The sequence below is a fragment of the Bombella saccharophila genome (assembly GCF_026385475.1).
Classification (GTDB): Bacteria; Pseudomonadota; Alphaproteobacteria; order Acetobacterales; family Acetobacteraceae; genus Bombella; species Bombella saccharophila.
This window is the reverse complement of sequence record NZ_JANIDW010000003.1, coordinates 57,672-114,625: the sequence shown is the minus strand read 5'-3', so window position 1 is coordinate 114,625 and position 56,954 is coordinate 57,672. Positions and strand designations below refer to the sequence as shown.

The following is a 56,954-nucleotide window of genomic DNA, read 5'->3' as shown; positions in this document are numbered from 1 at the left end:
CTCAGCTAACAGCTGCCATATAAAATGGGGTGGAGCCAGAAAACCCAGCACCACCCCATCATTATACTTTATGGCCTGCTTTTACTTGGCAAACGGATAATCCGTATAGCCTTTCGCCTCAATCGGGCCGTACCATGTGGCCATATCATCTTGTTGAAGCGGTAAATCCTCCTTCAAGCGGCGCACGAGGTCCGGGTTAGCAATATAGGCGCGCCCAAAGCTGATAGCATCTGCCTTGCCTTCTGCCACGGCCTTCAGAGCGTCATCACGCGTATATTCCTGATTCAGCACCAGCGGACGGGTGAACACCTTGCGGATTTCTGGCGATAATTTAGGCTGCTCTGTAGCCCCGCCAAAGGTGCTGGAAGGATTAGCTTCACGCAGCTCCAGCCATGCCACACCGAGGTCATTCAACATCTTCGCTGCCGGGATAAAGACAGTTTCCGGCTTGCTATCTATCGTGCCCTGCACCTCGCCATTCGGGGAGAGACGAACACCGACATGCTCGGCCCCAACTTCCTTAATGACAGCTTCCGTCACCTCACGCAGCAGACGCAGACGATTCTCGACAGACCCACCATAAGCATCCGTCCGATGGTTCGTGCCATCACGCAAGAACTCATCAAGCAGATAACCATTGGCAGAGTGAATCTGCACACCATCGAACCCGGCTTTCATCGCATTGCGCGCAGCCTTGATGTAATCCTCAATGATCCCCGGAATCTCATCCAGACGTAGCGCACGGGCCTCCTCATAAGGGGCCTTGCCCTCATAGGTATGGATGTGCCCCGGTGCTGTGGAAGGAGACGGCGCCACCGGCTGCTCCCCCGTTGTGGAGGAATGGACCATCCGCCCCATATGCCAAAGCTGGCAGACAATCTTACCGCCCTTCTCATGCACGGCATCGGTGACGGCCTTCCAGCCCTTTACCTGCGCGTCATTCCAAATGCCTGTAGCATAGGCCCAGCCAAGCCCTTGGCGAGAAATACCCACGGCCTCGGAGATAATCAGCCCGGCAGTCGCCCGCTGTGCGTAATATTCCACCATGATAGGTGTCGGCACAGCATCTTTGCCCGCCCGTGCCCGGGTAAGCGGTGCCATAACAACACGATTAGCCGCCTTAATAGCCCCAAAGGAAATGGGCTCAAACAACGTTGCCATAACGTCCTCCTTTAACAAACATGAAGAGAAACGTCCCTTCTGCCGTTGAGGCTAACACAGGCTTATTGTTCCATCAATATAGAACTACAATCTTGACAAAACACCCTCCGACTCCCGATACAGAGAGGCATGGCCACGTTATATCATCACCCTGCCCCAGAGGAGGTTGCCCTCCTCCCGCTCCTCCGCGCTATAGCGGACCCGGTGCGTCTGGGCATTATCTATCATTTATACAATTTGGGGGAAGCAAACTGCACAACCCTCCTACGCGGACGGCCTAAATCCAGCATGTCACATCATTTTCAAGTGTTGCGAGAAGCAGGCATCCTGCACACACGTGTAGAAGGGGTCCAACATCGCAATACATTACGTCTTGCGATGCTAGAGGAGCGCTTCCCTGGCTTGATGAGCAGTATCCTACGCGGCTATGCGATAGACCCAGCGAGCCCTTAATTAAGGCGACGATGGTGCTGTTAATGTTAATTCTGCAATGATGCGTGCCTGCTCTGGGCTCCACAGCAAAATACGCACGCCTCCTTGTTCATCTTTTAACATAACAGCGAATGCTCCATCCTGGCGCGCCGAGACCATAATAACATGCTCCCCAGGCAGACGGGGAACCTTCAAACGCGCTACGCTAGAAAGAGAAGATGGCTCTACCGCGCTTTGCATCATCGTAGCCGCAGGCCGCTCTGTAGAAACGGCAGATTGATGTACAACGCGATAAATAATAACACCAACTAGTGCAGTTGCCCCTATAATGATCATGAGCCCCATAATGATTACGGCAGCTAGCAAACCACGGGAGGAACGTGGCGCATAAAGCTCGCTGTTCTCTTTAGATCCAACTAGACTAGAAGCCATGTCCGACTTTCTCATTTCCGATTCTCTCTCTGCAGATGCATCTGTACTCTACTCATTCACTGTAACGCAGGAGCAAGCAGGACAACGCGCTGACCGTATACTCGCCGATATCATCGGGACATTATCCCGCTCCCGCGTCAAAACCTTGATTGAGACAGGTCATCTTACCTGTAATGGATCCCCCCGACGAGACCCTTCATTTACTTTTCGTAAAGGAATGAGCATACAGCTCCGCTTACCCCCGCCAGAGCCTGCCCGCCCACAAGCTGAGAGCATCCCCTTGGATATTCTTTTTGAGGATAGGGACCTCATCGTCTTGGACAAACCCGCCGGATTGGTGGTCCATCCCGCCCCTGGGAATGAGACAGGGACCCTTGTAAATGCCCTCCTCGGCCATTGCGGGCCTGATTTTGAGGGCATTGGAGGAGAGAAACGACCCGGAATCGTGCACCGTTTAGACAAAGATACATCTGGCGTGATGGTCGTTGCGAAAACCCCCCTCGCTCATGAAGCACTCTCCGAAGCCTTTGCTACCCGCACGATGGAGCGCGCCTATCTTGCGCTCGCATGGGGGATTCTCCCACCTGCTGGTGAGTTTGAAGGGGCTATCGGCCGCGATAAACGAGACCGCAAACGCATGGCCGTTGTTACCCAAGGGGGAAAACAGGCCCTAACGCGTTATAAAACAAAGGAAACATTCCATAACGCCGTCTCCCTTGTGGAGTGCCGCTTAGCAACGGGACGTACGCATCAAATCCGTGTTCATCTCTCTCATAATGGGCATCCTTTATTAGGCGACCCTGTTTATCTTCGTCGCATCCCCGCTGCGGCGCGCAAACTCCCCGTGACACTGCGCGATGAAGCGTTGGACTTCCCCCGCCAAGCCCTCCATGCCGCAACACTCGGTTTTATACACCCCCGCACACGGGAAATGCTGCATTTTACAGCCCCTTTGCCGGAGGATTTTCGGGCTTTAATAGAGAGCCTTAAAACATAATCCATCAATATAACTTTTTCTTAAGTTTTGTTTTTTGCAAAAGCCGATTAAAAGAAAGGAACCTATAGGAGTCCTAAATACAACGCATGCCTCCACTGCCCTATTTGGGGGTAGAGATATCAATAGACAGGAATTAGAGTTGGCAAAAGGATGCGTCATTCCTGTGGTAGAAGAACGGGTGAACGTCGCCCTGCCTTTTGCCAGCTGGGTGCAAGGAGTCGAGCTTATATGAAGTCTCCCACTACTCTTCCTGCCATTGGGCCGGAGACCAATTTATCCCGCTATCTTCAGGAAATCCGCCGTTTTCCTCTCCTCACATCCGAGCAAGAGTTAGATTTAGCCCGCCGCTGGCGAGATAAGCATGATAGCAGTGCTGCTCATGAGCTTGTGACTTCTCATCTGCGCCTTGTTGCAAAAATCGCCATGAGCTATCGCGGTTATGGTCTGCCCGTAAGCGAGCTTATCAGCGAGGGCAATATCGGCATGATGCAGGCTGTCCGCCGTTTTGACCCAGAGCGCGGCTTCCGCTTAGCCACTTACGCTATGTGGTGGATTCGTGCGGCTATTCAGGAATATATCCTCCATAGCTGGTCCTTAGTGAAAATGGGGACCACAGCTGCGCAGAAAAAACTCTTCTTCAATCTCCGCCGCCTTAAAGGCCAGATGCAAGCTTATGAGGAAGGCGACCTTCAACCAGAGCAGATTGACCATATTGCTAAGACGCTCGGTGTGCCAGAGCAAGATGTCATCTCCATGAATCGCCGCCTCACCGCGCCGGATCATAGCCTTAATGCCCCACTGCGCATTGATGGTGAGCAAGAATGGCAAGACTGGCTTGTGGACCAAAATGAGAGCCAAGAAGATACGCTAGCTGAAAATGAGGATATGAATGGCCGTAAGGCCCTCCTCGCTGAAGCGATGCAAACCCTTAATGAGCGTGAGCGTCACATCCTCACAGAACGCCGCTTGAAGGAGGACCCTTCCACTTTGGAGGAACTCTCCCACCATTACGGCGTCTCACGCGAACGTATTCGTCAAATTGAAGCCCGTGCGATGGAGAAATTACAAAAAGCTATGGCTTCTGCCGTAAAAGCCCGCCGTAAGGAGCAAGGCTTCACAGAGGATGACGCTTAAAGCGTCCCTCTCCCCCTCTGGCCCTTTTTCATCCTTGCAAGACTGCGGTTCGTTTTAACGAGCCGCATTTTTATAAATAACATCATCAAAAAAGGCGGTACCCCATAAGGACAACCGCCTTTTTAAAACTTCGGTTTAACCCGATGTCTTATTTAGCGCGTAGCACCTCAACACCCGGAAGGGTCTTACCCTCCAGCCATTCGAGGAAGGCACCGCCCGCTGTGGAGACGTAGCTCATACGGTCTGCCACACCTGCATGACGCAGAGCAGAAACCGTATCACCACCGCCTGCCACTGTGAGCAGCTTGCCTGCTTCTGTCAGCTTCGCTGCGGCCTGAGCCACTTCCACCGTTGCTTTATCAAACGGGGCAATCTCAAAGGCACCAAGCGGACCATTCCAGACCAGAGTCTTAAGGTCAGCTAAATGCTTGGAGATAAGCTCGGCTGTTTTTGGCCCGGCATCGAGGATCATGGCGTCATCAGGCACCTTATCCACCGGCACAACCTCAGAAGGCGCACCCGCTTTGAACTCACGCGCGACAACGGCATCTACTGGCAGAACCAGCTTGCAGCCCTTCTCTTTAGCATGAGCGGCAATCTTGCGGGCTGTCTCGTGCATGTCGGCCTCTTGGAGGGACTTGCCAACCTTCACACCCTCAGCAGCGAGGAAGGTATTAGCCATAGCCCCACCGATGAACAGCACATCCACTTTATCCAACACGTTGCCGATGAGGTCCAGCTTCGTGGAGATTTTGGAGCCACCAATAACGGCCCCAACAGGGCGTTTTGGATTCTCCAAAGCTGCGGAAAGAGCCTTCAACTCAGCTTCCATCAAGCGGCCTGCATAAGCAGGCAGAAGATGGGCTACACCCTCTGTCGAGGCATGAGCGCGGTGAGCTGCAGAGAACGCATCATCTACATAAATATCCCCATTAGCAGCCAATGCTTTGGAGAATGCAGGATCGTTCTTCTCTTCCTCAGCGTGGAAGCGTGTGTTCTCCAACAGGAGGACATCGCCATCCTTTAGGGCATCAACCGCCTTTTTAGCTTCCGGCCCAACGCAGTCGGACGCAAAAGCAACCGGGCGACCTAGCAGCTCACCCAGACGCTTACCCACCGGTGCCAGCGACATCTCAGGCACGACCTTCCCTTTAGGACGGTCGAAGTGGCTGAGAAGGATGACCTTAGCCCCCTTCTCAATCAGCTCGCGGATGGTCGGCAGCACACGCTCAATACGCGTTGTATCGGTGATGGCACCTTCATGCATGGGGACATTCAGGTCAGCGCGGAGAAGTACGCGTTTACCGCGTACCTCCGCTTTATCTAGCGTGCGAAAAGCCATGATCAGAGTTTCCCAAAGAGAGACGCTGTGTCGGACATACGGTTGGAGAAGCCCCACTCATTGTCATACCATGCGCAGATGCGGACCAGCTCACCGCCATCAACCAACGCTGTCTGCGTTGCATCGAAGGTGGAGGAGAAGGCAACATGGTTGAAGTCGTGGCTCACCAGCGGCTCTGTATTGTAGCCGAGGATGCCTTTCAGCCGGCCCTCAGAAGCCTCACGCACGGCCTCGTTCACTTCCTCAATGGAAGATGGTTTACGCTTCGGCACGAAGTCCAAAGAGACGAGGGAGACGTTCGGCGTTGGGACGCGAATCGCTGTACCATCCAACTTGCCCTTCAGATGTGGTAGAACCAGCGCAACAGCGCGGGCAGCCCCTGTGGAGGTCGGGATGATGTTTACAGCTGCAGCGCGCGCACGGCGTGGGTCTTTATGCAGTGTGTCGATTGTGCGCTGGTCACCCGTGTAAGAGTGAACTGTCACCATGTAACCACGCTCGATGCCGAACTTGTCATCCAGCACAGCAGCAACTGGGGAGAGACAGTTGGTTGTGCAGGACCCGTTGGAAACGATCTGCATACCCGGCTTCAGAGCCTCGTTATTCACACCATAAACGATGGTGGCATCTGCATCCTTACCCGGAGCGGAAATCAGCACATGCTTTGCACCAGCTTTCAGCAGGGCAGAGGCTTTATCGCGTGCTGTAAAGAGGCCTGTGCACTCCATCGCCACATCAACACCCTGAAGCGGAATCTCTTCTGGGTTACGCTGAGAGGTCACCTTGATAGGCCCGATGGTCTTACCAGCATGGGTCTTGATGAGCAGGTCACCATTGACGACCTCAACCTCAGCCGGCAGGCGGCCATGGATGGTGTCATACTTCAGGAGGTGAGCGTTGGCCTCCACAGAACCGAGATCGTTAATCAGTACAGGCTCAACATCTGTGCGCCCGCTCTCGATAATCCCACGAAGAACCAGACGCCCGATGCGCCCGAACCCATTGATTGCAATTTTAACGGCCATTGGTCGCTTCCTCCATAATTTGGTAGCTAAAGGACGTACCATCCATAGCACCCTTGTGGCAGAGCAACAGAGGGAAAATGAAGTTTTTAAAGCAAGCCTGCTACCCTCTTGCGTCATGCCCCGCTTCCTGTAAGTAAGTGATATATGATGGTTTCTTATGCCCACCGCTCCGCTTTATGGATCCGCTCAGCCTTTCTTATGACGCTGGCAACCCCTCTTTGGGGCTGTAATCCTATTGATCAACGGACGTTTGACCCACAAGCGGGGAGGCCGCCGCGCGTCGCTGCTCCCGCTTTGCCCGTCTCAGCCCCCGGCAAGCCGGCCTTCCTGCAAATTATTGATGGCACACCAGAAGACGAATACGGCCCAGCTGTGGAAAAAGCCACAAAATTGGCCTTAAGCCGGAAGGCTAACATCCTGTTCATCGTTCAGGGCATAACACCTATGCAACAAACGCCTGAAGCGGAGAGACAAACCTTGCATGATATAACCCAACATCTAGTCTCATCCGTCGGGCATCACATTCTGGCCGCTGGGGCACGCCCTATCCAACTGGATATGCGCGTAAGTGCCGACCCAACCGTTCATAACAATATGGTACGCATTTATGTCCGCTAGGCGTCCCCGTCTTACCTGCGCTCTCCTCCTCAAAAAAGCAGATCACACCTTAGCTGGATGGCTGGCATGGCATCTTGCCTTGGGGGTGGAGCACATCGTTGTGATTGATAGTGGGGCCTTTGATAATGGCCGCCAAACCATCCAAGCTTATCAAGCCGACTGGCCCGTTTCGTGGATTGCAGCGGAACTTGACGACACACTCTCCGCCGAAGAGCGCCGCCTAAACCTAACGCGCCTTGCGCTGACGTCCCTTCGTCACATTACACAAGAGCTAGACCAATCTACCTCCCACAGACCGGACGAGGACGCTGTTGAAGATTGGATCGCCATCTTAGATGCAGATGAGTATCTAAGCCCGAATTATGACCTCCGCTCCCTCTTTCAACACACTAAAGACAACACCACTGCCATTGCACTACATTGGCGCATTTACGGGACGGCGGGGCATCTCATGCCTCCCCCCGGGCATATTATTAACAATTATGTCTGGCATGCTCCGCCAGAATTTCATGACCATCACTTTGTTCGTTTGCTCGCCCGACTCGACCACCTACCAGAAGCAAATGCGCTCACCAATCCTTTCCTTTTTGACCTTCCACTCGAGACTATCATCCGTAGTGATGGGCAAGCTTACCAGCCTCATGACGACTCTACACTAGCCGCCCCTTGGAAGGGGGGAGCAATTCAACATTATATCTGCGCTCAGGCTCATGATGAAACCGAGTTGCCTGCGGCTATGCGTGCTCATTATGACCGTAACGAGCAGATCACCACACCAGAGCGCGACAAAGTGCAGCTTATGCGCCAGCTTGCTAATCATATGCGCGAGAGTGCTCTACGTGCTGGTCTCTCTCGCTTACGCGACCTCGTACAACAACAGCTTGAAAAACAACGTGCGGCGTGGCTCCTGCACGATAGTGATCTTACATTAGAAGATCACGTCCGGCACGAGACCTTCCTGTATGACCGTATCCGACCTTCATTGGAGGATGTACTTACCCTCAACCCACAATTTTCTGCGCATTATGAGCCAGGCCGTACGGTCTTGCTTCGCTCGACTGAGGGACAATTATTAGAGTGCGACCCACCAGAACATCACAGGCCCTTTGCCGGTTTCTGGCAGGAAAGCACACCCCATCTCCTAACGCTTTACACACAAGATGCCACACCCTTTACCCTTGGGGACGCACCTTGCCCCTTTGGGATGGTTAGCCTGCACATTACCTATGACCCGGTAAAACAAACCGTCCTGCTCCCACACGAAACAGGCCATGGCAGCACAGTGCTGGAGATGATCCCCGCCGCGGTACCTCCCCCCATGCTCTTTACGCCACTCCCTCCGGCAAACGAAGAAGATGGGTTAAGTGTTCGCGGATTGCTCATGTGGCTGGCAGGACATCCTACTGTTCAACCGCAGGACCTCCAACGCGCTCTTTTGCTCTTATCACCTTCATCAACACAGCATCTCCGCACGGTGGCCCCTATTTTAGAGGAGTTCTTACCCCACTTTACAAAAAAGCCCGCTTTTCTGCCCTAAAAACGCTAAAATATGTGGATGCCCCAATGCCCTACCACCACAATGGCTGTTCCTAGGGTCACACCACATAAAAGCGTAAACCATGAAAAGCGGGAGGAGCCATCCGTCGGCCGTTGTGTTAATGCGGCAAGGCTAGTCCGCAAAGCGGCCAGTTCCTCTTGCTGAGCGCGCTCTTCATCCTGACGTTGACGCACTTGAGCACTATGCTGGCGGATAAACTCTGCTGCCTCCAACGGGGTCATAAAAAATTGCTCTACCATGTGAGGTAAAAGCGTTGCCTGCTCGCTATTAGATGCCCCCCCATCATACGCCAAAATACGATAAGCTGGGCAAGACAAAAGAGCCTTTAGACAAACCGCATTTTCCAAAACTGCCAAGCAATCTTCCGCCACGATGAGCAAGATAATATCCTGCTCTACCTGTGGTAACGTCTGGAGGAACGCCTCGGCCTCCACCTTTGGCACGGCGCATCTCACCACGGTACGGTCTGTCCATAACCCACCAAGAGTGGGCTGCATACGGCGTAATCGCTCGCCCTCTATCCCAATGCCAAGCAACAACATGCGGGCCCCTTCCTGCACTGGGAAGGCGCGTCGTCGCGGTAGCAAACTCCGCATTATCTCCAACAAGGCTTCACTACGCTGGGTCGCTGTCTCGACGACATCTTGCTCGATAGATAACACCTCACAACGCAGCGTAATATGCCCCTTCTGCAATTGTGCTTTTAACCAACCAACAACCTGCACCTTCTCACCAGCACGCACCCCCTCTCCAGCCAATAATGACGGAGGGATATCTAATAACAAAGAGGCCCCCGTTTGCGCATCTAAAAGCGGTGTGCCCTCGCGCCGCCGCCAATGGTCACCGGGAACATCCCCAATAACACCACCGACCCTTATGGGCGTTTTCCATTCATCAAACCGGCTGCATATCTCTATAACGCGCCGTTGAAAGAGTGCTTGCACTTGCTCTGGAGCCAAAAGCGGATAGGCCTTTTCCACCCCCCGCCCAGAAGGGGAAGTCGGAACACGCCGTGCAAACACCTCCATGACCTAACCTTCCCTCCCAAAATAAAAGCCCCGAAAATGGGGCCTTTTAGCATCCTATATACCTAAGAGCGAGACCATAGGCATACTCAAGCCGTCCGGTTAAAAAAGCCCTCATAAAGCTCTGGTTTAAACCCAACCACGACACGCTCACCCATTACAGTAACAGGCCGCCGTATAAGCGTTGGATGTGCCATCATCAAAGCTATCGCCTTTGACTCATCCAACCCTTCTTTATCGGCATTATCAAGCCGGCGAAACGTCAAGCTAGAGCGATTCAACAACTTCTCCCAGCCCAACAGAGCGCACCAAGATGTCAGCAATGCTGAGGTGACACCATCCTTACGAACATCATGATACTGAAAGGCGATGTCTTGTTCTTCCAACCATTTCATCGCTTTTTTAACAGTGGAGCAGGTTTTAATCCCGTACAAAACGACCATGGCAGCCATAAAATGCGCTTTTCTTAACGAGAAGGAGGAAGCAAAATGAACAGAAGAAATTAAGGTAACGGCATCATCATGGTGCTGCTGGCGAGGATTGAACTCGCGACCTCTCCCTTACCAAGGGAGTGCTCTACCACTGAGCTACAGCAGCACGGCGAAAACCTATGGCGGGTTACCTAGCCTGTTTCTTCCCCACCACGCAACCCTTTAAATTAATCATCACGATAAATCTTTTCATGCCGCTCGTGCCGCTCTTGCGCCTCTAGCGACAAAGTGGCGATAGGCCGCGCCTCCAAACGTTGCAAACCAATAGGCTCACCCGTTTCCTCGCAATAGCCATAAGAGCCATCTTCAATCCGCGCTAAGGCCATATCAATCTTGATGATCAACTTACGAGCACGATCACGCGTTCTTAGCTCAAAAGCACGGTCTGTCTCCACCGTTGCACGATCGGCCAAATCTGCCTCACGAATCCCACCTTCTGAAAGACTCGCTAACGTCTCCCCCGCCTCTTTGAGAAGGTCCATCCGCCAATGCAACAGCTTTTGCTTAAAATAAGCTAATTGCTGTTCACTCATGAACTCTTCATCATCAGAAGGACGATAGTCAGGTGAAAGCGTAATCATGCGCAACTCCTTCTCGCAGCACCGCATCTCACCCATCGTTTCACCATAATACACCATGGGAAAGATGCTGCCCCGACTTATATCGGCCCTCACCAACCACGCAAGACGCAATTAGGAAATTTTTAGCAACTATCCGCATAATAACAATAATTTCATGGTCAAAAGACCCGGTAACCCGCTGTCTAACGACTATCTAAACAAAAATAGACTTTTGTTCTTCATTAATCATTATTTAACTTTTTGGTCTATCTTTACCTCCATCATCAAGCATTAATTTTGTGCCAAAGCACGACGACTAACTCGTACACGCAAAACACGACGACGCTCTGTCTCCAACACCTCAAACAACCAGCCAGAGAAAACAACTTTATCCCCCCGTGCTGGCACACGGCGTAAGAGGGCCATCAACGCCCCACCCAACGTGTGGTATCGCCCCTCCCCAGGCAGAGGCGGTATATCAAGCCGGACACACACATCATCAATCGGCATGAAGCCATCAAGAATATATTCCTCTTTCCCATCTGTTTCCTGCTTCTTTTTGGCAGATACATCCAAAGCTTCATCACCAATAATGGCCTCAAAGACATCAGACGGCGTGACGATCCCCTCAAAAGAGCCATATTCATCAAAGACAAAAACAATCCCTAACGAAATCCCTTTGAGGCGTTCAATCATCCCTTGTGCTGTAAGGCTATCTGGAATAGCAGGCGGGGTCCGCAAGACAGCATCAATCGAAAGGGGCAGACCTAACAATAACCGGTCCATCACATCCTTAGCCAGCATCACCCCCACAGGGTGATCCACATCCCCCTCACACACAACAATCCGCCCATAAGAGGACTGACGCAATTTACTAACCAGCGTTTCCGGATCCGCGTGGCGATCTATCCAAAATAATTCATTACGTGGCGTCATAATAGCGCGCACGGGGCGGTCAGCAAGACGCAACAGACGCTCGATAATCGCGCGCTCTTCCGTCTCTAATATGCCGGCCTGCATTCCCTCTTGCAGGACTGCCTTTAGCTCCTCTTCCGTTACTGTGGCACGTGGAAGAGAGCCAATACCAATAAGATGTAAGACGCAGTTTGATGTCTTACTCAGCAACCAGACAATAGGGCGCGTGCACCAAGATAAAGCTAAAAGTGGTGCAGAGAGATGAATGGCGATCACCTCTGGCCTTTGCAAGGCGATCTGCTTCGGGACAAGCTCACCAAAAACAAGCATCGCAAAGGTAATGCAAGCCACCACAAGGATAATGGATAGCTCACCGGCAAAAGGCTGCAAAACAGCCCAATGCTCTATATAATGTTGGAGTGATTCCTCAATCTGGCTTCCCCCAAATGCCCCTTCCAAGATAGAGACAAGGGTCATGCCTATCTGCACGGTTGGTAGAAAATTTTGAGGATTTTCCGCTAGCTTTAACGCACGCTCCGCACCTGCCACTTTTGTTTGTGCAAGATGAGAAAGCCGGGCTCGTTTGGCTGAAATTAGTGCCAATTCACCCGTAGCAAATACGCCGTTAAGGACGATAAGCAGAACAATTATAAGGATAGGAATCATCATAAAGCTATCCTGCCCTGATCTGCCCTACATCACAAGATGACGTCAGGGCACTCAGGGCAGGAAAAAAGCTACTTATTTAGCTGCGGAGGCAGGCGCAGGGGTTTCACTCTGCCCATTAATGCGTACGCGTGGACCACGAGCCGGTTTGCCGCGCTTAGCGTCCTCGCCTTCAAGCCGCTCCATCTGGCGCGCTACCTCAGCATCATACCCGTAAGAAGCAGGACGCTGATTCGCTAACGATATCTCCGGGGCCATGGGCTTTTCCGTCTCTGGCCCTTGCAACGCTACCTTGATGAAATGCCAGGGGCGCTGCACCGCATCCATCACCGCTGTGGATTCATAACCAGAATGGACCATACAATCGGCACATTTCTCATACGCACCAGTGCCGTACTGATCCCACGCTGTATCATCCATCAGCTCCTTAAAGGTCTTAGCGTAACCTTCACCCAGCAGATAGCAAGGACGCTGCCAACCAAAGACAGTCCGCAACGGCTTACCCCATGGGGTACAATGATATGTCTCATTGCCTGCTAAGAAGTTGAGGAACAAAGGAGACTGCGTAAAGCGCCATTTATGGCCCTTACCCAAGCGGAAAATATCCCGGAAGAGAGTCTTCGTCTTTTGGCGATTAAGGAAGTGCTCTTGGTCCGGGGCACGCTCATAAGCATAGCCCGGTGCTGTCATCACACCATCAACGCCTAGGCGCATGACTTCATCAAAAAAAGCTGCAACACGCTCTGGCTTAGCACCATCAAACAAGGTGCAGTTAATAGAGACGCGGAAGCCTTTGGATTTTGCCAATTTAATGGCCTTCACCGCACGATCATACACCCCTTCTTGGCAGACGGACGAATCATGCATCTGCTGGTCACCATCGAGATGGATGTCCCAAGAGAAGAAAGGTGATGGTTTATAGTCATCGATCTTCTTCTCTAGCAAAAGGCCATTCGTGCAGAGATACACATATTTTTTACGCGCCACGAGGCCCGCAATAATCTGTGGCATCTCTTTATGTAAGAGAGGCTCTCCCCCCGCCACAGCAATCACTGGGGCACCAGCTTCAGTATCCGCATCAAGACATTCTTGATAGCTCATACGCTGGTTAAGAATCTTCGCTGGATAATCAATCTTGCCACAGCCCGCGCAAGCCAAATTGCAGCGGAACAGCGGCTCAAGCATTAGCACAAGCGGGTAACGCTTGCGCCCTGTAAGATGTTGCTTGAGAACGTACCGTCCAACTCGGACAGCCTGCATCAATGGTACGGCCATTATAATCCTCTGATAATATCTTCCTGAGCTGATCACGGTATCAGAACACCCGTGGCACATAGCCCGACAGACGCGCCAGAACGATATCTGCCGGGCCTGCATCGCTCCCTCTCGCAGAAGCCGCGCAGAAATGCAAGCTTAGCGAACCCACCTAGCCCTCCTTACAAGGAAAATGAACAGAATATTCTCTCTTTCCCTACCGGAATGGACTCGTTTATTCCGTAGCAATGCGCTATGATGCTTTGCCGACTGTAGCATATTCAACACAGTTGTATGAAATCCTGCGGGGGCTCTCCCTTGCAAACTGCCCCATAGCCTCTTGCATAAAAGGACGCATAGGAGGAAAGAGCATGTGTATGAAACGTTGTCTTATGTCTTCTCTAGGGATGATGGCCTTACTCACAGGTGCTGTCCCTGCTCTTGGGGTTAACCCCGCTCAAGCCGCCCGTAGCACGTCCGCTACGGCATCACTCTCCGCAGCGACGCCACAAGCGCCGATAGAGGCACTATACAACGCGTTGGATAAATCCGAGCATTCCACCGCAGGGGTTGGTAAACGTAGCGCTATGATCGCCCCGCTCGTTGACCGCGCGTTTGATATGGAAGCCATCCTAAAACGCTCTATCGGTTTACATTACGAGCATCTTTCCTCTTCCGAGCGTAGCAGCTTGATCACCGCTTTCCGGCATTTTACCGTGGCGCGTTATGTCTCTACCTTTAAGCCGGGGACAGATGCTGTCTTTACCGTTGTAAACACGATACAGCAGGATGGACGGACCATCGTCCACACCACCATCGGCGGGAAAGATGACCCTAATGGGACGCCAACACCCATTGACTATGTCATGGCCCAAGGTCCCGACGGCTGGCGCATTACCGACATTCTGCTTGATGGACATATCAGCCAAGTTGCTGCTCAACGGGCTGATTTTAAGACAATCTTCAACGAGAAAGGGGCAAACGGCCTAGCGCGTAGCCTCACCACGAAAGCTGACGACTTCCTCCGTGAATAAGGCTTCATGACTCCTCATCACGTCTGCTTGCGTTGTGCTGAGTCAATAAGCCTAAGAGGCAGACGTGATGAAGGGCTCCTGAAAGCATCCGCCCTTTCATCTCAACAGGTATTTTGATTAATGGCCCCACTCTTTGCAATTGCCTCCGCCCTTAGCGGAGCTTTTTCACTAGCGGGGCATGTGCAGAATCTCATCGGGACAAGCTTACTCTCTCGTTTCTGCCAGAATGTGCGCATCCCCGGTCGGCCTGCCCCCTATCAGCGCGAGGCTTCCTCTCACAACCAAGAGGCTCTACGCCCCAGCGTTACGCTCATGAAGCCGGTACATGGGGATGAGCCACGCCTTGAAGACGCATTAGAAAGCTTCTTCCAGCAGGATTACCCGTCGTATCAAATCATCTTCGGCCTGCATAAAGAGGATGATACGGCTCTACCGGTGATTCGCCGCCTCCAGCAGCGTTATCCTCATCACGATGTAACAATCATTATTAATGATGCCTTACATGGCCCTAATCGTAAGGTCAGTAACCTCATTAATATGTATCCCTCTTGCCGACATGACATTTTGATCATCTCGGATTCTGATATTCATGTCAGCCCAGATTACATCACGCATATTGTGGAATCGTTCCAGCAAGAGCGGGTCCAGCTTGTAACCACACTTTATGCGGGCTTGCCTGCTAGCCCCAGCCTCATCCGTATGTTGGGCGCCCATAGCATTAACACCAACTTCCTCCCCGGTGTGATGATGTCCCGCTTAATCGGACGGCAAGATTGCCTCGGGGCTACAATGGCCCTTAAACGGACGCATTTACAGCAAATTGGCGGGTTTGAGGCCCTTGTCTCTCATGTCGCTGATGATGCCGTGCTAGGCCAGCTTATCCGCCGTAATGGGGGAGATATCGCCCTTGCGCGGACCTTATGCCAGACGACCATCACCGAGACCTCCCTAAAGGACCTTTTCACCCATGAGCTGCGCTGGGGACGGACGGTTCGGAGTGTGGAGCCCCTTGGATATGGGCTCTCTATATTACAGCTGCCGCTTTTCTGGGCTGTGTTGTGTGTCCTTTTTGCACCATCGCGCCGTTTTTCATGGGGGTTACTTATAGGGGGGATGCTCTATCGTGGAGCGATAACACAACGCATTGGCCGCCTGACAAACTGCGCTCTACCCGGCATTTTCCCTTTCCTTATATTCCGAGACTGCCTCTCTGCTTGTGTGATGCTCGGAAGTGCCCGTGGCTCGCGTGTAACATGGCGGGGGCAGACAATGCACATCTCCCGTGGCAAAACACGTACGAAGTCCCTATAACGAACCCCAACAACGATCGTGCCCCTTAATCCTGATCAACGAAACCGGCGTTGACAGGCCCGACATTATCAGGAGTGTCCATACATGTTGAGAACATTGTTTCTACAGCCCCCATCCTTTGACGGCTTTGATGGTGGTGCTGGCTCACGTTATCAGGCGAAGCGAGAGATTCGCTCCTTCTGGTATCCTACATGGTTGGCCCAACCTGCTGCGATGGTCCCCGGCTCGCGCTTGATTGACGCTCCACCGGCCAAAATGGGCATGGGACCTATCCTTGAGGATGTGAAGAATCGTGATCTCGTCATCATGCACACCTCCACCCCCTCCTTCCCCTCTGATGTCCGCGTGGCACAAATGCTGAAGGACGCCAACCCGAAGCTGAAGATCGGCATGGTTGGCGCAAAAGTTGCCGTCCAACCCGATGAGAGCCTTACCCAGGGCAGCCCGATCGACTTCGTGGCCCGCAATGAGTTCGACTTCACCATCAAAGAGATTGCCGAGGGAAAGCCTCTCGCAGAGGTTGATGGCATCACATGGCGCAATGAGAATGGTGAGATCATCACCAATAAAGACCGCGCTATCATTGAGGATATGGATAGCCTCCCCTTCGTAACGGAGGTTTATAAGCGCGACCTACGAATTGAAGATTACTTCATCGGTTATCTCAAGCATCCTTATATCTCCATCTATACAGGCCGTGGGTGTAAATCCCGCTGCACCTTCTGCCTCTGGCCACAAACTGTGGGTGGGCATCGCTACCGTACCCGCAGCCCCGAGCATGTAGCTGCTGAAATTAAGCTTGCGATGAAATATTTCCCGCAGGTGAAAGAGTTCTTCTTTGATGATGATACCTTCACCGATGACCTCCCCCGTGCAGAGGCCATCGCGCGGGAGCTGGGTAAGCTGGGTGTAACATGGTCCTGCAATGCTAAGGCCAATGTCCCTTATGACACGCTAAAAGTCCTGCGTGATAACGGCCTACGCTTGCTGCTGGTAGGGTATGAGAGCGGTAATCAGCAAATCCTGCATAACATCAAAAAAGGTATGCGGATTGAAACAGCGCGTGAATTCACCAAAAACTGCCACAAGCTGGGCATTAAGATTCACGGTACCTTCATCGTTGGTCTGCCCGGCGAGACACATGAGACTATCCGCGAGACCATTCAGTTTGCAAAAGAGATTGACCCGCACACATTGCAGGTCTCTCTCGCAGCCCCTTATCCGGGGACATTCCTGCATAAACAGGCCTCTGAGAATGGCTGGCTGAATGTTGATGAAGCGGAGCTGATTGACGAGAATGGTGTGCAGATTGCCCCGCTGCATTACCCCCATCTCTCCCATACGGAAATCTTTAAGAGCGTGGAGACCTTCTATAAGGAGTTCTATTTCCGCCCCTCCAAGATTTTCGCTATCGTCAAGGAAATGGCAACAGACCCACAAATGCTCAAACGCCGCTTGCGTGAGGGTGTGGAATTCTTCCAGTTCCTCCGTCAGCGTCATTCTGCCTAAGGCGAACGCCGCATGAATACCTCCACACAACGCCGTGTCATTTTCTCTGCTGATGATTTCGGTATGAGTGTGGAGGTCAATGAGGCGATTGAGGAGGCCCATCGCAAAGGCCTCCTCAGCACGGCAAGCCTCATGGTTGCCGCCCCGGCTTTTGAGGACGCTCTACGCCGTGCCCAACGTATGCCAGACCTCCGGTTAGGGTTACATCTTGTCGTTATAGAAGGCGATTCCTGCCTGCATCTGCCTATCATTACGGATGAAAAAGGCTGGTTTGGTCGGAATCAAGTAGGGCTGGGCTTTCAATATTTCTTCTCTCCCGCCACGCGCTCTGCGTTAAAGAAAGAAATCCACGCTCAGTTCCAGCAATTTGCACGCACAGGGCTGCGGTTGGACCATGCCAATGCGCATAAGCATATGCATCTCCATCCCACAATCGGGCATTTACTGCTCCAAACGGGCAAAATCTATGGGTTAAAGGCCGTTCGCACACCTATGGAACCTGCGGGCCCCTTGGGGGAAACGCCTCACCTAGGTGACCGCGCGTTGGAGCAATGGACGCGTGTCCTACGCTGGCAAATTTGGAAAGCCGGGATGAAAACCAACGATTCCTGCTTTGGTTTGCGGTGGTCTGGCCATATGACGCCAGAGCGCATCCAACGCCTCATCCCTCAACTCCCTGCCGGGGTGAGTGAGGTTTATTTCCACCCTGCCAAGAGCCAAAACGCACAAATGGCTGCCCTCATGCCCGGCTATCAGCCAGAGCAAGAGCTAGCTGCCTTAACAGACCCTGCTACGCGCGCGTTACTCGCCCCACATAACATCCAACTGACAACATGGGACGCGCTGTAAACACACCGCGCCCCCTAGTGCTACGCCTTAGGCTTTAAGGGCAAAATCCGCACCTGGACGACCACCAAGGCGAGCAATCACATGGCCTGCAGCCTCATTGCCTAACCGCGCAGACTCCACAAGAGAATGATGGCGGCTATAGCCTGCGAGGAAGCCCGCTGCAAAAGCATCACCCGCACCAGTCGTATCAACCAGCTTCACCGGCTTAGTGGGGACATCGTGCCGTTCCTCACCCGCTTGGATAACAGCCCCCTTCTCCCCACGGGTCACAACACCAAGGGCAACATCATGAGAGAGGGCTTTTAAAGCATCATCAAGCGTCTCTGTCTCGTAAAGGGCGAGAATCTCAGCCTCATTGGCAAAGAGGATATCAACCGATTCTGCCACAAAATCCCGGAAAGCTGCCTGATGACGTTGGATGCAGAAACTATCAGAGAGCGTTAAAGAGACCTTACGCCCCGCTTTATGCGCTAAACGGGCTGCCTGATAAAAAGCCTCCTGCGCTTGGGGGCGATCAAATAAATAACCCTCAAGGTAGGTAATAGCCGACTCGGCCACGATATTCTCTAAAACATCATGGGGTGTGAACTCCACACAAGCCCCTAGATATGTAAACATCGTGCGTTGGCCATCGGGCGTAATCAACACAATGCAACGCGCTGTAGGAATAGCCTCGCCAGCCGCTAGGGGCGTGGAGGGAACATCTATACCCTGTTTGCGTAAATCCGCTGTAAAATCCTCGCCCGCTTTATCGGCTGCAACCTTACCAAGATAAGCTGTTTTTGCCCCCATACGCGCAGCAACAACCGCACTATTCGCTGCTGAGCCACCCCCTGCTACATGCTCGATATGGATACGCTGCTCCAACTTTGCCATGGTAGCAGCATCAATGAGCGTCATGCTCCCCGGTGCAGCCCCAAACTCTGCCAAAAGCTCTGGCGTGACGGTTGCCAGCACATCTACAATGGCATTGCCAATGCATAAAAGATCATATTTCAAGGCGGTAGAGGACATAACAGGCCACTTTCTCTCATAATCCAAGATGATAGATACCCCTACCATAACGCTCAAACCTTGTAGAGCGATCTCTCTCTGACATAGCCCCACACCCGTAAAAATAGGCAAAACGTCCTGAATATTGACAATAGTATAGGAAAAGATTCCCTTAACGACATGGATTGCCTAGCCAACAGCAGAACTTCCCTCTATTTTAGGGGAACGCCTTATGCCAGGGCAGAGTCCGGCATCGCTCCCTTGGAGATATGCCGTTATTGCGTGCCACTTTATCGCCTGATTAAAGGAAACCATGTCTCTACCTACCCCTCCCTCCCCCATGCCTGGTTCCGCCCCACGCCAGCGTACATCTACCCGTGGTAACAACCACCAAGATAAAGCGCACTACGCTGATAACGCACGGACGCTGACTGTCCATAACAGCATTACTATCCGTGGGACGATTGAGAATATTGAACGCCTCATTGTCGAAGGAACGGTTGCTGTAGAGCATCTGACCGTCAAAGAGCTTATTGTCACGCCTGAAGGCCATTTTCATGGCATTGCGGAGGCTGGCTCAGCCGATATTGCTGGGACGCTAGAAGGCGACCTTACCGTGCGCAATATGCTCACTGTACGGGCAAGCGGGCGTTTGCTTGGCAATGCAGAATGTCGCCGCTTACAAGTAGATGAAGGCGGCCAAGTAACCGGGAAATTGGGCATGATCACAACCTCCCTCCCCGGTAATAAGGAGCACGGCCCTGCTCATCACCACGAAGCAGAAAAACATCAGGACGAACACCACCATTGATGCCGCCTTAATGAGCTAGGCACCAAGCCTAAGACAAAATGCATAAAAAAGCTGCCAGCTTCACGATGAGGCTGGCAGCTTTTTTGTGAAATATCTTATATCCACGCCCTTCAATGACGACGGTCGCGAATCTTCACATAGGCAATGGCCGCATGCTCGGCGCAATATGGCTTCCCAGCCAAAGGTGTTGCCCCACAAAAATGAAACTCAGGCGTGCCAGGATCACCATGCGGCCATTGGCAGGTTGGACCTTGCCGTATTGACCGATCCATCGCCTCCCGCACCCGACGCGGCGGGGTAACTTTACGCGGCGGTGCGGAGACAGCCTGCGGGGCCTCCGCTACTTCCTGAGCAGGCTTCGCCGTTTTTTTAGCGGGCGCAGAAGGCAACTCCTGCTGCGCTTTGACAGATTTTTTCGGCTTCTCAACTTTGGATGCCTCAACCGTAGCCGGGCCCGGGGCCACTTTCTTCCCCTTCTCTTTGGCCTCGGTTACATCACCTTCGGCAGGCTTTTTCGCACGAGAGGCACGCGGGCGCGGCGTCGATTTTGCTCCACCTTCTGCCGCTGCTTTATTACGAATAGGCGATGGGCGTGAGGGCAAGTTAAGACGATGAGCCTTACCAACAACCGCATTTTTTGTAATAGAAAGCTGACGACCAATCTCCGCTGTGGAAAGCCCTTGCTCCCACAACTCCCTAAGCCGGGCGATCAGCTCGTCTGTCCATTCCATAGCCATTGCTGCTCTCTCCACTCCTGCCCGTAGCGTTGTTACGGGGCTCTTATGCCACGCTTTTATCAGGAAAATAAGATTAGCTCAAAACTAACCTTTCTGCCCCATATTCATAGGAGGATGACTATCCCGCTCAACAATCCGCAACTGCCCTTTTTCCACACATAAAACGGTCTCACCTCGCAAAAGAGCTTGCGCTTCCCGGCCGAATAAACGCGCTCGCCACCCCTTTAAAACAGGGAGGTCCGACTCCCCATGGGCAAGACGTTCCAACTCCTCAGCAGAGGCAATAAGCCGCGGGGCCACACGTCCCTCCTCACTACGCGCTGTAAGAAGCACTTTAAGAAGGGCCAATACCCCCGCTGGAGGGCGAGGCACATCAGCCTTACGCCGTGATGGAGCCTCTGGCCAATCCTCTTCAGGACATTGCTCCCCCCGCTGCACCGCTGCCAATAGAGCATGGCCTAATGGCCCTTCGGCAAACTCTTTCGTCACACCGCGAATCCGCTTTAAAGCCATTGTATCACGGGGGCGGGTCGCTGCAATTTCCAACAAACTCTCATCACGAATAATACGCTGCCGGGGCCGATCCTCCTGCTGAGCAGCCTCCTCCCGCCATGCCACAACATCGCGCAAAATAGCCAACATTTTGCGATTATGGGTCCGCGGTTTCAGCTTCTTCCAAAGGAGGTAAGGGTCAGGTCGAAAAAATTCCACCTCCCCCAAGGCTGATAATTCATCCTCCACCCATGCGCGCCGCCCTTGTTCCTCTAACTGATGGAGAAGCGTCTCATAAATCACCCGCAAATGCGTTACATCGGCACTCGCATAAGCAATTTGCGCTTTTGAGAGCGGACGCGCCGCCCAATCACTAAAGCGATGCGATTTATCAATCGACTGACCTGTAAGAGAAGAAACAAGGTTATCATAACCCACTTGCTCCCCAAAACCTGCAACCATAGCCGCTATCTGCGTGTCGAACAGATTTACGGGCAATTCTCCAAACAAATGGAGGAAAATCTCCAAATCCTGCCGTGCCGCATGAAACACCTTCACACAATCTGGCGCAGCCAGCAGAGCCGCCAAGGGAGATAGGTCTATCCCAGGGACGCACGCATCAATCAAGGCGACATCATCCGCCCCGCCAAGCTGTACGAGACAGAGACGCGGCCAATAAGTACTTTCCCTTACAAACTCGGTATCCACCGTTACAAAAGCTTCACGCTGCAATTTAGCACATAGCGTTGCAACCTCTGCCGAGGTCGTAATCATGGTAGGGGCGGGGAAGGCTCGCTTTTTAGACATATCTTTTCTTACACTCTCCCGCTTAGGCTGACTATCTCTCCCCTACGCCATGACACCATAAAAAAACTCGGTAAAGCAGAAGAGCCCCCCCTCCTGTTACCGAGCCTTCATCTCTGCCCTCTCGGGCAAGTGCATCACAGCGATTAACCAATATGGGAGTCCAACCACGCTTTAAGCTGGCTCTTCGGCAATGCCCCCATTTGCTGTGCAACAGGCTTACCGTCTTTGAAGAGAATCAAGGTCGGGATGCTCCGCACACCAAAAGTGGTTGGTGTCTCTGGGTTAGCATCAATATCCAACTTCGCGACGGTAACGCGGCCTTTATAATCCTTGCCAACTTCCTCTAAAGCTGGGGCAATCATCCGGCATGGGCCGCACCATTCTGCCCAAAAATCTACCAGAACATAGCCTTCTGCCTTCAGCACCTCATTCTCAAAGGCTTGATCCGTCACCGCTATTGTATGTTCGCTCACGCTACACTCCTCCCCCTCACAACGATAATCCTGATGTCCCTGCCACAATTTAGGGGCAGTTGCTACCAGCTGACTAGCAATGCTGCCTTGCTATAGAAGCCTCTTGCCCCACCGCTAACAATACGGACTCTTCAAGTACGTTTATCCATGCCGATGATCTGCTTCATTGGGAAATCGGTATTGTTGGTCTGACTTATATATTCTGCTTATCATGATCCTCCAATAAAGCTGTGGGCAATTCTGTAACGGCAGGGCCATCTACCCAAACGAGGAAGCAGCGGACCATAAGCCCCGGATAAAGCCCCTGCATGACACGCCGATAACGCGCCATCTGCACCTGATACGCCACAGGAACACGATCAGGCTGAGAGGGAGGACGGCCTGTTTTATAATCACACAGCCAGACCGTTTGCCCGTCACAGCAAAAACGGTCCACCTGCCCCAGCACAACACGACCCGTTCCATCCCCCGCACGGCCCAACGTCCCTGATATACCTTGCTCGGCTCGGCTTCCCGGCCCAAAAAGCGGGGCTAATAAAGGCATCTCCACAATAGAGACCACATGGCTTGCTAAACGAACAAGCTCTCGCTCTGCCACACCCGGCATCGTATGCCGCAACCATGATTCTGCTTTCTCCTGCCGCTCTAACGCGGCAATATCGGGGAGGAATTGCAACAGGCGATGGACCAACACACCCCGCTCCATCGCATCTTGCCGCCGTTTAACTGGCTGTGGAATCACCAACCCCTCACGCATAATCTCCAAAGGCGAACGCGCTGCTGGTAGTGGACCATAAACCGCACTATCAGGCCGACTCGGTGCGAGCGGGCGGGCCAACGCATCCTCATGCGGGGCGGGCTGTATCTGCCAATCAGGGGCATGGCCCATCCACTCCGGCAAAATGGGGGGAACCACTGGATGAGGCTCTGCTACTTTAGACGAGACCGCAGCCTCGACAGGTCTCTCCAGCACGATCTTCTCACCATCCCATCCTCCCTCAAAGGGTGAAGCAACCGGCTGATAGGAAGCCAAACGCCCGATTGTCTGAGCCTGAAGTGCACGCAAGCCCTGATAGCAATAGTCATACCATGTGGGGATTTTAGGGGCTTGCTTCGGCTCCCACCCACAAATGAGCAACGCATCACTCGCCCGTGTTAGAGCCACATAGAGCAAGCGGTTACTCTCCTCCCTCTGGCGTTCCTGCTCTTGCGCGCTGTAAAATGTTGTTTGCTCTGAATGCATTTTCGTCTGCGGGACCCATAACGGCCCCTCTACATCATCTCCCTCTAACCCAGCCCATAATAAAGGATCAGCTTTGCCGGGGCCGTGCGTTGTATGCGGCAGAATAACAAGCCGCGCTTGCAACCCTTTAGAGCGATGAGCCGTCATTAACCGTACAGCATCAATCACCGTCTCAGCTTCACGCTGGCTCTCCACCGTACTGGCACGCAACCATTGCAAAAACCCTTGCAAGGATGGGGGATGTTGCGTCTCATAGGTTAAAGCTGCTGTAAGAAGCTCATCAATCGGCTCTGCAGCTTCAGGCCCAAGGCGAGAGAGGAAGCGTGTGCGCCCGCCTTGTATGCCAAGGGCCTGCACGAGAATCTCATAGGGCGTGTCATAATCTACGCGCTTATAAAGGCCCTGCAAGCACATCCAAGCTGCATGCCAGTCTGGCCGTTCCTCATGGCGTTGATTTAACACACTCCAAAGCGGAACCTGCTTGAGAGCCTGTTTTTTGCCATCCCATGTCGCCAAATCCATGAGCGATTCATCACTTAGCCCCCCAAAAGGAGAGGTCAGCACGCTCGCGAGGCTTAAATCATCCTGCGGCAAAAGCAACGCATCACAAAGCGTCATAAGGTCCTGCACGGCTGCTTGCTCCACCAGCCCAGCCCGAATGAAGCTTGCCACAGGGAGGCCGCGCATCTTTAAAGCCCGGATGAGCATCCGCAAGAAAGGCGAGCGTTTCGGCACGAGAATCATTACATCCCCGGCTTTTAGCGGGGCTGCGCCGGGCTGTAATGGTTGGCCTATCTGCTGTTGGATATAATGCGCTAACGCATCAGCAAGACGTTGGGAGGCACTGCGCTGCTCCTCATTTTTATGAGGGGCCCGCCATGGGTCATTCTCTGCTGGTTCTATTATGTCCAACTGTGATGCTATTTGAGCATCAGCAGGGACAAGCGGCCATAACTCCACACGCCCCCCACCGCCAGAACGTGCCGATTGATGAATAAGCGGGGCTCTATCCCCTGCCTCCCGCAAACCATCAATCGCCTGCCGCGCCCCTTCTTGTTCCCCCGTAAAGACGGCATCAACCATTGCCAAAACCGGCGGCAGAGAGCGGAATGAGACATTCAACTCTGGCTCCCGCCATAAAAGCCCGGCCTCTTGCACACGATGTGCAAAAATCTGCCGCCATTTATGAAATTGCTCTGGCTCCGCCCCTTGGAAGCTATAAATCGACTGCTTAAAATCCCCCACCGCAAAGACTGTCCTAGGCCGTGGCGTATCCTCCCGCCCCCCGATGCCGGAGAAGAAATCGGCCGTCAAAGCCCCGGCAATCTCCCATTGCAGGGCGGAGTTATCTTGCACCTCATCTAACAAAAGATGGTCAATCCCCCCATCTAATTTATAGAGAACCCACGCCGCCCCCGGCTCCTGCAAGACATCCCGCGTCCGAGCGATGAGGTCATTATAATCCACAACGCCGCGATTCTTCTTATCATCCTCAAAGCGCATCATCACAGGCATAGCGAGGGCGAGAAAAGCGGTATTTACCTCCAATAAACGCTGAGCGCGTATAGAATCCTCTAGCCCTTCTTGACGTTTGGCTTCATCTATGAGGCGTTCTGCTAAATTCGGTGCTGCCTTGCGGGCCTTTGCCCCTAGATGGCGGCTTAAATCGCGTATCTCTCCCTTATCAGTAAAAAGCAGCCCTGTAAGAACAGCTCTATCCCTCTGGGCTGCGGGCTTACCCAACCAGCTTAAAATCTCCTCAAATTGGGCACGTTTTGTCTCTGCCAATGCCGGTAAGGCTTCTTGAATATCCGCCCGCCATGCTGCCTCATCTTTAAGGCTACAAGCCTCTTTAAGCACGTCATCCGTACCGTGGCTTCCACACGCTAAAAGCCTTTGATAAGCCTGCTTAACGCGCTCTGGCTCATGCTGCCATATCTTCAAAAGCGGTTGGAGAAGGCCAGATTGCGCATTGCACTGCCCTAAAAGCCCCATCAATTTATCAAAGCCTGTCAGCCCTGCCAGCACCTGCACCGGGTCTTGGTGGCGTGCGAGGCTCTCCTCCAACGCATGGCGGAGAGCAAGCTTTGTATCAGCCTCCTCGATGAGCGAAAAATGAGGGTCTAATGCCGCCTCAAGCGGGAAACGCCGTAATAAAGATTGGCAAAAAGCATGGATGGTCTCAATCTGCAATCCACCCGGCGCGTCCAGAACTTTTAGAAAAAGCCCACGCGCACAATCCCGCGTTTCTGCTAGATTAGGGACATCTAACGCCGTAAGGGCTTCCCCTAATGCCTCATCAGAAAGGGAGACCCACCGCCCAAGATGCTGCTGCAAACGATGCGCCATCTCAGCCGCAGCAGCCTTGGTGTAAGTTAAGCATAAGATACGCGAAGGGGCCGAGCCTTCGAGCAATATAAGCTGCCCATCCTCACCGGGATAGGCGATGGGCAACATAAGCCGCAACAGCCGGTCAATCAGCAACTTCGTCTTACCCGACCCTGCAGAAGCCGACACAAAGGCCGAGGCCATAGGGTCTGATGCTAATCTCTGAGCCTCATTGGCCTGTTTAAGAGCCTCTTGATGCGCGCTCATGCTTCATCCCCTCCCGCAAGACGCCATTCCGCTACACGAGCTAGCTGCGTATAATCGCTATAACGTGCCTCCCGCCCCGCCCATGGCTGGGAGCGATAAGGCCGGTTAGGCTCATCATAATCTGCCAATAGCTGGCGTAATTGCTCCAAAGCAGGGCCTATAAGCTCCCCCAACGTCGCCTTTGCTTTAGTAGAGGGTATGCGCACCTCCTCACCCGGTGTCTCTCCCCCGCTTAACCGCCAATAACGCAACGCCTCAACCTCCATGGCGGGTAAGCCCTCAAAGGCCCCTTTGGCTAAGAGCGCAGCTTCCAGCACTAATTGAGATGACCACCCCGCAACAACATCCTTTTGGGAAGGAAGCTGACCTGTTTTATAGTCAAAAAGACGCCCTTGCGGCTCCTGTCCCGGCTCTGCCAGCACGTCAATCCGGTCGGCTCGCCCTGTGATGTAAAACGCCCCGCCCGGTAAATCCCGCATGACGTAATCCAACGCAATTTCCGTTTGCGAGGTGCAATTCACCCGCCCGGCATTCCGCCAGCTTTCTCGCTCTAACACCCAATCGGCAATGCGATGCAGGCGGGGCCGCCACCAACTTGCAAGAGCAGGATGGACTTGTGCCTCATCCAACGCGTCATCAAAATAACGATGCAAATGCTCTGAAGCCTGATCGGGCCACGTTGTGGGATAACGTGCCATCATGCGCTCTAACGCACCATGAACAACCTTCCCATAATCAACATGCTCTGCTCCTTCCTCCAGCGGGGCAAGGGCTTTTAAGCCAAGGACATACCGCGCATAAATCGCATACGGGTCCAGCTTTAACGTATCAATCCGCGTAATGCTCAAACGGCGTGGGCGCAAAGCCAAGGGCGGCTTTGGCTCTGGCGGGGCAACAGGGCGTGCCTCCCCCACAGGCATATCCAACATCGCTTGCCATGCTAGAGCGGGATGCTCTTGTAAAGCGTGGCCTTGCCCCTCCAAAAAAGCAGAAAGACGCATCACCCACCGTGCAGGGACCGTGGGCGCACCATCGCGCCGCTGAGCGTAAGAGAGAACAACATGCGCCGAGGCAAGAGCGGCCATAACAAAATCATGCGCTTGGGCTCCGATCTTCCGCTCTGGTGAGGGCAGCCCCACACGCTGGCGCATCGGGCGGCTCATCCACGGGCCGGAATCAGCAACGGGAGGCCAAACACCCTCATTCAACCCACCCAGAATTACGGTATCAAACGCTAAAAGCCTGGCTTCCAACACCCCATAGATAGCAATACGCGGATGAGCAAGCTCCACACCATCTTGATAGCCCCGCAAGCCCGTCAAACTCTTACCAGCCATGCTCGTGGTCAAGAACCCATCTAACGCGCTGAGGGGTTGAGGGGGAATGTCCCCTGTATGGCTCATCAATTCCACAAAATGCCGGGAGAGCGTACCGCCATCCTCCCCACGCCACAAGCGAGAGCCGGGGCGCGCTTGGTCGGGGCCGTCTCCTTCCTCCTCCGTAGCGGCGAGGGCTTCCGCTGTTTGGAGCAAAGCTGTCAGCATCTCCGGCACGCGTGCTGTAGCCTCTAATGCCCGCATCGGGGCAAAAGCGGCCTCTAAGGCTGCCAAGAAGCTCTCTAATGTTTCAGGCTGGTCTGGCGCATCAGCTTGATGCCCATAATCCACCCTTTGGGACTCCTCCATCCTCTCCAAAGCCTGACGCAAGCCCTCCAAACCCGGCTGCGGAGCAGGGCCACGCAAAAGCCGCCGCTCTAAAAGGCGGGCACTCGCCCGGGCACGTCCGGGGCTCATTCCTAGAGCCGTCAATGGATGTTTGAGGACAGAGAGCAACGCCACCGGGCTGAATTGCCGTGTCACCGCCTGAGCAATAAGGCGCATAAACACAGCACTAGGCGTGCGAGATAAAGGCTCGCCCGCACTATCATCAGCATGAATCCCCAAACGGAGCAGAGCCGCCCTCACACGGTCTGCCAAAGCACGATCTGGCGTGACTAATGCGCCAGAACGACCCGGCTTACCCGCCACATCCCGCAAGATAAGCGCAATCGCCTGTGCCTCCTCTTGGGATTCCGCAGCAGGTAGAATGGACAAACCTTCATAACACGCTGCTATATCGGCCAAAGGCTGGCCCCAAGAGGCAATTCCCGCTTCTGGCACCATCACACATTGGAAGAGCCGCTCCCGCGCAGGCCGCTGCACACGCCCCCATTGAGCGATACTGCGCCGCTCTATCCCCATTTGCTCCAACACATCTCGGAACAAAGCTTGCGGATGTGTGGGGGGGAGGTGCTCCCACAAAGCGTCCTCCATCTGGCAATCCACCCCTTGGAAGACCACCATCCCACGCGGTAAGGCAGCCACCGTGCCTAACATCGCCGCTACGCCTGCCGAGCCATCCACAAACCCTACAGCCCAAAGCGGATAATCTGGCGGCATCGTTGCCCAACGCCGCGCTTGCGCCTCAATCAACGCGACCTGGCGAGCCATGATATTGCTCCGCTCCTCCTCTTTGAGGATGGCAGGCCATGCTTCCGTTACAATTTTGAGGAACTCTAACGTCTTTTGCCAATGCCCAGCAAAATCATCCGCAACGGCATTCGGCAGAGCCTCATATAAATCCACCCCGCTGCGCTCAGCATCATCCATTAGATCTGCTAAAGCTTGAGCTAATGGCCATACACGATCAATCGTCCCACCCTCACGACCAGAGACCGTAGTGAAAAAAGGAGCCGCTAAAATCAAACGCGCAAGAATGGCTAAGCGAAAAACAGGCCCTACAGCGGGGGGGAGGGCCTCATCCAACGCCATGGGGAAAAGGGTTTGCTGCTCCACATCGCTCAAAGAAACAATAGCCGGTAAAAGAGCAGGGCGGCCATCTAGCACACGCAAAAACGCTTCCATAAGGGCGCGTGCCACACGGCGGCCCGGTACAAGGATGGTTCCGCTATGCCCCCCACGCCGCATCTCATCCCCTGCTTTCCCCCCATTACGGGCTAGCCATTGATGAACCACTTCATCCAAAAACGCGCAAGAAGCGGGGATTGTCGCGCTATTCATAGGGGTATGAGAGGCCATCAGCTTTGGTTTCCCTCATACATTATCGCAAGTTCATCTAAGCGTTCTTCTGGCCAGCCCTCAAGCGTAACACGCCGTTCTTGCTCTGCATCACCAGGCGTAAATGTAAGATAAAGTGCCCCCTCTGGCAGCAACTCAGCCGCGCGGTCTGGCCATTCCACCAGCATAATACCTTCACAAGCATCATCCCACGACAACTCATAAAGCTCATCGGGGCTGGAGAGCCGCCATAAATCATAATGAAACACAAGCCCTAGCCTCGTATTGTAAGGCTGTACCAGCGCAAAAGTCGGGCTAGGGACCTCCAACGCTTCATCATCTGCAAGAGCGCGAATCAAAGCACGGGCAAAGCTGCTTTTGCCTGCCCCCATCTCCCCCCTAAGGGCAAGGCAATCGCCGCATTTTAAAAACTCCGCCATACATTGCGCAAAAAGCTCCGTTTGCTCTGGGGAGGAAAGACGCAACTTCATCAAAAAAACCACCCTCCATCACTCTAGCTGTGACGGCTTATTAACATCATTATGGCTATAACATGGTAAAATTCCTCACCGTAAATGCTCACTAAACGCCATTACCCCCTACTCCCCGCGGCAAAAAATGCTTATGGAGACAATTATGACACATTCACCTGCCACCCACACAACCGACATCGCCATTATTGGCGCAGGCCCCGCCGCTCTTTTTGCCGCTTTTGAATGCCGCATGTTGCGCCTCGACTGCATCTTAACTGATGTTCTTGATTGTGTAGGGGGGCAATGCGCGGCCCTGTACCCTGAAAAGCCGATTTACGACATCCCCGCTCATCCTTCCATCACGGGGGGGGATTTAATCGCTGCGTTGGAGGAGCAAATCGCCCCCTTTAACGTCCCGCGCATCCTTGGCAGCCGCATCAGCCAGCTAGAGGGGGAGGCTGGGGCCTTTACCCTGCGTAATGAGCGCGGCGATGTCATCCACGCGAAAGCCATCATCATCGCCGCTGGGGCTGGGGCCTTCGGCCCGAACCGCCCTCCCCTAGAGGGGCTAGATGTTTATGAACGCAGCGGTAGCGTGCAATATTATGTAAAAAAACGTGCCGCTTTTGAGGGAAAGCGTATTGTCGTAGCAGGTGGTGGTGATTCCGCCTTGGATTGGGCATTATCCCTCTCCGACATTGCCGAGACGCTCTATCTCGTCCACCGGCGGGACCGCTTCCGTGGGGCACCGGAGACACTGGCCCAAATCGAAGCCAAAATTGAAGCTGGTGCGATTGAGAAAATCGTCCCCTATCAACTTCATGGCCTACGCGGGATTGATGGGCAGCTCAGCCATGTTGAGGTCATTGCACTAGATGAGACCGTCCGCGCCTTAGAGGCTGATGTGCTACTGCCTTTTTATGGTCTTTCAACCGACCTTGGCCCTGTGGCCTCATGGGGGTTGGAGACGCAGCGCAGCACGATTGCGGTAGAGCCTGCCACCATGCAAACCAACTTAGAGGGCATCTTCGCCATTGGCGATGTGGCGCATTATCCCGGCAAAATGAAGCTCATTCTCCAAGGCTTTTCCGAAGGGGCCGTAGCAGCCCATGCCGCACACCATGTCGCTCGGCCCGATAAAGCCTTGCGTTTTGAACATTCCACTAGCCGGGGCCAGCCGGGTAAGGTCTGACCCCTCCCCGCTGCCCTCAGGCAATCTCTTTTAGAAAAACAACCTTAGAGGCCCCACCTTCCACGAGGGTCTCGATAGCCTTGTTGAACACACGGCCATGCTCGGTCCCCATATGGGCCTTAAAGGCGGCCTCATCGCGGTAGCTTTCCTCAACATGAAAGAGGTCCGGCTCAGCCTCTAACGTATAGACCACAAAGCGCACACAGCCCGGCTCGGCACGAACATTCTCGGCCAAAGCGGTAAGCAGACTGGCCACCTTTTCCCGATGGCCGGGTAGAGCCTTCATCGTGGCATAAAGGTTTTTCGCCATGACGCATTCATCTCCTATCATATGAAGAAAAGGCCGAGACAATAATGCCCCGGCCTCCCCTTTGTTACACGCTCTCACAAATGGGCGAAAGCTTAGCCCTTCGCACCGCGTGCCGCACGCTTACGCTCGTGCGGGTCCAGATACCGCTTACGCAGACGAATCGCAGAAGGTGTGACCTCCACCAGCTCATCATCCTCAATGTAAGCAATGGCCTGCTCAAGGCTCATCTTACGCGGAGGAACCAGCACAACGGCGTCATCCTTGCCAGAGGCCCGCATGTTCGTAAGCTTCTTCTCACGCACGGCGTTCACCTCTAGGTCATTCTCACGGGAATGCTCACCCAGAATCATGCCAACGTAAATCTTCTCACCCGCATCCACAAAAAGTGTTCCACGGTCCTGAAGCGAGAACAACGCATATGGAGTCGTTGCACCATCTTCAGCAGAGATGAGGGAGCCATTACGGCGGCCTTCAATCGCACCAGCGTGAGGCTGATAGGAATGGAAAAGACGGTTCATCAACCCAGAGCCACGTGTATCGGTGAGGAACTCACCATGATAGCCAATCAACCCACGCGATGGGATCATGAAGGTAAGACGGACTTTATCCCCACCGGATTGACGCATATCCTGCATCACACCCTTACGCAGAGACATCTTCTCCACCACAACGCCGGAATAAGGCTCGTCCACATCGATGACGACCTCCTCAAACGGCTCCTCCTGCTCGCCTGTCTCCGGATTCTCACGGAACAACACGCGAGGCCGACCAATGGTCAGCTCAAAGCCTTCACGGCGCATATTCTCAATCAATACGCCAAGCTGAAGCTCACCACGGCCTGCGACCTCAAAAGCCTCGCTCTCTGGGCTTTCTGTCACCTTAATAGCCACATTACCTTCCGTCTCCTTAAAGAGGCGGTCACGAATCTGGCGAGAGGTCACCTTCTTGCCCTCACGCCCCCCGAGCGGACCATCATTAATACGGAAGGTCATAGAGAGGGTCGGCGGGTCAATCGGTGTGGAGGGCAGCGGCTCCTCAACAGAAGGCTCGGCCAATGTATCAGGGATCGTAGCTTCAGAGAGACCAGCAATTGCAACAATATCACCCGCCTCAGCTTCCTCAACAGGTACACGCTCCAACCCACGGAAGGAAAGAAGCTTGGTGATGCGGCCGGTCTCAACCACACTTCCATCAGCCCGCAGCGCACGGATGGGCATGTTCACCTTCGCCCGCCCCTGCTCAATACGGCCTGTCAGGATACGGCCAAGGAAGTTATCGCTCTCCAAAATTGTGGAGACCATCGCGAAGGGCTTATCTTTATCCAGCCCGGGGCTGGGTACATGCTCTAAGATGAGGTCAAACAAGGCATGAAGATTCTCACGCGCGCCCTCTAGCTCCCGGTCTGCCCAGCCTTGGCGGCCAGAGGCATAGAGCATCGGGAAGTCGAGCTGCTCATCATTCGCGCCCAATGCTGCAAAGAGGTCGAACACCTCATCATGCACCTCATCAGGGCGGGCATCGCCACGGTCCACCTTATTAACAACAACCATCGGGCGCAAACCACGGGCCAAAGCCTTACCCAACACAAACTTTGTTTGCGGCAAGGCCCCCTCGGCAGCGTCCACCAAAATCACAGCACCATCAACCATGCTCAGGATGCGCTCTACCTCGCCGCCAAAGTCGGCATGGCCTGGTGTGTCGATGATGTTAATACGGGTATTCTTCCACACAACGGACGTACATTTGGCGAGGATGGTAATACCACGCTCACGCTCTAGGTCGTTGCTATCCATCGCCCGCTCGGTGACGGCTTGATTCTCGCGGAATGTGCCCGATTGCTGGAGAAGCTGATCCACCAGCGTTGTCTTCCCATGATCGACATGGGCAATAATGGCGATGTTACGGATGTCCATAGACGATCTTTCAGGAAATGACAGAGTAAAACAGGATGGTGCCCTTACTGCACCGAAACTGATTTTTTTGCAAATCCGAACCGTGTATGAGACGGACACAGACGCATATTTTTATGCTCAGACCGCTCCTTCCTCCATCAGTCAAGGACAATTATATCATGAACCATCACCCAACAGCCCCCGGCACAGATGCCCTAAGCCAACTCGGCCGCCAAACCATCCAACCGGAGTCGCCCGATAAAGCAGAGCTAGAGCGCGTCCCCGCCCCTCATAAGGGGCGGCGTTATGTTGTCCGTTTTACCGCACCAGAGTTCACTTCCCTCTGCCCGGTGACAGGCCAGCCAGATTTTGCCCATATCGTCATCGACTATATCCCACGCAATTGGATTGTAGAGAGCAAATCCCTCAAGCTCTATCTTACCAGCTTCCGCAATCATGGGGCCTTTCATGAGGATTGCTCCGTTACAATCGCCACACGCCTTGTAGAATTGCTAGAGCCAGAATGGCTCCGCATCGGGGCTTATTGGTACCCGCGCGGGGGTATGCCGATTGATGTTTTCTGGCAAACAGGCCCTGCCCCTACAGAGGTTTGGATTCCCCCCCAAGATGTGCCCGGTTATCGGGGGCGTGGCTAAGCCGCTCTCCCCTTAAAAACCGAGTGTGACATCACCGCCAATCAAAATACGATTCTGATGCCGGAAATCCGCAAAAGGCCGCGTGTTGTTTAAAGAGCGGTCAAAGCGGATTTCTGGCCGAATTTGCAGCAATTTTACATGATGGCCAAGCTGCGGCCGCCATACCGCATTGAGGGAAAAATCCCCATAAGTGGTCGCTGGTGCGCTATAAGTCCGCGCCGGTAAACCCAATAGGACACGCCCATAAGAGCCATCCTCTGGATATTGCACGATGAATTGCCCTGTCGAATCCCGATAGACTTCCGCGCGCGCGTTAATGGTTAGGCTAGAAGTCGCCGCATAAGCCCCCCAGAGGACGCCGCTCCATGTATTGGCCTCCAACCCTTCATCATGGACCTGTGTGGCCTCGGCTGTGAGGCTCCATTTAGGGGTAATCTGCCATGTCGCATTCAGGTCATTCCAATAACGTTGCGCTTCATGCGCACGATGAGTCCCCAACTGGCGGCGCGCATCCTCCGGCCCGACACGCAGCAGATAGGTTACCGATACCGCTCCCCCGGCAAGCTGGCTGGCATTAAACCCCACATAACCAGCAGGACGCCCATTATTATTCCCACGGCCAAAAGATTTTTGATTCCCCGCATCTACACCAAACAACACCGCATAATGTAAGTTAAAATGCCATTGCCCATAAAACCCAACATGCTCAAACGGGTTAGAATATTGCGCGGTATAGGTCATCGTATAAAATGCACGCCCTGCCGGGTTTAGCACCTCTACCCCCATAGGGGAGGCGAGAATACCCGCTTGAACATCCAGCCCTTCCTTCGTCAACCAGGGCATATGCAGAGCAATATTGGCTTGAATGGGCGTGATTTGATAGCGATCATGCTTCAACCAACGATCAGAAATCCCCGTGATGACATAAGCCCGCGCATCCGAGCCATAGAGCATCTGAATATTCGCCCCCAACCCGTAGCCTCCGCCAATAGGATCAACCGGTTTGGTGATGGTCAACGCCACCTGATTCAGTAACCCTGTATCGCTATGTGATTGCAAAAGCTGACCAAAGTTCATCCCGTTATGAGGGTGCCCACTATTGGCCATAGCCCCCGCCTCTAGCTGAAGGCCGACATCAATATCGGAGAACCAAGTCTTCGTCTCCGTTTTCGCTGCAACAGGCTGCCCCGTAGCTGAAGCAGACACAATAGGAGCCAAGGAGAGCGTCCCTCCCTGCTCTGAGGGGGCAGCATAAGCGGCCTGCCCCTCATAACCAGCCGTACCACATAGCCCCATCACCAGAAGATACCGCCAGTTCCACATGAAACGTCTCGCTTATTGTTTCGCTTGCGTAAGTATATCCTTTTCCGCAAAAACAAAACAACCGCAAAATAAGCCGCTAGAACGCAATGGCCGTCTCAAGATCGATCAACATCGCATCTTTATAGCGTTTAATGGCCCCGGGGTTCCAAAGATATTGCAAGCCGGGGCGCAAAAGCAGCCAACGAGCAGGCCGATAGCCGTAATTCAGCTCAATCGCTTCCTCAGAGTGAGGCGCGTACAGTCCCGCCCCACGGCCAGAGCGTTGGAGATGTTGAATCCAATGCGTCACTTTAGGATTCGCCCAAAGGACCTTCATCCCCAAGCTAATTGTATCATCTGGGCGGCTTGCGAATGTCCCCTTCCGCGTAAGACCGGCCGTCATATAATAGGGCGCAATAGCCGTGCGCGGGTCCCCCCAAGTAAAGGAGCCAAAAAACGCCGTCCCACGATGCGGGTCCGCCTCATCACGCTGTAACATCCGGTCAAATTGAAACCACCCACCAAAACGACCACGCACCTTAGTAAGCGGGGCTCCCTCCGCAGCTGAAGGGGGAATCCCGTAAGTGCCCATCTGGCCGTATACATTCTTCACCTCAGAGGTATCCCAATAACCGCCCACCTTCACATTGGTTTGCAGCGGGCCGCTATAATCATCCTCTCCCCCTTGGTGCCAGCCTAACTGAAAGGGCAGAAACGTCCCTGTCGCCCCGTGTAGATTCATCTTCCAACCATTACGCACGCCAGAGATGGTTGGGTCCACGCTATACACCCCAAATTGCACCAGATAATGATCATTCCCCGCGGGGAAAAACTTTACCCATGCCCCCGGATGCGCCGTAGGGTAAAACCCATAACCTGAGTTCATCGCGATGGATTGGGGCATCCCGCAAATGCCGTTATTTTGGAATTGGCAATATAAGTTCGCCCCCCAATAGGTGGAGGATTGCTCAAAGTCATTCTCGGTATTAATTTCACCAAACTCAGTCTGGACGTAGTGATTCCAGTGCATTTCCCAGCTTAACCGCCCTAAGCGCATAGTCTCACCTGCGCCATAAATCTCCATCGGGCTGTTAATCACGGGCAAGGTATTCCCCAACCCTGCCCCCTGCCGCGCGAGAGTCAGAAAATGCAATACACCAGCATTGAACTCTAACCCTGCTAACTTCTTTAGGTCAAAATCGATCGATAGAGCTTCCTCATCAGCGTAACGTGCTGCGCGGGACTTCCCACCAAACGGATTACCAGCGGAATCAGAAAAATACCGCCCCCCTACAGTGATACCATGGTCAGATAGCCATGTACGTGCACCCCACGGGTCCCCAAAAAAACCATCCTGATTGATAAAGTCGTGCCAACTATTGGGCAGTAGCCCTTTTTGTCGCGCCGTTGATGCTGGCTCTTCCGCTGCCCCACGAGAGAAAGAATCCCCAGGAATAGGCAAAGGTGTAGAGGCAAAGGCCTTCTCCTCATCCCTCTTTAACCCGTTATAAGAGCTAGATTTTAAAAGAGCCGCCTTCTCTTGAGCATTATCCGTTTCTCCATCAGGCGTGAGTGTACCTTCAGTAGATGGGGTCGTTTTAGGGGCGCTTATAAAAGGCTTACGCGGGATTGTATGGGCAAAAGCACTATGGCAACCCAGCAACATACACATGGCCATCGCCATTGCTGCATTAGCCCTTTGCCATATTCCACACATAAACACGCCTTTATAGCCATTAAGCGGACAGAAGGCCGAAGGCCATTATAGGAATGACGAACTTCAGCATGATATGCCAAATGAGCTACCAAAAGCTCTGCGGCATTGAGTGCGAGAGGAACTCCGCTCCCCTTTATATAAATTTTATCGTTAACTTCTAGTGGTAAAGTCTGTTTATAAATTAAGATACCTTTTTAGGGAAGGACACAGCACCGCCTTTAAAGATGGTAGGCCCGCTCTAAACGACGCAAAAAAGGTAACAACAGCGTTAATACAACACACAGCCCCACACAGCCTAAAAAGAGTGTTCTAAATAATGCGCCATAACCAGCCATACCGCCGCTACCATCAGCGGGTAAACTTGCTAAATCTGCTACAAGACTACCAAGATACATCCCCACCCCCCAGAGGAGGAACAACCCGCCCATTAATACCGCGCTCACCCGCGCCGGGGCATAACGTGCAACAATGGCAAGGCCTAGGCCAATCGTCAGCAACTCCCCAAGGGACATCGTGCCATAACCCGCCACCATAACCCATGGTGAAACCAGCCCCGTGTTATGTGATGTCGCCACCCACCAAATAAGAAACGCCACCCCTACTAAAACATAACCACAGATAATCTTTACCGCTGGGGACGCGTCACGCCCTTTCATCGCGCTCTGCCGGTAAAGCCACGCCAAAAACGGGCTAAAAAGCATAACGGAAATTGGGTTAAGGGCCTGAAACTGCCCCGCAGACATCGTAAAGAGCCGGTATGGCCCTAGCTGATACACACCAGAGACATCCCGCATCGCAAAAAGCGTTAGCGAAGTTTGCATTTGCTGATAAAAAATCTGATAAGCCATCGTCTGAGTGGACAAGATATAAGTCAACAGCAAACCCGGCCGTTCTGTCCGCTCTGCTCGGAGATATAGCCACACCCATAAAAGGACCAAACCAAACCCAGCGATGATGATGCATAAGCGCACTAATGCCGCACTATGCAACACCCATGTGCAAAACCCCCACACCACAATAAGCGCAAGCAACACGCCTGCACTCACCATCCCTTTGGATAACGGGCTTACCAACCGTTCCACCAACGGCATAGAGGGCGGCTCCCCCACAGACTGAGAGGTCACAGATTCTGCACTACGTTGGGCGAGAAAACGGCGCATATACCCGCCCTCTAAGGCGTAATAGCCCAGCCCAATCAACAACCCTACAACGCAAGCAAGAAACGCCACCGCCGCCCCGTAACGCTGCTGAAGCCACGGTGTCAGCAACATTGAGACGGTCGAGCCGACATTAATGGCCATATAATAAAGCGTAAAAGCGGCATCCAAAGCCGTGCCATCCCCCGCATAAATCCGCCGGACCAACGTCCCAGCATTGGGCTTAAACAAACCATTGGAGAGAGCAATTAATGTAAGGGCAGGCAAAAATACCATTTGATGCCCTAAGGAAAGGGCCAGCAAACCATAGCCTATTGTTAAGCCAAAGGCCCCTAAAAGCATGGTCCGCCGTGTGCCTAAGCACTGATCCCCCAGCAGCCCTCCCAAAACGGGAAGGCTGTATATGAGGAAGCCTAACCCCCCTTGCATGAGATTGACGTCATGATCACGCATATGAAGTTGCGCGACCATAAAGATCGTCAATACGGCCTGCATACCGTAATAGCCAAACCGCTCCCATAGCTCTATAGCCATGACAACAGCAAAAGCCCGCCGCCGCGCGGAGAGGAATGTCACATCTAAGCGCGGAAGGTCAGACATAAGGCCATGTTACTCCATTACGAGGGAGAAACTACTATTCATCCCTTTACTTACGCAAAAATCAACCACCAGCGAGGTGAAACCCATCCACCAGCGCAACCCCTGCCAGCCCTAGCAGGCACAGCCCCACCACAAAAACCACCGCAACCAAAAGGCCAAGCAGGTTCGATTGCCGAACACGTTGCCAAAAGAACATGCCCCCAAACATGAGCCTTACCCTTTTTGTGATTCTGGCTTGGTTTGCTCCGCCTTCTCCTCAGCTTCCCGCCTTATAAGGGCTTCAAGCTCTGGGGAGATTGTCCCAAGAACAATGCGTAAGCTCACCAGCAAATTACCAGCCGGATGGGTCTTAGTCGCAGCGATGCCACGCCCGCTTAACCTAAGGATTGTCCCGCTATCGGAATGTGGCTTTACCTTCAACGCCACGGTCCCGGCAGGGGTCCGCACGTGAATCTTCCCCCCCAATATAGCGGTTGCTAAGTCAATATCCTGCACGACGCGGAGGTCCCGCCCCTCGCGTTTATAATAGGGGTCCTCTGCGACATGGACTTTTAGCAACACATCCCCCGCAGGGCCGGGGCGGCCATCCATACCGGGTTGCCCCGGCTCACCTTTGCCTTTTAAGCGCAGAGTCTTACCGTCCTCAATCCCGGCGGGGATGCCAACTGAGACCTCGCGCCCTCCGCCAAGACTTACCTCCCGGCGCGTCCCTAAGGCACATTCCTCCATACTAATCCGCAACTCGCCATGGAGGTCCTCACCACGGCGCGGCCGTGCAGAGCGAAAGCCACCACCACCAAAACCGCCCCCACCAAAGGCACCGCCAAAAATATCGCCTAAATCTTCCGCGGTGAAACTCCCCCCTTGGAAGCCCCCGCCAAAACCACCAAAGCCACCACCGGGGCCAGCACCTGCCCCACCAAAACCACCCCCAAAAGGACCACGCGGCTGGCCGTCCGCATCAATCTCGCCACGGTCAAACTGCCCGCGCTTTTCCTCATCCCCTAGGACTTCGTAAGCTTTACCAATTTCCTTAAACCGTTCTTCCGCCTTGGCATCACCAGGATTACGGTCAGGGTGATATTGCTTAACTAAACGGCGATACGCACTCCGAATCTCTTTATCGGTTGCTGTATTACTAACACCAAGAACCTTGTAAGGGTCGGTTGCCATTATTGCCCTGTCGCCTCCAGATTCGTATCATCCAACAAATCAATCAACACCGCCAAAACGCGGTCCCGCCCATAACCTGCCGTCTCGGCCTCTTTAATGAGGCATTGCAAACGAGGACGCAAAAAATCAGCTGCTGATTCTGTCGATGCTTCAACCATATAAACCTCTCTCTTTTAAAAGAAGTGGGGTGTTTGTCAGATAAGGTCAATAGAGGATACAAACATTACCTATGCGTTCCCCTCCCCCATTATGGCTTGCTTTATGACCACCCCACCCCGCCGCCTCATTATTACAGGGAGCGACCACCGCTATTTCCCGCTCCTCCAAGAGCTTGTGGCCTCCTTACGGCGTTTCCCTCATCTCGCAACGATAGAGATTGCCTGCATTGACGGCGGGCTAAAGCGAACGCACATCCACTGGCTTAAACAACAGCATATCCTCCACCGCGCCCCGCGTCACTTTCCTCATGTCTCCCCGCGCGCCCTCCGTAAACGCCCTCATCTCGCCATTGAACTCTCTAAAATGGCGCTTGACCAGCTTTTCCCTGATTATGACACGCTATTATGGCTAGATGCCGATAGTTGGGTGCAGGATTGCTCCGCTATTGACCTCCTCCTCCACGCTGCAGAGCAAAAGGAGCAACCCCTCGCCATCATCCCGGAGCTTTTCCTCCATAAGCCGTTATTTCGGCTCCGCTGGCTTGCTTTTTCACTCACGCAGCTGCGCTCCATTCTTTATAAAAATGCCCGTATAGCGCACCTGCCCCGCCATTTATGCCGCGCCATTGGGGTACGCCCCACCCTCAATGGCGGGATCTTTGCCCTCTCCCGCACTGCACCGCACTGGCCGCGCTTACGCTATTGGCAAGAACGTGTCTTACGCTATGGGAAGATATTTAGCTCCAGCCAACTCGCTTTTGCCTTAACCAGCTATCATGATAACTACCCCATCGCCTTTATGCCTACAGGGTGTAACTATCTCGGGCCATGGATGCTTAACCCGCAAACAGGTCAGCTCTGCGAGGTTACCTTCCCTCATAACCCGGTGGGGATTGTTCATCTCGCAGGATATGATGCCATGCGGCTAGACCCCAAGGTAACATTGACCATCCCAGACCTAAACGGCACCCCTCACGCCCTCAACCTACGCTTCCCCTCAATGCAGATTCAGCAAGAGCAGAACGGGAATCTTAACGCGTAAAGGCCCGTAGGAACATATTCTGCCCATTATGTTCCTCCACCTTCAAGGTGGTACCTGCAAGTTCACGCCCCTGCCAACCGGCCCCGAAAGCTACATAGAGCGAGATAGCATCATCCATGCGCTTCCCCGTTGCCGCTACAGCGGCTGTCCGGCGGGATAAAAAAGCTTGTTGGGAGTTAAGAACATCCAAATAACCTGTCAGCCCCGCCCCATAAAGCTTACGCGCGCGTGATAACGCTAATGCAGCTTGTGTGGCGGATTCGCGCTCTTGGCGGACAAGCTCATTATCCTGCTCCCAATCGTCCAAACTATCTTCCACCTCGCGGAAAGCATTTAGGACAGTCTGCCGATATTGTAAGCGGCTTGCCTCAGCCTCGCTCCGCGCTTGAGCGATTTGCGCACTATATTTCCCCCCATGCAGGACGGGTAAAGAAGCCATCATCATGACATTCCAGCTCATCCCACCAATCTGAAAGGCCTGATAGGCCGCAGAGGCATTGGGGTTAAACGTCAGCGGAATGCTAAAGTTAGGATACAGATTAGAAATTGTAATCCCAATACGAGACACACTGGCAGCATAACGCCGCTCTGCGGAGCGAATATCAGGCCGATTGGTCAGCACGGTGGACGGCAACATCGCCGGGAAAGGCGGCAATGTCGGGATAGGCCGCCGTTCCTCTAGGTCTGGCTGCTCTTTACCGGGCATTTCCCCCATCAGCACATTAATAGAATGAATCAACTGCTCCTGCCGCGCATGGAGGGGGGGGAGACGTGCTAATTCGGCATGTTCTTCTGTTCGGGATTGCGCAATAGCCAGCGAGTTGCTCACCCCATTCGCATAAAGACGCTCCACCATATGCGTACTATCACGCGCCGTGCGGATGGATTGCTCTGTCACGGTGATTTGCGTCTGAACGGTGCGTAGCTCAATATAATCTGTCACAAGCTGGCTAAGGAGAGAGAGCAAAAGGCCGCGGCGTTCCTCGATGCTGACTTCAACTAATCTTTTACGCTCTTGCACCTGCCGAGCGATATGGCCAAAAATATCAATCTCCCAGCTCGCACGCGCGCCATAGGTCAGAACAGAGGCATTAGGGTGGTTGTTAGGGTTACCGGGACGTAATGGCCAGTTATCAACATTAATAGAGTAGCGATTATCACCCCCACCCGCATTAGCATCAAGCTGTGGATACCAATTCGCCTGCGCTTGGCGGCGAATGGATTGCTCCGCCAAAATATGTTGAGTAGCAATTTGGAGGTCGTAATTACCTTTAAGTGTTTCTTCCACCAAGCGATTTAACACCGGGTCCCGGAACTGTGCCCACCAATCCCGCAAATTTGCCTCTGTCTCGGCGATTTCCTCTTTTGTGGCAGGGTGAGGCTGGCTAGAGAAATGGTCCGGTACCTTCATTTTCTCCGGTTTATATTCCGGCCCTACCATGCAAGAGGTCAGAAAAAGACAGCTACTTACAAGGAGGGGGAGAAAACGCGGTTTCATCTCAAAGGTGATCCTGCAACCATGTTGTAAGTAAGCCCCGTCCACCGGCCTTCTCTTTCCCCACCGCAACGGTGGCCGTCATACCAGCCGAGAGAATAACCTCGGGGGGAACTTCATCAAGTTCAATACGCACAGGGATGCGCTGAGCAAGCCGCACCCATGTAAAGATTGGGTTCACATCCGGTAGGCCAAGCTTATCAGACACGCCATTTGTATCGTTAATACCACGACCAATACTAACAACATGCCCCTTGAGGATATGGCGGTACCCCATAAGCTTAATCCGCGCGACATCCCCTACATGCACGCCGTGCATCTTTGTTTCTTCAAAATAGCCGTAAACCCAATAGCTATGAGCATCAATCACGGCCATACGCGGCTGACCCGCAGTGACATAATCCCCGACCCGTAAATTAAGATTCGTCACATAGCCATCAACAGCTGCATAAACAGTGGAGCGTTGGAGATTCAGCAAAGCGGTATCGAGAGCGGATTGCGCCTCCTCTACGCGGGCGCGGCGCACTTCCATCTCGGAGTTAAAAACGTCCTGCTCCTCTCGCGAGACCACGCCACCAAGTCCCATACGGCGATGAGCGTTCATCATGCTCAATTTATAATCTTCTGTAAGGCCAGCAAGACGAGAGCGTGCTTCGTCAATCCTTAGCCGAAATCGTAATGGGTCGATGGTAAAAAGCGGGTCACCACGATGGACAAACTGGTTATCCACAACGGGGACAGACACAACCGTGCCCGAAACCTCCGGCGTGGCTGTGACAACATACACACGCACACGCCCATCGCGCGTCCACGGGTCAAGGACGTAAAGGTCCCACACCACATAGCCAAGCCCTACAGCTAAGGCGATAATAATAAGTGTAAAAATTGGACGTATAAGACGCCGGAACCAGCTCATACCCTCCGCTCCACTTCACACATAAAGAACAAGCAGACAGAGAACACAGACATAAAGTCCGATCTCAAACAGAGCGACATGCCAGAACCAGCCTAACGCTCCCATGCGCCATAATATATATCGCAACACTAATGTTACGAATACAGCCGCTACAGCATAAACGGCAATGGGAGATACGAAAACACCGCACAGGCTAACTTCCGAAAGCATCACACCCCTCCCCCCCAAATTATGGAGGGTTTTTCAGGCGGTCTTACGGATGATTTACTCACGTCACTCTCCACTGAGCTAGAGCGTCCGGGCGTCTTAGCCCTTCCCTAGCAAGGCAGCCCTGCGCAAAAGGCTGCTCCCCTCACTGTCACAGCGCAAAAGAGTCCCCCAAATCACTTTTTCCGGCGTGAGAACATAGACCTAACAAGACGCCAGGCCTGTCCCCCCATATACCGTCCAACTGGCCCACCCGCCAAACTGAGAATAGCGGAAATCCCTATAGTCTGTTTGAACTCACGCAACTTGTCATCACGCTCCTTCCGAGCGCGTGCCTCTGCCAAGCCGGGGTGCCCAGCGCGTAATCCCAACAACAAAAAGATGACAAAAAACCACAGATCCACGCCTAAAACACACACCGCAGACAATAGCGCGCCAAAGTGGCAAAGCTCAGAAAATAGTGCCCATAAAACAGCGTGAAACGTAATGGCCGCAAAAGCTAGAAAAATAGCTGCAACTATTAAAAAGCCGAACCGCAAGCCATGCCGTTTAGCACATTCTTGAAAAATCTTGCCCTGAGCAGAAAATACTGCCTGACCAATCTCTAACAGACCATTCATAATGTAACTGCTGCCCCTCCCCATTTTATGCGACACAACGCCATATGAAGGAAAAACTGCCTCCATATATGTCGTAGGCTATAACGCCATTATAGCACCCTGGAAGAGAAAATAAAAATTTTCTGCCGCCATGCTGCAAAACCGCTTAATATGCAGAAGGTATCTGTCCATCATACCTGCAAAAAAAGGCATAAAAATGGCTTTTGCCAATTTTATGCCTTTATTCGTAACAAACTTGCAATATTTAACCGATAACCTTCCCTCAATCCCATCTCGCACTGCCTGACAACCCATCAGACGTGACCTCCTTTTTATTTATATGGTATCTGCACTCTTTATGAATATAGCTCCTGCACGATATAGACGCCGATCCTTACCGGAATGGTTAAAAGATGATCTATTCTTTTCCATCAAAACACTTGTAATTGGCTGCCTTACAATACCATTTTTTACAACATCACGTGCGGCATCAACAACGCCATTACATAATATACCTGCGCCCTCTTCAAACTATTATTGGGTTGTGCCAGAACAAAGCCTTACGGCCATCATAACGCAAAATAATGAGCAAGAATTACCTTACTTTTTAGAGCGCGATAGTTACTCTCTTGCCGATGTTGAGACGTTAGCTCTTACTTACCCTCAAACGATTCAAGCTATTCTCCTTGATAGTACTACATCAATCATCGCATGTGCCCGGGCTTGGTTTCAACCACTGCATAATACAGGCCAATGCGGGCAACCTGCTGGCTATTTTCGTAATATGCTCTTTTGGGATCCATCAAGGCTCACAACCCCACCCCACTGGGCTGACCTCTGGGACGTAGCGCGCTATCCCGGCCAACGTACCTTCTTTAAAGGGCCACGCATAACATTAGAGATCGCCTTATTGGCTGATGGTGTCCCCCCCTCACATATTTACCGACAGCTTTCCACCTCACAAGGGATTGACCGCGCTTTTCGTAAGCTTGACCAGTTACGCCCTTATATTATTTGGTGGTCCTCTGCCTCACAAGCTTATCATATCCTCAACCGCCGTTCTGTCCTCATGGGCGTTGCACCCAGTGCGGTAATTCTTGCTAGCCAATCACTGCAAGACTCGGGCCGTAGATATCAAATACAAGGCAATAACATCCTATATCTCCCCGCTGTATGGGATATTCCCTCTACATTATCACCAGAGAAAACTAACGAAACAAAGGCAATACTCCTAACTGACCCCCCACATATAGCCAATCTACCAGCACACTTACCTACCGAATCACTTGAAATTAGTGAGAGTTTCTGGGCATCAAATGCATTGTTACTCGGTGCCCGTTTTAATGCGTGGCTTGCCAACACACCATCCCCTCTCCCTTAGGGAGTATATCTCAGCAATGACGGACCATCTCCCCTTTTGGCAGACAACCCCTCTGACCGACATGACGTCAGAACAATGGGAATCGCTCTGCGATGGCTGTGGTCGTTGTTGCCTTAATAAACTGCGCGATGAAGATACAGATGAAGTCATCTGGACCAATGTGTCTTGTCGCCTGCTTGATACACAAACATGCCATTGTACCGACTATCACCGCCGGCATAAGCGAGTCCCTGACTGTATCTCCCTCACCCCCGCTTTATTGGATGAGATAGATTGGCTCCCCCCAAGCTGCGCCTATCGCCTCCTCCATGATGGGTATGATCTGCCAGACTGGCACCCCCTCCGCAGTGGGACGAGCGAGACCGTCATCAAAGCGGGGGCCTCCGCAAGTGGTCGCTGCCTTAATGAAAAACAGGCCGGATTATTAGAAGACCATATCACCGACTGGCCCGGTGCATGGCCCGAACATGCCCCGCCCTGCCTAGCACGCCATAACCGCTATACGCGCTCATAATCCATGTTATTGCCGCCACTCCTTTGGCGTCATTCTGCGCGGGCGCACCGCATTATTCTGCGCTTAGACCTCCGCAAACGTGCCATCGTCATCACCCTGCCCCCCGGTGTAAATCGCCAACAGGGGATGCAATTTCTCCAAAGCCAATCACAATGGCTTGCCCAAGCGATGGAGAGCCTCCCCCGCACTGCCATAGAGCAAGGACATATCTGGCTAGAAGGCACCATCATCCCTCTCCTCCCCACCATTACGATGGATGGCCGTACACGCCTAACAGAGCAGGGCCTCCATATTGGCCATCCATCTGATGAACATCCTCGTTATGTACGCTCTTTTCTTAAACGCCGTGCGGAGGCTCTCTTCCCATCCCTCCTCCAACATCATAGCCAGCGGATGAAGACACGCCCAACAAAGCTCAGCTTACGCGATGTTAAAAGCCGATGGGGAAGCTGCACGCAGCAAGGCCGCATCATGCTTAGCTGGCGGCTTATCATGGCCCCACCGGATATTTATAATTATGTGATTGTGCATGAATTAGCCCACCTCACCCATTTTAATCATGGGCCAAATTTCTGGGCCTTAGTGGATGCTTACACCCCACACGGACAATCTGGACGTAAAAAAGCAGAAAAATGGCTCGCGCAGAATGGTGCTAATCTTTTAGCTATGATATAGGGGTGTCACCTAGAGCGCGCTTGGCGGAATGGTAGACGCACGAGACTTAAAATCTCGAGTTCGCTTAGAACGTGCGGGTTCAAGTCCCGCAGCGCGCACCAGGGGGCTATATTGCCCCCTCCTCCCCATCGTCAGCTCCCTTAGCTGAGAAGAGCGTGAGGATTAAGACTTACTATGGTGTTCGCTCGCATTCACCGTTTTTTCAGCCGCGTTGCCGTTACCGAAGACGCACAACATAAATACCCTCAGGAATTAGCAGAGATATATCGCAAAGCGTGTGAAGGACATGTTTTAGAGCAAGTTTTACTTGGTAAAGCATTGCTCAATAGCCGCTATATTGCCCGAGATGAAAAACGGGCTCATGACTGGTTTGTTGTAGCCGCATCAGCCAATTATGGGCCGGCTCATAATATGCTGGGACGTTGCGCCCAATTTGGGTGGGGCTGCCCTTTAGACCTCACCGAAGCCGTACGCCATTACGAGAGAGCCGCCCAAACCGGGGATTTATGGGGGATTTATAATCTCGGCATCTGCCATATGCGCGGCTTAGGGGTGGAGGCAGACCGCAAAGCCGCTTTTAACTTCTTCCGCCGTGCAGCACTACGCGGTCATGCTAAATCTATGAACCTCCTTGCCCGCTTTATTGAGGAAGGATGGGAGACACCGCCAAACCCCGCCGCCGCGCTAGATTGGTATCGCCTCTCTGCCGAAGGGGGCGATTATCGTGGCCAACATAATTACGCCACAGCCCTCCTCAGCATGGGCCAGCCAGAAGCGGCATTACATTATTGGCGGCTAGCGGTAAAAGACGCCACGCCTGACATTCTCCAAGCCATGCACCGAGATTTAAGCGAACCTGACGCGCCTCAAGACCCAGAACTCATGGCGACCCTGCAACGCAGGCTAAAAGAGGCTCTAGCCAAAAAGAGCTAGAGCCTCAAATAGATTAAAGGGCGACCGGATGGACCCAACCGAACGGGTCAGCCTCCTCACCACGTTGCAAGCCGCAGAGAGCGTTGCGCAACTTCATCGTAACAGGCCCAGCCGTCTTGCCATCCCCAAAGGCAACAGACCCCGCTTTACGGCGGAACTCTCCAATCGGGGAAATGACGGCAGCCGTGCCACATGCAAAGGCTTCGGTAATGTCCCCTGTGGCCGCAGCCTTAAAGACATCCTCAATCGCCAAAGGCTCCTCCACCATCGTAAGGCCCATATGACGGCCCAGCTTGAGGATACTATCGCGTGTAATCCCGCGCAGAATCGTGCCCCCTAATGGCGGGGTCACCACGCTGCCATCTTTCCGCACGAACATAACATTCATGCCGCCCATTTCATCAATAAAGCGGCGTTCCTTCGCATCAAGGAACAGCACTTGGCTACAGCCATTATCGCTTGCCTCTTGCTGAGGGAGCAAGCTAGAGGCGTAATTACCACCACATTTTGCCTCTCCCGTACCCCCTATAGCGGCGCGTGTATAATGCTCCGATACCCAAACAGGGATGCTGCCATTCCCGCTAAAATAGCCCCCCACTGGGCTTGCCAGCACGATGAAGAGATATTCATTAGCCCGCTTTACGCCAAGGAAAACCTCATTAGAAATCATAAAGGGGCGGAGATAGAGGCTCTTTTCTGCCTCCGCGGGAACCCAATCCCGATCCACTTTCAACAAAGCCTTAATAGCCCCGAGGAAAAGCTCCTCAGGCAATTCCGCCATAGAAAGACGGCGTGCCGAGGCTACAAAACGTGCTGCATTGGCCTCCGGGCGGAATAAGCTTACCGCACCATCTTTACCACGATAGGCTTTTAGCCCCTCAAAAATCTCTTGCCCATAATGCAGCACGGTAGAGGCCGGGTCGATTTGCAGCGGCTGACGGGGAATAATTTTGGCATCATACCACCCTTGCCCGTCTTTGTAGCGGATAACCGCCATATGGTCGGTAAATACACGCCCGAACTTGGGGTCGGCCATTAAAGCGGCCCGTTGCTCAGCTGATGTCGGTGTTGTTGTTTGCTCAACCGTAAACTCTACCATGGAACCTCTCCTATCTTCCCAGCGCGACTCAAAACCAACGTTTAAAGTAGGATATAAGACATACTATGTCTTTTAAAGATATTTTATTGAAACTTTATATCTCAAAACAACCTAACGAAAAAAGCCTCATTATAAAAAAACCCCCACCTGCAAGAGGTGAGGGTTTCTTCTCTGGCCCAAGCCAGCCTCCACGTAAGAAGGAAATTAACGCTTGGAGAACTGGAAGGAACGGCGAGCCTTAGCCTTACCGTATTTCTTACGCTCGACAACACGGCTATCGCGCGTCAGGAAGCCAGCCATCTTCAGCACGCCACGCAACTCTGGCTCATAATGAGTCAAAGCACGGGAAATACCATGACGAACAGCCCCAGCCTGCCCAGACAGACCACCACCGCTCACAGTGCAATAAACATCAAACTGATTATCACGATCTGTCAGCAAGAAAGGCTGATTGATGAGCATGCGCAGCACGGGGCGAGCAAAATATGTTGCCACCGGGCGACCATTAACAACAATCTCACCCTTACCAGGCTTAATCCATACGCGGGCAACGGCATCCTTACGGCGGCCTGTCGCGTAAGACCGGCCTTGCTTATCGCGCTTAACTTCATAAACAGGGGCTGCATTAGCAACAGCAGGGGCCGCATTGGCGAGGTCCTGCAATGTGCCGGTACGCTCGGCGGCGGTGCGCTCTTGAGTTTCTGACATAGTGACAGGCCTTACGACTGACGTTTCAGGATATTCTTACGATTTAGGGACGCAACATCCAGCACCTCTGGCTTTTGTCCCTCATGCGGATGCTCTGTACCCGCATAAACGTAAAGATGCTTCATCTGTGCGCGCTGAAGTGGGCCACGAGAAATCATCCGTTCGACAGCTTTCTCCACGACCTGACCAGGGTTTTTCCCCTCAAGACGCTGGGTGATGCTGCGCTCTTTAATCCCGCCGGGATGACCGGTATGGTAGTGAAAGAGCTTCTGGCCGACTTTATTGCCTGTCAGAGCGATCTTCTCAGCATTAATAACGACAACCGCATCCCCGCAATCAACATGCGGTGTGTATTGCGGCTTATGCTTACCACGCAGACGGTTAGCAATGATGGTGGCGAGACGACCCAAGACCAGCCCTTCGGCATCGATCAGGATCCATTTTCTCGTCACCTCCGCGGGTTTCAGCGAAAGTGTAGTCTTCATGACGTATCATTTCCTGTTTGAGGCACCACACCAAAATAGTGCCAGAAAAAGGACCGCCCCCAGCATCACCTTCCCTTTCTAAGGGCCGATCCACATGCCAGAAACAGTTCTAAGATGCGTGCCTTATCGCGAGTAGATCGGGAAAGGTCAAGCCCTTTCTTTTTATTATCAATCTCTAAAAACCGCTAAAAACAGCCATTTCTTTAAGTGTGGTATTATTTTACCGTAAAATAATGACCCTCTTTTGCCCTTTTTATCACTTGCCACTGCTCTCCCAGTTTGCCCCTCATGCTGCTGATGCTATTGTACAACCTATTATAGTGTGCCCAGATAAGGTTTTTCTGCATGAAACGGTTATGGCTCTCCCTGTGTCTAGCCTCTCTTGTCATCATTATGGGGGGACTCGGCATTTATCGTGAGGCCGGTGTACGCCTCTCTCATGCGTTAGAACGCTTCCGCACCGCTTTACCAATAGAGGCCAGCTTCCATTATCGTAAAGTCCGCCCGGCCCTCCTTCTGGGTGGAATCACCCTTTATGATGTGTCCTTCCGTTATAAAGACACAGCCTTTCAGGCACGACGGATCCGTTTTGGGTATCCTAAACTTCTCTCCAACGGGACGTTAAGCCTCGCTAGCCTACGTTTAGAGGCCCCAAGCTATACTAATCACACTCATCACATCACAGCCACACAAGCCAACTTCCATCATCTGCTCATCCCCTCCTCCGCCGAGACATTGCATGAGGGCCATGATGAGGCCGATAGTATGCACTCCCTTGTCGCCATTATGTCTTTTGAGCCAGAAGATATTACCTCCTTACGCTTTGAGCATATGGCGTTAGACCATCTATCTGTTAACAGCCTGCCTACCGCAGCAAGCCAAGAAAACCCCACCCCTAACCGCCCTTTTACCATTCACGCATTATCTGCTGATAATCTCATCGTAGAGGGATACGGAAAAGGGGTACGCGTCCATACTCTTATGGAGGGGGTCTCGCTGGATGTACGCTTCCCTGGGGGGAATAATGGTACGATCCCCCCTATCCTACGGCAAATCTTATTGCCCACGCAAAATGGAACGATACCACAAGCTGAGACGCCCTTTGCAGCCCATCTTGCCCTCCAACATTTAGAGGCGCGGCAAGGCTACATCCAATGGCTGAAACACCCTAGTCGGCAAGAAGAAAAACCAGCAGAAGCATTCTGGCAAGACCCTGCCGCTCCCTTATGGGAAAAACCGGGAAAAATGGAAATAACGGGGCTATCGCTCATCCTCAACCAAGCTGATCATCGTCGCACTATCAGCCTTGCCCATCTCACTGGTGAACGGCGCGATGATAAAAACAGCCTCCATACGGAAGCTGATCTACAAGGGCTGACCACCCAACTTGCCCCACCGCCATCGCTTAATATCGCCACCATTACCATGCCTGGCAATTATCATATCAACACGACATCTCGGCTCGAAATGGGATCATGGCGAGAGACACTCCAACTACGGACACTCTTTGGAGCAGATAGCCCTACTCTCATGACGATGGAACTCAACTTACCAGAAATTAACCCGCTCCATCTCACTAATGATAACGCAGCGCGCTTTCTCCATGCAGGACAATGCTTGAGTACGGAGCTCTCCGTACAAGGGACGGATTTCTTCTCTTATTACGGGCTGCTCAGTGACCGTCCCTCCACGTCCTCACCAACTAACGAGGCCACCGCCCTGCCAACACAAAATAAGGCCATTTCATCACGCTTTAATGCGCTCGCGCTCCAACGGCCTATCCTTGCCCCTGTTTTAGATTTCCTCCTCAGCCCCAAATCGCGTACCCTAACCATCAAAACAGGCCCACTCTCTTTGGAAGAGCTTGCTCATATCGCAACGGATAATACTGATGAATCGCGCTTCGACCGGCTACACGTCCTCAGCGTAACCACGCAAGAGCTACAATAAGGGCTCCCGCCAACGCACGTGAGAAAGAGATAAATTTTACAAGGGGGAAATTGCTGGGGCGAATGACGGGACTTGAACCCGCGACCACCGGTACCACAAACCGGCGCTCTACCAACTGAGCTACATCCGCCACACAGCGACCTGATGTTTATTCAATCCTGCTTGTCGCGTCCAGCCCCCTTACAAACATTTTGTCATCTTTTTTTACAAGCTCTCCTCCTCCTTCGCCCTCCCTCCTCCTAAGATGAGGCGCGGACTTCACAGCTTTTTATGCGCAGCGTATAGTCGGAACTCCCACAGCCACATTAAGCCTTGGCGTATCATCATACTGAAGTAGGAAATCACACATCTGATTTATGGCTATGAATCATTACATCCAACAATGGACCCAACGCCCCGTTAAAGAACTCCTCGCTGGGATGGTGGGGACTTTTGCGCTGATTCCCGAAGTTATCGCTTTTTCTTATGTTGCCGGGGTCGCCCCTTCCGTCTCGCTCTTTGCCTCCTTTGTCATTTCCGTTTCCATCGCTATTTTTGGGGGGAGACCGGGGATGATTTCTGGCGGGGCGGGGTCCGTTGCCTTGGTCTTAGCCCCACTGGTCCATGCTCATGGGGTCGATTACATGCTCCTCGCCACCCTCATGGCGGGGGGACTGCAAATCCTTTTTGGCGTGCTGCGCCTTCATTCCCTCATGCGGTTTGTCTCAAGCGAAGTCCGCACGGGCTTTGTCAATGCGTTGGCGATTCTCATCTTCTCTGCCCAAGTGCCTCAAATGCTGGGGGTCGGCTGGCAAACTCATATGCTGATTCTCATTGGGTTAGCGATGATTTACCTGCTGCCGCGCCTCTCGCAAGCCATTCCCTCACCTCTAATTTGCATTGTTATTCTCACGCTTATCACCGTGATTCATCCTATGCCTGTCCGCACGATTGCGGACCTCGGCCCCCTGCCGACTGGCCTGCCGCATTTCACACTGCCGCATATCCCCCTCACGGCGGAAACATTATCCATCACCTTCCCTTACGCTCTTGCTGTAGCTGCTGTTGGGTTATTGGAATCCCTCATGACAGCCAGCGTGGTAGATGACCTCACCGATACGCATGGGAAACCCCAACAAGAATGTACCGGCCTTGGAATCTCCAATATTTTTGTCGGGTTGTTTGGTGGAATCGCCGGTTGTGGGATGATTGGCCAAACAGTGGGTAATCTCCGCTATGGCGGGCGAGGCCGGCTTTCTACCTTCACCGCAGGGGCTTTCTTATTGCTCCTCATGGTTGTGCTGCATCCATGGGTCGCCCGTGTGCCTGTGGCAGCCTTGGTGGCCATCATGATTATGGTCTCCATCAGCACCTTTGCATGGGGGAGCCTAAAGGATATTTTCCATCATCCCAAATTAACCAGCCTTGTGATGATTATCACCGTCATCGTGGTGGTGCTGACCCATAATCTCGCAGCTGGTGTGTTGGTCGGTGTTTTACTCTCTGGCTTGTTCTTTGCTTGGCATACAGCACGGCTTGTTCATGTCCATGCCGTGGAGGAACATAACATCCTCACCTACCAGATACAGGGGCAAATCTTCTTCGCCTCAGCTGACCTCATGGCCGATTTCATGGATTATGAAACCTCAGCCCCCCGCGTAACGCTAGACCTCTCCCATGCCCGTTTTTGGGATATTACCGCCGTACAAGCCTTAGAAAAGATTGTCGAGAAGTTCCGTAAACACGGCAAGGAGGTCACTGTCTGCGGGTTAAATCACGCCCAACATGCCATCCTGACCGAGCAATCTAACGAGGATGCCTTCACTCTCTGAAGGCAGTTCCCTTTACGCCGTATTCTAACCCTCTGGCTGGAGGGTGAGATGCGGGTAATGCCGCACAAAACGCTGCTGGTCAGCTGGGAAGAGACGGACCATGAGGGTGAGACGCTCCTCCCCATCATGCCGCTCTGTCACCTCCCCATGTTCATAGAGCCACGCTAAAGCGGCTCCCTCTGTCACGGGGATAGAGACGCTAAAACGCTTCATAGAGCGGGTCATGAAGGCATCAATCGCCTCCATAAGGTCTGGAAGGCCTTCCCCTGTCAGGGCAGAGACTGCAACACTCCCCTCCCGCACAGGAATACTGGCTGTCCCACCAAGCAAATCCGCTTTATTGAGAACCTCGATAACGCGCTCCGGCCATGCTTCATCCAACATGCCATCGGCCGCCATATCATTAAGTACGGACAACACATCATCACGTTGGGCAGCACTATCTGGGTGCGCAGCATCGCGGACATGAAGGATAATATCAGCCTCTGCTACTTCCTCTAAAGTTGCGCGGAAGGCAGCAATCAACTCCGTAGGGAGGTCGCTAATAAACCCCACCGTGTCCGATAAAATCACCCGCCGCCCGGAAGGGAGCGTCAGATTGCGCATTGTAGGGTCTAGCGTTGCAAAAAGCTGGTCCTGCGCGTGCACACCCGCCCCTGTGATTTTGTTAAAAAGGGTTGATTTCCCTGCATTCGTGTAGCCAACCAACGCCACAACGGGGAAAGGGACCTTACGGCGCGCATGGCGGTGCAGCCCACGCGTCCGGCGGACTTGCTCTAGCTCCTTACGCAGCTTGACCAGACGCTCATCCAGCATCCGCCTATCAGCCTCAATCTGCGTTTCCCCCGGCCCCCCGAGGAAGCCAAACCCACCGCGTTGCCGCTCCAAATGCGTCCAAAGCCTTACAAGGCGGGAGCGTTGATACTCCAAATGTGCAAGCTCGACCTGCAACACACCTTCCCGCGTGGCAGCCCGTGCGCCGAAAATATCAAGGATTAAGCCCGTACGGTCCACGACCTTACAGCCCATCGCTTTTTCTAAATTACGTTGCTGCGCAGGTGAGAGGCGCGCATCCACTACCACAACCCCAACGGATTCTGCTTTGACAATCTCCGTCAGTTCCTCCACCTGCCCTGCCCCCAGCAAGGTCGCTGGCCGCCGCGCCCTTAGCGGGTAAATCGCCGTATGAACAATCTCTAACCCAATCGATGCCGCCAGCCCTACGGCTTCCTCAAGACGTGCCGCAGCCGCGCGCCCTTCAAGAAAAGCCTGCTTTTCCGCGGGAAGGATAACAGCAGCGAGGGTCGGCTTACGGGCTGTATCGTGCAAAGGCTGCTTCACAGCATGTCCGGCAAAGCAGCAACAGGCATAATCGTGCTCACCGCATGTTTATAGACGAGCTGTACATGACCATCCCGGCGTAGCAACACGCTCTCATCATCAAATTGAGCGATGACGCCTTGTAGCTTCACCCCATTGACTAAAAAGACCGTCACCGCTTCTTCCTGCTGCTGCACATAGGCCAAAAACTGCCTCTGCACATCGCTCTCTTTTGGCTCTACCATATGGTCCTTCTTCACTTTGCTTCCTGCCCGCTTCGCGCTGATTGAGCAGCAGAGCGATCCTCTTGCGTGACGCCCAGTTGTTTTAATTTACGATGTAGCGCGCTGCGCTCCATACACACAAAATTCGCTGTCCGGCTGATGTTACCACCAAAGCGCATAAGCTGAACTTGCAGATATTGCGTCTCAAAATGGTCCCGCGCCTCACGCAGGGGCAGGCTCATCACATCGGCCTCCGCAGTAAGGCATGTCATAGAGGGGGCCCCCTCGCGCACAATATCAGGCAACATCTCCGCCCGGATGATGTTGGACTGCTCCCCCTCCCCAGCGGGAAGCATAATGAGCATACGCTCCATCAAATTACGCAGCTCACGAATATTGCCCGGCCAATCGTAAGTTTGCAGACACGCCAACGCATCGACCGACAATGTCCGCACAGGCAAGCCAGAGGAGCGTGCGCAACTTTCCAAGAAATATTGGGCCAGCATGGGGATATCCTCTGGCCGCTCCGCCAAAGAGGGGACCTGCAACGGCACAACAGCGAGGCGGTAATATAAATCCTCCCGGAAGTGCCGTGCTGTAATCTCTGCCTGCAAATCCCGGCTTGTTGCCGCTAAAACGCGAACATCCACCTTCATACTATGCGTCCCACCGAGACGCTCGAAGGTATTAATCTGCAAAGCCCGCACAATTTTGCCCTGAATCTCCAGCGGCATATCTGCGACTTCATCCAACAAGAGCGTGCCTTTATGGGCACGCTCTAACAAGCCGGGGCGGCCGGGTTTGCCCTCACTTCCTTCCACCCCAAAAAGTTCTTCCTCAAAATGATCAGGCGCAAGAGCCGCGCAATTCAACACCACGAAAGGGCCTTCTGCGCGTTTAGATTGCGCATGAATCATCCGCGCGACCACTTCCTTCCCTGCCCCAGCCGGGCCGGAAATCAACACGCGTGAGTTTGTAGGGGCCACACGGCTAATTTGCCCACGCAAAGCATTGATCAGCGCGCTATCGCCCATCAATGTCCCTTGCTCACCCGCCCGCAAACGTAGCTCAGCATTTTCTTTTCGCAACCGTGCTGCCTCTAACGCACGGCGCACAATGACCAATAGCCGGTCCGTCTGAAATGGCTTCTCTAAGAAATCATAAGCCCCATGATGAAGGCTGGAGACGGCGGTCTCAATCGTCCCATGGCCAGAGATCATAATCACTGGCACATCAGGGCGTTGCTCCTTAAAGAGCTTTAAAAGAGCCATGCCATCAAGCTGCGAGTTTTGCAGCCAAATATCCAAAATGACGAGCGAGGGGCGGCTCTCCCTAAAAAGACGCATCGCCTCATCAGAATTCGCTGCATTGCACGTGAGGTAGCCGTCATCCTCCAAAATCCCAGCTAAGAGAAAGCGGATGTCTGGCTCATCATCAACAATCAG

At 53.1% G+C, this 56,954-nt stretch carries 54 protein-coding genes and 3 tRNA genes (2 of these 57 cut by a window edge); 21 read left to right on the top strand and 36 right to left on the bottom strand.

The genetic code is table 11. The features are described 5' to 3' along the window. Nucleotides 1-9: the 3' end of a 23S rRNA (guanosine(2251)-2'-O)-methyltransferase RlmB gene (gene rlmB / locus NQF64_RS06605; protein WP_266106885.1), read on the top strand. The gene continues 795 nt to the left of window position 1, outside the view; the window shows 9 of its 804 coding nt (coding positions 796-804); its start codon lies beyond the left edge, outside the window; its stop codon occupies nucleotides 7-9. Between the two features lie 72 nt (nucleotides 10-81). Here rlmB and NQF64_RS06600 read toward each other — a convergent pair whose 3' ends face one another. Then, on the bottom strand, nucleotides 82-1,161 hold the full coding sequence (locus NQF64_RS06600) for an alkene reductase (RefSeq protein WP_266106884.1): 1,080 nt from the start codon (nucleotides 1,159-1,161) through the stop codon (nucleotides 82-84). 129 nt (nucleotides 1,162-1,290) lie between these two features. On the opposite strand from NQF64_RS06600, the gene NQF64_RS06595 reads away from it, so the two are divergent. Beyond that, nucleotides 1,291-1,614: an ArsR/SmtB family transcription factor gene (locus NQF64_RS06595; protein WP_266106883.1), complete on the top strand. Its 324-nt coding sequence runs from the start codon at nucleotides 1,291-1,293 to the stop codon at nucleotides 1,612-1,614. Here NQF64_RS06595 and NQF64_RS06590 read toward each other — a convergent pair whose 3' ends face one another. Further along, complete coding sequence (locus NQF64_RS06590; RefSeq protein ID WP_099026946.1) at nucleotides 1,615-2,025, bottom strand: hypothetical protein; 411 nt, start codon at nucleotides 2,023-2,025, stop codon at nucleotides 1,615-1,617. Between NQF64_RS06590 and NQF64_RS06585 the strand changes: the two genes are divergently transcribed. Together NQF64_RS06585 and rpoH are read left to right on the top strand one after the other, a co-directional pair. Then, nucleotides 2,024-3,022, top strand: coding sequence for an RluA family pseudouridine synthase (locus NQF64_RS06585; RefSeq protein WP_266106882.1), 999 nt, complete (start codon nucleotides 2,024-2,026; stop codon nucleotides 3,020-3,022). The two genes, NQF64_RS06590 and NQF64_RS06585, sit on opposite strands and share 2 nt — an antisense overlap. Nucleotides 3,023-3,250: 228 nt before the next feature. Further along, complete coding sequence (gene rpoH, locus NQF64_RS06580; protein ID WP_155573773.1) at nucleotides 3,251-4,156, top strand: RNA polymerase sigma factor RpoH; 906 nt, start codon at nucleotides 3,251-3,253, stop codon at nucleotides 4,154-4,156. 148 nt (nucleotides 4,157-4,304) lie between these two features. Here the strand turns inward: rpoH and NQF64_RS06575 are convergent, their stop codons facing one another. Beyond that, nucleotides 4,305-5,498 (bottom strand): phosphoglycerate kinase, encoded by a 1,194-nt coding sequence (locus NQF64_RS06575; RefSeq protein ID WP_099026949.1) that lies wholly within the window; start codon nucleotides 5,496-5,498, stop codon nucleotides 4,305-4,307. A gap of 2 nt (nucleotides 5,499-5,500) precedes the next feature. Then, nucleotides 5,501-6,523, bottom strand: coding sequence for a type I glyceraldehyde-3-phosphate dehydrogenase (gene gap, locus NQF64_RS06570; protein ID WP_099026950.1), 1,023 nt, complete (start codon nucleotides 6,521-6,523; stop codon nucleotides 5,501-5,503). Nucleotides 6,524-6,667: 144 nt separating this feature from the next. Here gap and NQF64_RS06565 point away from each other — a divergent pair, with 144 nt between their 5' ends. Both NQF64_RS06565 and NQF64_RS06560 read left to right on the top strand, forming a co-directional pair. Then, nucleotides 6,668-7,141 (top strand): hypothetical protein, encoded by a 474-nt coding sequence (locus NQF64_RS06565; RefSeq protein ID WP_266106881.1) that lies wholly within the window; start codon nucleotides 6,668-6,670, stop codon nucleotides 7,139-7,141. Continuing rightward, nucleotides 7,131-8,678: a glycosyltransferase family 2 protein gene (locus NQF64_RS06560; protein ID WP_266106880.1), complete on the top strand. Its 1,548-nt coding sequence runs from the start codon at nucleotides 7,131-7,133 to the stop codon at nucleotides 8,676-8,678. Before NQF64_RS06565 ends, NQF64_RS06560 begins: the two co-directional genes overlap by 11 nt. Nucleotides 8,679-8,683: 5 nt before the next feature. Here NQF64_RS06560 and NQF64_RS06555 read toward each other — a convergent pair whose 3' ends face one another. From NQF64_RS06555 to hpnH, 6 genes are all read right to left on the bottom strand, one after another. Further along, nucleotides 8,684-9,727: a hypothetical protein gene (locus tag NQF64_RS06555; RefSeq protein ID WP_099026952.1), complete on the bottom strand. Its 1,044-nt coding sequence runs from the start codon at nucleotides 9,725-9,727 to the stop codon at nucleotides 8,684-8,686. 86 nt (nucleotides 9,728-9,813) lie between these two features. Further along, nucleotides 9,814-10,176, bottom strand: a complete 363-nt coding sequence (locus NQF64_RS06550; RefSeq protein ID WP_099026953.1) for an arsenate reductase — start codon at nucleotides 10,174-10,176, stop codon at nucleotides 9,814-9,816. A gap of 70 nt (nucleotides 10,177-10,246) precedes the next feature. Beyond that, nucleotides 10,247-10,321 (bottom strand) — tRNA-Thr (locus tag NQF64_RS06545). 61 nt (nucleotides 10,322-10,382) lie between these two features. Then, entirely contained in the window at nucleotides 10,383-10,796 is a 414-nt protein-coding gene (gene dksA, locus NQF64_RS06540; RefSeq protein ID WP_099027063.1) for an RNA polymerase-binding protein DksA, read from the bottom strand. 270 nt (nucleotides 10,797-11,066) lie between these two features. Further along, nucleotides 11,067-12,359: a hemolysin family protein gene (locus NQF64_RS06535; protein ID WP_099026954.1), complete on the bottom strand. Its 1,293-nt coding sequence runs from the start codon at nucleotides 12,357-12,359 to the stop codon at nucleotides 11,067-11,069. A gap of 72 nt (nucleotides 12,360-12,431) precedes the next feature. Beyond that, entirely contained in the window at nucleotides 12,432-13,631 is a 1,200-nt protein-coding gene (hpnH, locus tag NQF64_RS06530; RefSeq protein ID WP_099026955.1) for an adenosyl-hopene transferase HpnH, read from the bottom strand. A gap of 356 nt (nucleotides 13,632-13,987) precedes the next feature. Between hpnH and NQF64_RS06525 the strand changes: the two genes are divergently transcribed. From NQF64_RS06525 to hpnK, 4 genes are all read left to right on the top strand, one after another. Continuing rightward, a complete protein-coding gene (locus NQF64_RS06525) occupies nucleotides 13,988-14,644 on the top strand; it encodes an ABC transporter substrate-binding protein (RefSeq protein ID WP_266106879.1) in 657 nt (218 codons plus the stop codon). A 120-nt stretch (nucleotides 14,645-14,764) separates the two neighbouring features. Continuing rightward, entirely contained in the window at nucleotides 14,765-15,955 is a 1,191-nt protein-coding gene (hpnI, locus tag NQF64_RS06520) for a bacteriohopanetetrol glucosamine biosynthesis glycosyltransferase HpnI (protein ID WP_266106878.1), read from the top strand. 84 nt (nucleotides 15,956-16,039) lie between these two features. Continuing rightward, nucleotides 16,040-17,464, top strand: a complete 1,425-nt coding sequence (gene hpnJ, locus NQF64_RS06515) for a hopanoid biosynthesis associated radical SAM protein HpnJ (RefSeq protein ID WP_099026958.1) — start codon at nucleotides 16,040-16,042, stop codon at nucleotides 17,462-17,464. Between the two features lie 12 nt (nucleotides 17,465-17,476). Then, on the top strand, nucleotides 17,477-18,313 hold the full coding sequence (hpnK, locus tag NQF64_RS06510; RefSeq protein ID WP_266106877.1) for a hopanoid biosynthesis-associated protein HpnK: 837 nt from the start codon (nucleotides 17,477-17,479) through the stop codon (nucleotides 18,311-18,313). 27 nt (nucleotides 18,314-18,340) lie between these two features. On the opposite strand, the gene NQF64_RS06505 is transcribed toward hpnK, so the two are convergent. Then, nucleotides 18,341-19,327, bottom strand: a complete 987-nt coding sequence (locus NQF64_RS06505) for an adenosine kinase (RefSeq protein WP_099026960.1) — start codon at nucleotides 19,325-19,327, stop codon at nucleotides 18,341-18,343. A 292-nt stretch (nucleotides 19,328-19,619) separates the two neighbouring features. Here NQF64_RS06505 and NQF64_RS06500 point away from each other — a divergent pair, with 292 nt between their 5' ends. Next, the gene (locus tag NQF64_RS06500) at nucleotides 19,620-20,117 is read left to right on the top strand and encodes a bactofilin family protein (protein ID WP_099026961.1); all 498 of its coding nucleotides are present in this window, start codon (nucleotides 19,620-19,622) and stop codon (nucleotides 20,115-20,117) included. A gap of 110 nt (nucleotides 20,118-20,227) precedes the next feature. Here the strand turns inward: NQF64_RS06500 and NQF64_RS06495 are convergent, their stop codons facing one another. The 6 genes from NQF64_RS06495 to tsaE form a co-directional block, all read right to left on the bottom strand. Continuing rightward, nucleotides 20,228-20,848 (bottom strand): GcrA family cell cycle regulator, encoded by a 621-nt coding sequence (locus tag NQF64_RS06495; RefSeq protein WP_266106876.1) that lies wholly within the window; start codon nucleotides 20,846-20,848, stop codon nucleotides 20,228-20,230. 90 nt (nucleotides 20,849-20,938) lie between these two features. After that, nucleotides 20,939-22,153, bottom strand: a complete 1,215-nt coding sequence (rnd, locus tag NQF64_RS06490; RefSeq protein WP_266106875.1) for a ribonuclease D — start codon at nucleotides 22,151-22,153, stop codon at nucleotides 20,939-20,941. Nucleotides 22,154-22,296: 143 nt separating this feature from the next. Then, nucleotides 22,297-22,626: a thioredoxin TrxA gene (gene trxA, locus NQF64_RS06485; RefSeq protein WP_099026964.1), complete on the bottom strand. Its 330-nt coding sequence runs from the start codon at nucleotides 22,624-22,626 to the stop codon at nucleotides 22,297-22,299. A 193-nt stretch (nucleotides 22,627-22,819) separates the two neighbouring features. Then, nucleotides 22,820-26,464, bottom strand: coding sequence for a double-strand break repair helicase AddA (addA, locus tag NQF64_RS06480; protein WP_266106874.1), 3,645 nt, complete (start codon nucleotides 26,462-26,464; stop codon nucleotides 22,820-22,822). Further along, on the bottom strand, nucleotides 26,461-29,541 hold the full coding sequence (addB, locus tag NQF64_RS06475; RefSeq protein WP_266106873.1) for a double-strand break repair protein AddB: 3,081 nt from the start codon (nucleotides 29,539-29,541) through the stop codon (nucleotides 26,461-26,463). The genes addA and addB overlap by 4 nt, the downstream gene beginning before the upstream one ends. Further along, on the bottom strand, nucleotides 29,541-30,011 hold the full coding sequence (gene tsaE / locus NQF64_RS06470; RefSeq protein ID WP_266106872.1) for a tRNA (adenosine(37)-N6)-threonylcarbamoyltransferase complex ATPase subunit type 1 TsaE: 471 nt from the start codon (nucleotides 30,009-30,011) through the stop codon (nucleotides 29,541-29,543). Before tsaE ends, addB begins: the two co-directional genes overlap by 1 nt. A 145-nt stretch (nucleotides 30,012-30,156) precedes the next feature. Here tsaE and NQF64_RS06465 point away from each other — a divergent pair, with 145 nt between their 5' ends. After that, nucleotides 30,157-31,185 carry an NAD(P)/FAD-dependent oxidoreductase gene (locus tag NQF64_RS06465; RefSeq protein ID WP_266106871.1) on the top strand — a complete coding sequence of 343 codons (1,029 nt, stop codon included), beginning with the start codon at nucleotides 30,157-30,159 and terminating at the stop codon, nucleotides 31,183-31,185. Nucleotides 31,186-31,201: 16 nt separating this feature from the next. On the opposite strand, the gene NQF64_RS06460 is transcribed toward NQF64_RS06465, so the two are convergent. Further along, a complete protein-coding gene (locus tag NQF64_RS06460; RefSeq protein ID WP_180794229.1) occupies nucleotides 31,202-31,495 on the bottom strand; it encodes a putative quinol monooxygenase in 294 nt (97 codons plus the stop codon). A gap of 92 nt (nucleotides 31,496-31,587) precedes the next feature. Then, nucleotides 31,588-33,408, bottom strand: a complete 1,821-nt coding sequence (typA, locus tag NQF64_RS06455; RefSeq protein ID WP_155573793.1) for a translational GTPase TypA — start codon at nucleotides 33,406-33,408, stop codon at nucleotides 31,588-31,590. Between the two features lie 158 nt (nucleotides 33,409-33,566). Between typA and queF the strand changes: the two genes are divergently transcribed. Beyond that, nucleotides 33,567-34,043: a preQ(1) synthase gene (gene queF / locus NQF64_RS06450; RefSeq protein WP_266106870.1), complete on the top strand. Its 477-nt coding sequence runs from the start codon at nucleotides 33,567-33,569 to the stop codon at nucleotides 34,041-34,043. 12 nt (nucleotides 34,044-34,055) lie between these two features. On the opposite strand, the gene NQF64_RS06445 is transcribed toward queF, so the two are convergent. The 6 genes from NQF64_RS06445 to NQF64_RS06420 form a co-directional block, all read right to left on the bottom strand. Continuing rightward, complete coding sequence (locus NQF64_RS06445) at nucleotides 34,056-35,366, bottom strand: outer membrane beta-barrel protein (protein WP_266106869.1); 1,311 nt, start codon at nucleotides 35,364-35,366, stop codon at nucleotides 34,056-34,058. A gap of 76 nt (nucleotides 35,367-35,442) precedes the next feature. After that, entirely contained in the window at nucleotides 35,443-37,029 is a 1,587-nt protein-coding gene (locus NQF64_RS06440; RefSeq protein WP_266106868.1) for a carbohydrate porin, read from the bottom strand. 251 nt (nucleotides 37,030-37,280) lie between these two features. After that, nucleotides 37,281-38,819 carry a peptide MFS transporter gene (locus NQF64_RS06435; RefSeq protein WP_266106867.1) on the bottom strand — a complete coding sequence of 513 codons (1,539 nt, stop codon included), beginning with the start codon at nucleotides 38,817-38,819 and terminating at the stop codon, nucleotides 37,281-37,283. Nucleotides 38,820-38,880: 61 nt separating this feature from the next. Further along, nucleotides 38,881-39,027 carry a hypothetical protein gene (locus tag NQF64_RS06430; protein WP_266106866.1) on the bottom strand — a complete coding sequence of 49 codons (147 nt, stop codon included), beginning with the start codon at nucleotides 39,025-39,027 and terminating at the stop codon, nucleotides 38,881-38,883. Nucleotides 39,028-39,032: 5 nt separating this feature from the next. Continuing rightward, nucleotides 39,033-39,992 (bottom strand): DnaJ C-terminal domain-containing protein, encoded by a 960-nt coding sequence (locus tag NQF64_RS06425; protein ID WP_099026971.1) that lies wholly within the window; start codon nucleotides 39,990-39,992, stop codon nucleotides 39,033-39,035. After that, nucleotides 39,992-40,150, bottom strand: coding sequence for a hypothetical protein (locus tag NQF64_RS06420; protein ID WP_196424626.1), 159 nt, complete (start codon nucleotides 40,148-40,150; stop codon nucleotides 39,992-39,994). Before NQF64_RS06420 ends, NQF64_RS06425 begins: the two co-directional genes overlap by 1 nt. A gap of 103 nt (nucleotides 40,151-40,253) precedes the next feature. Between NQF64_RS06420 and NQF64_RS06415 the strand changes: the two genes are divergently transcribed. After that, nucleotides 40,254-41,192 carry a glycosyltransferase family protein gene (locus NQF64_RS06415; RefSeq protein ID WP_266106865.1) on the top strand — a complete coding sequence of 313 codons (939 nt, stop codon included), beginning with the start codon at nucleotides 40,254-40,256 and terminating at the stop codon, nucleotides 41,190-41,192. Here the strand turns inward: NQF64_RS06415 and NQF64_RS06410 are convergent. The 4 genes from NQF64_RS06410 to NQF64_RS06395 form a co-directional block, all read right to left on the bottom strand. After that, nucleotides 41,182-42,690 carry an efflux transporter outer membrane subunit gene (locus NQF64_RS06410; RefSeq protein WP_099026973.1) on the bottom strand — a complete coding sequence of 503 codons (1,509 nt, stop codon included), beginning with the start codon at nucleotides 42,688-42,690 and terminating at the stop codon, nucleotides 41,182-41,184. The genes NQF64_RS06415 and NQF64_RS06410 overlap by 11 nt on opposite strands. A gap of 1 nt (nucleotide 42,691) precedes the next feature. Next, entirely contained in the window at nucleotides 42,692-43,603 is a 912-nt protein-coding gene (locus NQF64_RS06405; protein ID WP_099026974.1) for an HlyD family efflux transporter periplasmic adaptor subunit, read from the bottom strand. Nucleotides 43,604-43,618: 15 nt separating this feature from the next. Then, complete coding sequence (locus tag NQF64_RS06400; protein ID WP_099026975.1) at nucleotides 43,619-43,813, bottom strand: DUF1656 domain-containing protein; 195 nt, start codon at nucleotides 43,811-43,813, stop codon at nucleotides 43,619-43,621. A 173-nt stretch (nucleotides 43,814-43,986) separates the two neighbouring features. Then, the gene (locus tag NQF64_RS06395) at nucleotides 43,987-44,430 is read right to left on the bottom strand and encodes a hypothetical protein (protein WP_099026976.1); all 444 of its coding nucleotides are present in this window, start codon (nucleotides 44,428-44,430) and stop codon (nucleotides 43,987-43,989) included. Between the two features lie 523 nt (nucleotides 44,431-44,953). On the opposite strand from NQF64_RS06395, the gene NQF64_RS06390 reads away from it, so the two are divergent. The 5 genes from NQF64_RS06390 to NQF64_RS06370 all read left to right on the top strand — a co-directional run bounded on the left by NQF64_RS06390 (nucleotide 44,954) and on the right by NQF64_RS06370 (nucleotide 47,912). Then, nucleotides 44,954-45,790, top strand: coding sequence for an extracellular solute-binding protein (locus NQF64_RS06390; RefSeq protein ID WP_266106864.1), 837 nt, complete (start codon nucleotides 44,954-44,956; stop codon nucleotides 45,788-45,790). Nucleotides 45,791-45,806: 16 nt separating this feature from the next. After that, nucleotides 45,807-46,304: a YcgN family cysteine cluster protein gene (locus tag NQF64_RS06385; protein ID WP_099026978.1), complete on the top strand. Its 498-nt coding sequence runs from the start codon at nucleotides 45,807-45,809 to the stop codon at nucleotides 46,302-46,304. Between the two features lie 3 nt (nucleotides 46,305-46,307). Then, the gene (locus tag NQF64_RS06380; protein WP_266106863.1) at nucleotides 46,308-46,979 is read left to right on the top strand and encodes a M48 family metallopeptidase; all 672 of its coding nucleotides are present in this window, start codon (nucleotides 46,308-46,310) and stop codon (nucleotides 46,977-46,979) included. A 14-nt stretch (nucleotides 46,980-46,993) separates the two neighbouring features. Beyond that, nucleotides 46,994-47,080: transfer RNA gene (locus NQF64_RS06375), tRNA-Leu, on the top strand. 73 nt (nucleotides 47,081-47,153) lie between these two features. Next, on the top strand, nucleotides 47,154-47,912 hold the full coding sequence (locus NQF64_RS06370) for a tetratricopeptide repeat protein (RefSeq protein WP_266106862.1): 759 nt from the start codon (nucleotides 47,154-47,156) through the stop codon (nucleotides 47,910-47,912). A 13-nt stretch (nucleotides 47,913-47,925) separates the two neighbouring features. On the opposite strand, the gene NQF64_RS06365 is transcribed toward NQF64_RS06370, so the two are convergent. The 3 genes from NQF64_RS06365 to rplM form a co-directional block, all read right to left on the bottom strand. Next, the gene (locus tag NQF64_RS06365) at nucleotides 47,926-49,011 is read right to left on the bottom strand and encodes a branched-chain amino acid aminotransferase (protein ID WP_155573806.1); all 1,086 of its coding nucleotides are present in this window, start codon (nucleotides 49,009-49,011) and stop codon (nucleotides 47,926-47,928) included. A 204-nt stretch (nucleotides 49,012-49,215) separates the two neighbouring features. Then, complete coding sequence (rpsI, locus tag NQF64_RS06360) at nucleotides 49,216-49,719, bottom strand: 30S ribosomal protein S9 (protein ID WP_099026982.1); 504 nt, start codon at nucleotides 49,717-49,719, stop codon at nucleotides 49,216-49,218. Between the two features lie 11 nt (nucleotides 49,720-49,730). Then, nucleotides 49,731-50,204, bottom strand: a complete 474-nt coding sequence (gene rplM / locus NQF64_RS06355; RefSeq protein ID WP_099026983.1) for a 50S ribosomal protein L13 — start codon at nucleotides 50,202-50,204, stop codon at nucleotides 49,731-49,733. Nucleotides 50,205-50,549: 345 nt separating this feature from the next. On the opposite strand from rplM, the gene NQF64_RS06350 reads away from it, so the two are divergent. After that, nucleotides 50,550-52,154: a hypothetical protein gene (locus NQF64_RS06350; protein ID WP_266106861.1), complete on the top strand. Its 1,605-nt coding sequence runs from the start codon at nucleotides 50,550-50,552 to the stop codon at nucleotides 52,152-52,154. Nucleotides 52,155-52,208: 54 nt separating this feature from the next. Here the strand turns inward: NQF64_RS06350 and NQF64_RS06345 are convergent. Next, a tRNA-His gene (locus NQF64_RS06345) sits at nucleotides 52,209-52,284 on the bottom strand. A gap of 226 nt (nucleotides 52,285-52,510) precedes the next feature. Here NQF64_RS06345 and NQF64_RS06340 point away from each other — a divergent pair. Next, the gene (locus NQF64_RS06340; RefSeq protein WP_266106860.1) at nucleotides 52,511-53,965 is read left to right on the top strand and encodes a SulP family inorganic anion transporter; all 1,455 of its coding nucleotides are present in this window, start codon (nucleotides 52,511-52,513) and stop codon (nucleotides 53,963-53,965) included. 24 nt (nucleotides 53,966-53,989) lie between these two features. Here the strand turns inward: NQF64_RS06340 and hflX are convergent, their stop codons facing one another. The 3 genes in view from hflX to ntrX are tightly spaced (at most 11 nt apart) and all read right to left on the bottom strand, a layout consistent with a single transcriptional unit that may run on beyond the window. Then, on the bottom strand, nucleotides 53,990-55,306 hold the full coding sequence (gene hflX, locus NQF64_RS06335) for a GTPase HflX (protein ID WP_099026986.1): 1,317 nt from the start codon (nucleotides 55,304-55,306) through the stop codon (nucleotides 53,990-53,992). Next, on the bottom strand, nucleotides 55,303-55,530 hold the full coding sequence (gene hfq, locus NQF64_RS06330; protein ID WP_266106859.1) for an RNA chaperone Hfq: 228 nt from the start codon (nucleotides 55,528-55,530) through the stop codon (nucleotides 55,303-55,305). The genes hflX and hfq overlap by 4 nt, the downstream gene beginning before the upstream one ends. An 11-nt stretch (nucleotides 55,531-55,541) precedes the next feature. After that, on the bottom strand, nucleotides 55,542-56,954 hold the 3' portion of the coding sequence (gene ntrX / locus NQF64_RS06325; protein ID WP_099026987.1) for a nitrogen assimilation response regulator NtrX. Its footprint extends 15 nt past the window's final position; the window shows 1,413 of its 1,428 coding nt (coding positions 16-1,428); its start codon lies off the right edge, out of view; its stop codon occupies nucleotides 55,542-55,544.

Bases quoted from the DNA above. Each gene is read 5' to 3' on its own strand.
- addB (WP_266106873.1), bottom strand. From the start codon at position 29,541: ATGGCCTCTCATACCCCTATGAATAGCGCGACAATCCCCGCTTCTTGC.
- gap (WP_099026950.1), bottom strand. From the start codon at position 6,523: ATGGCCGTTAAAATTGCAATCAATGGGTTCGGGCGCATCGGGCGTCTG.
- NQF64_RS06365 (WP_155573806.1), bottom strand. From the start codon at position 49,011: ATGGTAGAGTTTACGGTTGAGCAAACAACAACACCGACATCAGCTGAG.
- NQF64_RS06340 (WP_266106860.1), top strand. From the start codon at position 52,511: ATGGCTATGAATCATTACATCCAACAATGGACCCAACGCCCCGTTAAA.
- NQF64_RS06585 (WP_266106882.1), top strand. From the start codon at position 2,024: ATGTCCGACTTTCTCATTTCCGATTCTCTCTCTGCAGATGCATCTGTA.
- rpsI (WP_099026982.1), bottom strand. From the start codon at position 49,719: ATGTCAGAAACTCAAGAGCGCACCGCCGCCGAGCGTACCGGCACATTG.
- NQF64_RS06400 (WP_099026975.1), bottom strand. From the start codon at position 43,813: ATGCTTTCGGAAGTTAGCCTGTGCGGTGTTTTCGTATCTCCCATTGCC.
- NQF64_RS06550 (WP_099026953.1), bottom strand. From the start codon at position 10,176: ATGGCTGCCATGGTCGTTTTGTACGGGATTAAAACCTGCTCCACTGTT.
- NQF64_RS06590 (WP_099026946.1), bottom strand. From the start codon at position 2,025: ATGGCTTCTAGTCTAGTTGGATCTAAAGAGAACAGCGAGCTTTATGCG.
- addA (WP_266106874.1), bottom strand. From the start codon at position 26,464: ATGAGCGCGCATCAAGAGGCTCTTAAACAGGCCAATGAGGCTCAGAGA.
- NQF64_RS06500 (WP_099026961.1), top strand. From the start codon at position 19,620: ATGTCTCTACCTACCCCTCCCTCCCCCATGCCTGGTTCCGCCCCACGC.
- hpnI (WP_266106878.1), top strand. From the start codon at position 14,765: ATGGCCCCACTCTTTGCAATTGCCTCCGCCCTTAGCGGAGCTTTTTCA.
- NQF64_RS06600 (WP_266106884.1), bottom strand. From the start codon at position 1,161: ATGGCAACGTTGTTTGAGCCCATTTCCTTTGGGGCTATTAAGGCGGCT.
- NQF64_RS06555 (WP_099026952.1), bottom strand. From the start codon at position 9,727: ATGGAGGTGTTTGCACGGCGTGTTCCGACTTCCCCTTCTGGGCGGGGG.
- NQF64_RS06370 (WP_266106862.1), top strand. From the start codon at position 47,154: ATGGTGTTCGCTCGCATTCACCGTTTTTTCAGCCGCGTTGCCGTTACC.
- hpnH (WP_099026955.1), bottom strand. From the start codon at position 13,631: ATGGCCGTACCATTGATGCAGGCTGTCCGAGTTGGACGGTACGTTCTC.
- queF (WP_266106870.1), top strand. From the start codon at position 33,567: ATGAACCATCACCCAACAGCCCCCGGCACAGATGCCCTAAGCCAACTC.
- NQF64_RS06505 (WP_099026960.1), bottom strand. From the start codon at position 19,327: ATGTCCTCTACCGCCTTGAAATATGATCTTTTATGCATTGGCAATGCC.
- NQF64_RS06415 (WP_266106865.1), top strand. From the start codon at position 40,254: ATGACCACCCCACCCCGCCGCCTCATTATTACAGGGAGCGACCACCGC.
- NQF64_RS06595 (WP_266106883.1), top strand. From the start codon at position 1,291: ATGGCCACGTTATATCATCACCCTGCCCCAGAGGAGGTTGCCCTCCTC.
- NQF64_RS06560 (WP_266106880.1), top strand. From the start codon at position 7,131: ATGTCCGCTAGGCGTCCCCGTCTTACCTGCGCTCTCCTCCTCAAAAAA.
- dksA (WP_099027063.1), bottom strand. From the start codon at position 10,796: ATGATTACGCTTTCACCTGACTATCGTCCTTCTGATGATGAAGAGTTC.
- NQF64_RS06350 (WP_266106861.1), top strand. From the start codon at position 50,550: ATGAAACGGTTATGGCTCTCCCTGTGTCTAGCCTCTCTTGTCATCATT.
- NQF64_RS06380 (WP_266106863.1), top strand. From the start codon at position 46,308: ATGTTATTGCCGCCACTCCTTTGGCGTCATTCTGCGCGGGCGCACCGC.
- NQF64_RS06430 (WP_266106866.1), bottom strand. From the start codon at position 39,027: ATGTTTGGGGGCATGTTCTTTTGGCAACGTGTTCGGCAATCGAACCTG.
- hpnK (WP_266106877.1), top strand. From the start codon at position 17,477: ATGAATACCTCCACACAACGCCGTGTCATTTTCTCTGCTGATGATTTC.
- NQF64_RS06535 (WP_099026954.1), bottom strand. From the start codon at position 12,359: ATGATGATTCCTATCCTTATAATTGTTCTGCTTATCGTCCTTAACGGC.
- NQF64_RS06425 (WP_099026971.1), bottom strand. From the start codon at position 39,992: ATGGCAACCGACCCTTACAAGGTTCTTGGTGTTAGTAATACAGCAACC.
- rpoH (WP_155573773.1), top strand. From the start codon at position 3,251: ATGAAGTCTCCCACTACTCTTCCTGCCATTGGGCCGGAGACCAATTTA.
- NQF64_RS06410 (WP_099026973.1), bottom strand. From the start codon at position 42,690: ATGAAACCGCGTTTTCTCCCCCTCCTTGTAAGTAGCTGTCTTTTTCTG.
- NQF64_RS06440 (WP_266106868.1), bottom strand. From the start codon at position 37,029: ATGGCGATGGCCATGTGTATGTTGCTGGGTTGCCATAGTGCTTTTGCC.
- NQF64_RS06435 (WP_266106867.1), bottom strand. From the start codon at position 38,819: ATGTCTGACCTTCCGCGCTTAGATGTGACATTCCTCTCCGCGCGGCGG.
- NQF64_RS06405 (WP_099026974.1), bottom strand. From the start codon at position 43,603: ATGAGCTGGTTCCGGCGTCTTATACGTCCAATTTTTACACTTATTATT.
- rplM (WP_099026983.1), bottom strand. From the start codon at position 50,204: ATGAAGACTACACTTTCGCTGAAACCCGCGGAGGTGACGAGAAAATGG.
- tsaE (WP_266106872.1), bottom strand. From the start codon at position 30,011: ATGAAGTTGCGTCTTTCCTCCCCAGAGCAAACGGAGCTTTTTGCGCAA.
- NQF64_RS06525 (WP_266106879.1), top strand. From the start codon at position 13,988: ATGAAACGTTGTCTTATGTCTTCTCTAGGGATGATGGCCTTACTCACA.
- NQF64_RS06495 (WP_266106876.1), bottom strand. From the start codon at position 20,848: ATGGAATGGACAGACGAGCTGATCGCCCGGCTTAGGGAGTTGTGGGAG.
- NQF64_RS06460 (WP_180794229.1), bottom strand. From the start codon at position 31,495: ATGGCGAAAAACCTTTATGCCACGATGAAGGCTCTACCCGGCCATCGG.
- NQF64_RS06565 (WP_266106881.1), top strand. From the start codon at position 6,668: ATGATGGTTTCTTATGCCCACCGCTCCGCTTTATGGATCCGCTCAGCC.
- NQF64_RS06420 (WP_196424626.1), bottom strand. From the start codon at position 40,150: ATGGTTGAAGCATCGACAGAATCAGCAGCTGATTTTTTGCGTCCTCGT.
- typA (WP_155573793.1), bottom strand. From the start codon at position 33,408: ATGGACATCCGTAACATCGCCATTATTGCCCATGTCGATCATGGGAAG.
- NQF64_RS06395 (WP_099026976.1), bottom strand. From the start codon at position 44,430: ATGAATGGTCTGTTAGAGATTGGTCAGGCAGTATTTTCTGCTCAGGGC.
- hfq (WP_266106859.1), bottom strand. From the start codon at position 55,530: ATGGTAGAGCCAAAAGAGAGCGATGTGCAGAGGCAGTTTTTGGCCTAT.
- NQF64_RS06385 (WP_099026978.1), top strand. From the start codon at position 45,807: ATGACGGACCATCTCCCCTTTTGGCAGACAACCCCTCTGACCGACATG.
- hpnJ (WP_099026958.1), top strand. From the start codon at position 16,040: ATGTTGAGAACATTGTTTCTACAGCCCCCATCCTTTGACGGCTTTGAT.
- NQF64_RS06445 (WP_266106869.1), bottom strand. From the start codon at position 35,366: ATGTGGAACTGGCGGTATCTTCTGGTGATGGGGCTATGTGGTACGGCT.
- NQF64_RS06465 (WP_266106871.1), top strand. From the start codon at position 30,157: ATGACACATTCACCTGCCACCCACACAACCGACATCGCCATTATTGGC.
- rnd (WP_266106875.1), bottom strand. From the start codon at position 22,153: ATGTCTAAAAAGCGAGCCTTCCCCGCCCCTACCATGATTACGACCTCG.
- NQF64_RS06575 (WP_099026949.1), bottom strand. From the start codon at position 5,498: ATGGCTTTTCGCACGCTAGATAAAGCGGAGGTACGCGGTAAACGCGTA.